General features: G+C 71.7%; 53 protein-coding genes, 1 tRNA gene and 3 pseudogenes. 28 read left to right on the plus strand and 29 right to left on the minus strand.

What is annotated here, in order from left to right; translation table 11 throughout:
• Positions 1-611 precede the first annotated feature (611 nt).
• Complete coding sequence (locus ABZV06_RS19335) at positions 612-1,283, minus strand: response regulator transcription factor (protein WP_355233718.1); 672 nt, start codon at positions 1,281-1,283, stop codon at positions 612-614.
• On the minus strand, positions 1,280-2,431 hold the full coding sequence (locus tag ABZV06_RS19340; protein ID WP_355623002.1) for a HAMP domain-containing sensor histidine kinase: 1,152 nt from the start codon (positions 2,429-2,431) through the stop codon (positions 1,280-1,282). The genes ABZV06_RS19335 and ABZV06_RS19340 overlap by 4 nt, the downstream gene beginning before the upstream one ends.
• Positions 2,432-2,548: 117 nt before the next feature.
• Between ABZV06_RS19340 and ABZV06_RS19345 the strand changes: the two genes are divergently transcribed.
• The 3 genes from ABZV06_RS19345 to ABZV06_RS19355 are packed head-to-tail and all read left to right on the plus strand — an operon-like array spanning position 2,549 to position 5,591.
• Entirely contained in the window at positions 2,549-3,298 is a 750-nt protein-coding gene (locus ABZV06_RS19345; protein WP_355623005.1) for an ATP-binding cassette domain-containing protein, read from the plus strand.
• Positions 3,295-4,812, plus strand: coding sequence for an ABC transporter permease subunit (locus ABZV06_RS19350; RefSeq protein ID WP_355623008.1), 1,518 nt, complete (start codon positions 3,295-3,297; stop codon positions 4,810-4,812). The genes ABZV06_RS19345 and ABZV06_RS19350 overlap by 4 nt, the downstream gene beginning before the upstream one ends.
• Positions 4,809-5,591, plus strand: coding sequence for an ABC transporter permease (locus tag ABZV06_RS19355; RefSeq protein ID WP_355623011.1), 783 nt, complete (start codon positions 4,809-4,811; stop codon positions 5,589-5,591). The genes ABZV06_RS19350 and ABZV06_RS19355 overlap by 4 nt, the downstream gene beginning before the upstream one ends.
• A 204-nt stretch (positions 5,592-5,795) precedes the next feature.
• Here ABZV06_RS19355 and ABZV06_RS19360 read toward each other — a convergent pair.
• Positions 5,796-6,140, minus strand: a pseudogene (locus ABZV06_RS19360) (MarR family transcriptional regulator); the annotation flags it as partial.
• Positions 6,141-6,236: 96 nt separating this feature from the next.
• Here ABZV06_RS19360 and ABZV06_RS19365 point away from each other — a divergent pair.
• The gene (locus ABZV06_RS19365; protein ID WP_355623014.1) at positions 6,237-7,097 is read left to right on the plus strand and encodes an FAD-dependent monooxygenase; all 861 of its coding nucleotides are present in this window, start codon (positions 6,237-6,239) and stop codon (positions 7,095-7,097) included.
• Positions 7,098-7,283: 186 nt separating this feature from the next.
• On the opposite strand, the gene ABZV06_RS19370 is transcribed toward ABZV06_RS19365, so the two are convergent.
• Positions 7,284-7,355: transfer RNA gene (locus ABZV06_RS19370), tRNA-Val, on the minus strand.
• A gap of 50 nt (positions 7,356-7,405) precedes the next feature.
• Positions 7,406-7,984 carry a TIGR02611 family protein gene (locus ABZV06_RS19375; RefSeq protein ID WP_355623017.1) on the minus strand — a complete coding sequence of 193 codons (579 nt, stop codon included), beginning with the start codon at positions 7,982-7,984 and terminating at the stop codon, positions 7,406-7,408.
• A 273-nt stretch (positions 7,985-8,257) separates the two neighbouring features.
• Here ABZV06_RS19375 and ABZV06_RS19380 point away from each other — a divergent pair, with 273 nt between their 5' ends.
• The gene (locus ABZV06_RS19380) at positions 8,258-8,689 is read left to right on the plus strand and encodes an SsgA family sporulation/cell division regulator (RefSeq protein ID WP_007457244.1); all 432 of its coding nucleotides are present in this window, start codon (positions 8,258-8,260) and stop codon (positions 8,687-8,689) included.
• A 102-nt stretch (positions 8,690-8,791) separates the two neighbouring features.
• On the opposite strand, the gene ABZV06_RS19385 is transcribed toward ABZV06_RS19380, so the two are convergent.
• Positions 8,792-9,568, minus strand: coding sequence for a glucose 1-dehydrogenase (locus ABZV06_RS19385; protein ID WP_355623020.1), 777 nt, complete (start codon positions 9,566-9,568; stop codon positions 8,792-8,794).
• Positions 9,569-9,757: 189 nt separating this feature from the next.
• On the opposite strand from ABZV06_RS19385, the gene ABZV06_RS19390 reads away from it, so the two are divergent.
• On the plus strand, positions 9,758-10,741 hold the full coding sequence (locus ABZV06_RS19390) for an AraC family transcriptional regulator (RefSeq protein WP_355623023.1): 984 nt from the start codon (positions 9,758-9,760) through the stop codon (positions 10,739-10,741).
• Between the two features lie 7 nt (positions 10,742-10,748).
• Positions 10,749-11,204 (plus strand): Rrf2 family transcriptional regulator, encoded by a 456-nt coding sequence (locus tag ABZV06_RS19395; protein WP_344356913.1) that lies wholly within the window; start codon positions 10,749-10,751, stop codon positions 11,202-11,204.
• Between the two features lie 7 nt (positions 11,205-11,211).
• Here ABZV06_RS19395 and ABZV06_RS19400 read toward each other — a convergent pair whose 3' ends face one another.
• From ABZV06_RS19400 to ABZV06_RS19410, 3 genes are read right to left on the minus strand one after another with little or no spacing between them, the layout of a single operon-like run.
• On the minus strand, positions 11,212-11,823 hold the full coding sequence (locus ABZV06_RS19400; protein ID WP_355233737.1) for a malonic semialdehyde reductase: 612 nt from the start codon (positions 11,821-11,823) through the stop codon (positions 11,212-11,214).
• A complete protein-coding gene (locus tag ABZV06_RS19405) occupies positions 11,820-12,380 on the minus strand; it encodes a flavin reductase family protein (RefSeq protein ID WP_355233739.1) in 561 nt (186 codons plus the stop codon). The genes ABZV06_RS19400 and ABZV06_RS19405 overlap by 4 nt, the downstream gene beginning before the upstream one ends.
• The gene (locus ABZV06_RS19410; RefSeq protein WP_355623025.1) at positions 12,377-12,712 is read right to left on the minus strand and encodes a hypothetical protein; all 336 of its coding nucleotides are present in this window, start codon (positions 12,710-12,712) and stop codon (positions 12,377-12,379) included. The genes ABZV06_RS19405 and ABZV06_RS19410 overlap by 4 nt, the downstream gene beginning before the upstream one ends.
• Positions 12,713-13,132: 420 nt before the next feature.
• Here ABZV06_RS19410 and ABZV06_RS19415 point away from each other — a divergent pair, with 420 nt between their 5' ends.
• Complete coding sequence (locus tag ABZV06_RS19415; RefSeq protein WP_355051826.1) at positions 13,133-13,312, plus strand: DUF4236 domain-containing protein; 180 nt, start codon at positions 13,133-13,135, stop codon at positions 13,310-13,312.
• Positions 13,313-13,544: 232 nt separating this feature from the next.
• Here ABZV06_RS19415 and ABZV06_RS19420 read toward each other — a convergent pair whose 3' ends face one another.
• Positions 13,545-14,534: a hypothetical protein gene (locus ABZV06_RS19420; RefSeq protein ID WP_355623028.1), complete on the minus strand. Its 990-nt coding sequence runs from the start codon at positions 14,532-14,534 to the stop codon at positions 13,545-13,547.
• A 24-nt stretch (positions 14,535-14,558) separates the two neighbouring features.
• The gene (locus ABZV06_RS19425; RefSeq protein WP_355233745.1) at positions 14,559-15,080 is read right to left on the minus strand and encodes a VOC family protein; all 522 of its coding nucleotides are present in this window, start codon (positions 15,078-15,080) and stop codon (positions 14,559-14,561) included.
• Positions 15,081-15,129: 49 nt separating this feature from the next.
• Between ABZV06_RS19425 and ABZV06_RS19430 the strand changes: the two genes are divergently transcribed.
• Both ABZV06_RS19430 and ABZV06_RS19435 read left to right on the plus strand, forming a co-directional pair.
• The gene (locus ABZV06_RS19430) at positions 15,130-15,591 is read left to right on the plus strand and encodes a MarR family transcriptional regulator (protein WP_355234767.1); all 462 of its coding nucleotides are present in this window, start codon (positions 15,130-15,132) and stop codon (positions 15,589-15,591) included.
• Between the two features lie 57 nt (positions 15,592-15,648).
• Positions 15,649-17,262, plus strand: a complete 1,614-nt coding sequence (locus ABZV06_RS19435; RefSeq protein WP_355623031.1) for a tetratricopeptide repeat protein — start codon at positions 15,649-15,651, stop codon at positions 17,260-17,262.
• Between the two features lie 12 nt (positions 17,263-17,274).
• On the opposite strand, the gene ABZV06_RS19440 is transcribed toward ABZV06_RS19435, so the two are convergent.
• Both ABZV06_RS19440 and ABZV06_RS19445 read right to left on the minus strand, forming a co-directional pair.
• Entirely contained in the window at positions 17,275-18,633 is a 1,359-nt protein-coding gene (locus tag ABZV06_RS19440; RefSeq protein WP_355623126.1) for an ATP-binding protein, read from the minus strand.
• Positions 18,634-18,713: 80 nt separating this feature from the next.
• A complete protein-coding gene (locus tag ABZV06_RS19445) occupies positions 18,714-19,370 on the minus strand; it encodes a response regulator transcription factor (protein WP_355623034.1) in 657 nt (218 codons plus the stop codon).
• A gap of 97 nt (positions 19,371-19,467) precedes the next feature.
• Between ABZV06_RS19445 and ABZV06_RS19450 the strand changes: the two genes are divergently transcribed.
• Both ABZV06_RS19450 and ABZV06_RS19455 read left to right on the plus strand, forming a co-directional pair.
• Complete coding sequence (locus tag ABZV06_RS19450) at positions 19,468-20,571, plus strand: sigma-E factor regulatory protein RseB domain-containing protein (protein ID WP_355233751.1); 1,104 nt, start codon at positions 19,468-19,470, stop codon at positions 20,569-20,571.
• A gap of 257 nt (positions 20,572-20,828) precedes the next feature.
• Complete coding sequence (locus ABZV06_RS19455) at positions 20,829-23,048, plus strand: AAA family ATPase (RefSeq protein WP_355623129.1); 2,220 nt, start codon at positions 20,829-20,831, stop codon at positions 23,046-23,048.
• A 55-nt stretch (positions 23,049-23,103) separates the two neighbouring features.
• Here ABZV06_RS19455 and ABZV06_RS19460 read toward each other — a convergent pair whose 3' ends face one another.
• Positions 23,104-23,529, minus strand: coding sequence for a hypothetical protein (locus tag ABZV06_RS19460; RefSeq protein WP_355233753.1), 426 nt, complete (start codon positions 23,527-23,529; stop codon positions 23,104-23,106).
• A gap of 386 nt (positions 23,530-23,915) precedes the next feature.
• Between ABZV06_RS19460 and ABZV06_RS19465 the strand changes: the two genes are divergently transcribed.
• The gene (locus ABZV06_RS19465; RefSeq protein WP_355233755.1) at positions 23,916-24,287 is read left to right on the plus strand and encodes a hypothetical protein; all 372 of its coding nucleotides are present in this window, start codon (positions 23,916-23,918) and stop codon (positions 24,285-24,287) included.
• Between the two features lie 71 nt (positions 24,288-24,358).
• Here the strand turns inward: ABZV06_RS19465 and ABZV06_RS19470 are convergent, their stop codons facing one another.
• From ABZV06_RS19470 to ABZV06_RS19485, 4 genes are all read right to left on the minus strand, one after another.
• Complete coding sequence (locus tag ABZV06_RS19470) at positions 24,359-25,321, minus strand: sporulation protein (RefSeq protein WP_355233757.1); 963 nt, start codon at positions 25,319-25,321, stop codon at positions 24,359-24,361.
• Between the two features lie 200 nt (positions 25,322-25,521).
• Complete coding sequence (locus tag ABZV06_RS19475; protein WP_355623037.1) at positions 25,522-26,553, minus strand: HEAT repeat domain-containing protein; 1,032 nt, start codon at positions 26,551-26,553, stop codon at positions 25,522-25,524.
• A gap of 118 nt (positions 26,554-26,671) precedes the next feature.
• Positions 26,672-26,893: a DUF397 domain-containing protein gene (locus ABZV06_RS19480; RefSeq protein ID WP_355233761.1), complete on the minus strand. Its 222-nt coding sequence runs from the start codon at positions 26,891-26,893 to the stop codon at positions 26,672-26,674.
• Positions 26,890-27,759 carry a helix-turn-helix transcriptional regulator gene (locus ABZV06_RS19485; protein ID WP_355623040.1) on the minus strand — a complete coding sequence of 290 codons (870 nt, stop codon included), beginning with the start codon at positions 27,757-27,759 and terminating at the stop codon, positions 26,890-26,892. Before ABZV06_RS19485 ends, ABZV06_RS19480 begins: the two co-directional genes overlap by 4 nt.
• Before the next feature lie 335 nt (positions 27,760-28,094).
• Here ABZV06_RS19485 and ABZV06_RS19490 point away from each other — a divergent pair, with 335 nt between their 5' ends.
• A complete protein-coding gene (locus ABZV06_RS19490) occupies positions 28,095-28,343 on the plus strand; it encodes a DivIVA domain-containing protein (RefSeq protein WP_355623043.1) in 249 nt (82 codons plus the stop codon).
• A 92-nt stretch (positions 28,344-28,435) separates the two neighbouring features.
• Positions 28,436-28,693, plus strand: a complete 258-nt coding sequence (locus tag ABZV06_RS19495) for a hypothetical protein (RefSeq protein WP_355234776.1) — start codon at positions 28,436-28,438, stop codon at positions 28,691-28,693.
• 84 nt (positions 28,694-28,777) lie between these two features.
• On the opposite strand, the gene ABZV06_RS19500 is transcribed toward ABZV06_RS19495, so the two are convergent.
• Entirely contained in the window at positions 28,778-29,551 is a 774-nt protein-coding gene (locus ABZV06_RS19500) for a DeoR/GlpR family DNA-binding transcription regulator (RefSeq protein ID WP_355233767.1), read from the minus strand.
• A gap of 37 nt (positions 29,552-29,588) precedes the next feature.
• Entirely contained in the window at positions 29,589-31,580 is a 1,992-nt protein-coding gene (locus ABZV06_RS19505; protein ID WP_355623046.1) for a beta-galactosidase, read from the minus strand.
• Positions 31,581-31,864: 284 nt separating this feature from the next.
• On the opposite strand from ABZV06_RS19505, the gene ABZV06_RS19510 reads away from it, so the two are divergent.
• The 7 genes from ABZV06_RS19510 (at position 31,865) to ABZV06_RS19540 (ending at position 39,376) form a co-directional block, all read left to right on the plus strand.
• Positions 31,865-33,193, plus strand: coding sequence for an ABC transporter substrate-binding protein (locus ABZV06_RS19510; protein ID WP_355233771.1), 1,329 nt, complete (start codon positions 31,865-31,867; stop codon positions 33,191-33,193).
• A 21-nt stretch (positions 33,194-33,214) separates the two neighbouring features.
• Positions 33,215-34,171: a sugar ABC transporter permease gene (locus tag ABZV06_RS19515; RefSeq protein WP_355623049.1), complete on the plus strand. Its 957-nt coding sequence runs from the start codon at positions 33,215-33,217 to the stop codon at positions 34,169-34,171.
• Positions 34,168-35,049, plus strand: coding sequence for a carbohydrate ABC transporter permease (locus tag ABZV06_RS19520; RefSeq protein WP_355233775.1), 882 nt, complete (start codon positions 34,168-34,170; stop codon positions 35,047-35,049). The genes ABZV06_RS19515 and ABZV06_RS19520 overlap by 4 nt, the downstream gene beginning before the upstream one ends.
• Complete coding sequence (locus ABZV06_RS19525) at positions 35,046-37,181, plus strand: alpha-galactosidase (protein WP_355623052.1); 2,136 nt, start codon at positions 35,046-35,048, stop codon at positions 37,179-37,181. Before ABZV06_RS19520 ends, ABZV06_RS19525 begins: the two co-directional genes overlap by 4 nt.
• A gap of 96 nt (positions 37,182-37,277) precedes the next feature.
• Positions 37,278-37,679 (plus strand): YciI family protein, encoded by a 402-nt coding sequence (locus tag ABZV06_RS19530; RefSeq protein WP_355233779.1) that lies wholly within the window; start codon positions 37,278-37,280, stop codon positions 37,677-37,679.
• Between the two features lie 3 nt (positions 37,680-37,682).
• On the plus strand, positions 37,683-38,981 hold the full coding sequence (locus ABZV06_RS19535; protein WP_355234779.1) for a sigma-70 family RNA polymerase sigma factor: 1,299 nt from the start codon (positions 37,683-37,685) through the stop codon (positions 38,979-38,981).
• Between the two features lie 71 nt (positions 38,982-39,052).
• Positions 39,053-39,376 carry a multidrug efflux SMR transporter gene (locus tag ABZV06_RS19540; RefSeq protein WP_355623055.1) on the plus strand — a complete coding sequence of 108 codons (324 nt, stop codon included), beginning with the start codon at positions 39,053-39,055 and terminating at the stop codon, positions 39,374-39,376.
• A gap of 78 nt (positions 39,377-39,454) precedes the next feature.
• Here ABZV06_RS19540 and ABZV06_RS19545 read toward each other — a convergent pair whose 3' ends face one another.
• The gene (locus ABZV06_RS19545; protein ID WP_355623058.1) at positions 39,455-40,849 is read right to left on the minus strand and encodes a cellulase family glycosylhydrolase; all 1,395 of its coding nucleotides are present in this window, start codon (positions 40,847-40,849) and stop codon (positions 39,455-39,457) included.
• 377 nt (positions 40,850-41,226) lie between these two features.
• Between ABZV06_RS19545 and ABZV06_RS19550 the strand changes: the two genes are divergently transcribed.
• Entirely contained in the window at positions 41,227-42,189 is a 963-nt protein-coding gene (locus ABZV06_RS19550; protein ID WP_355623061.1) for a TIGR03557 family F420-dependent LLM class oxidoreductase, read from the plus strand.
• Positions 42,186-43,043 (plus strand): alpha/beta fold hydrolase, encoded by an 858-nt coding sequence (locus ABZV06_RS19555; RefSeq protein WP_355623063.1) that lies wholly within the window; start codon positions 42,186-42,188, stop codon positions 43,041-43,043. The genes ABZV06_RS19550 and ABZV06_RS19555 overlap by 4 nt, the downstream gene beginning before the upstream one ends.
• Before the next feature lie 113 nt (positions 43,044-43,156).
• Here ABZV06_RS19555 and ABZV06_RS19560 read toward each other — a convergent pair whose 3' ends face one another.
• The 7 genes from ABZV06_RS19560 to ABZV06_RS19590 form a co-directional block, all read right to left on the minus strand.
• Positions 43,157-44,254 (minus strand): hypothetical protein, encoded by a 1,098-nt coding sequence (locus tag ABZV06_RS19560; protein WP_355623065.1) that lies wholly within the window; start codon positions 44,252-44,254, stop codon positions 43,157-43,159.
• A 48-nt stretch (positions 44,255-44,302) separates the two neighbouring features.
• Positions 44,303-45,103, minus strand: a complete 801-nt coding sequence (locus ABZV06_RS19565) for an endonuclease/exonuclease/phosphatase family protein (protein ID WP_355623068.1) — start codon at positions 45,101-45,103, stop codon at positions 44,303-44,305.
• Positions 45,104-45,112: 9 nt separating this feature from the next.
• Positions 45,113-46,603: a phosphatase PAP2 family protein gene (locus ABZV06_RS19570; protein ID WP_355623070.1), complete on the minus strand. Its 1,491-nt coding sequence runs from the start codon at positions 46,601-46,603 to the stop codon at positions 45,113-45,115.
• Positions 46,604-46,673: 70 nt separating this feature from the next.
• On the minus strand, positions 46,674-47,675 hold the full coding sequence (locus ABZV06_RS19575; protein ID WP_355623073.1) for a YihY/virulence factor BrkB family protein: 1,002 nt from the start codon (positions 47,673-47,675) through the stop codon (positions 46,674-46,676).
• Positions 47,668-48,672 (minus strand): diacylglycerol kinase family protein, encoded by a 1,005-nt coding sequence (locus ABZV06_RS19580; protein ID WP_355623076.1) that lies wholly within the window; start codon positions 48,670-48,672, stop codon positions 47,668-47,670. The genes ABZV06_RS19575 and ABZV06_RS19580 overlap by 8 nt, the downstream gene beginning before the upstream one ends.
• Before the next feature lie 93 nt (positions 48,673-48,765).
• On the minus strand, positions 48,766-49,344 hold the full coding sequence (locus ABZV06_RS19585; protein WP_355234782.1) for a Clp protease N-terminal domain-containing protein: 579 nt from the start codon (positions 49,342-49,344) through the stop codon (positions 48,766-48,768).
• Entirely contained in the window at positions 49,344-49,580 is a 237-nt protein-coding gene (locus tag ABZV06_RS19590; protein ID WP_278151289.1) for an HTH domain-containing protein, read from the minus strand. The genes ABZV06_RS19585 and ABZV06_RS19590 overlap by 1 nt, the downstream gene beginning before the upstream one ends.
• A 193-nt stretch (positions 49,581-49,773) precedes the next feature.
• Between ABZV06_RS19590 and ABZV06_RS19595 the strand changes: the two genes are divergently transcribed.
• The 3 genes from ABZV06_RS19595 to ABZV06_RS19605 are packed head-to-tail and all read left to right on the plus strand — an operon-like array spanning position 49,774 to position 53,921.
• Entirely contained in the window at positions 49,774-50,634 is an 861-nt protein-coding gene (locus ABZV06_RS19595) for a universal stress protein (protein WP_355233800.1), read from the plus strand.
• A gap of 36 nt (positions 50,635-50,670) precedes the next feature.
• Entirely contained in the window at positions 50,671-53,064 is a 2,394-nt protein-coding gene (locus ABZV06_RS19600; RefSeq protein ID WP_355623079.1) for a phosphoketolase family protein, read from the plus strand.
• A gap of 11 nt (positions 53,065-53,075) precedes the next feature.
• Complete coding sequence (locus ABZV06_RS19605; RefSeq protein WP_355233804.1) at positions 53,076-53,921, plus strand: universal stress protein; 846 nt, start codon at positions 53,076-53,078, stop codon at positions 53,919-53,921.
• A gap of 240 nt (positions 53,922-54,161) precedes the next feature.
• Here ABZV06_RS19605 and ABZV06_RS19610 read toward each other — a convergent pair.
• A pseudogene (locus tag ABZV06_RS19610) lies at positions 54,162-54,434 on the minus strand (response regulator transcription factor); the annotation flags it as partial.
• Here ABZV06_RS19610 and ABZV06_RS19615 point away from each other — a divergent pair.
• Positions 54,433-55,082, plus strand: a pseudogene (locus ABZV06_RS19615) (nitroreductase); the annotation flags it as partial. The pseudogenes ABZV06_RS19610 and ABZV06_RS19615 overlap by 2 nt on opposite strands.
• Between the last annotated feature and the right edge of the window lie 69 nt (positions 55,083-55,151).

The raw sequence follows: 55,151 nt of genomic DNA on the forward strand, positions 1-55,151 counted from the left end.
GCACTCGATCCATACCCGTCTACCGACCGAATCACCCTCATCGATCGGACCGGCTGTGCGACACACCCGCCCAACCCACAAACCAAACGCGCTCTAACTGGTGGGCGATGGTGGTATCGAACCAGCGACCTCTTCGGTGTGGAACAGGACGCCGCACCTACTCTGACCTGGGAGAACGTGGCGCCGCAGGCCGGGGTGGGTGCAGTTCGGGGCTGTTCGATGCCATTGGACGCAGTTCAAAGCTGTTCAGGGCACCCCGCTGCTCCCAGCCTGCTCCCCAGACCGGGCTCGCACCGGGCCGCCGACCGCTCGTGAGGCTGCCTGCCCAGCGCTACGCTTGGCACGCTCCCTCAGCCGCATCGGTCGATCGGGAACGCACGCCCACGATCACCGCGCCTTGTCAGCGGCAGATGAGCGCATGCGCGGGGCAGCTCGGGTAAGCCCTTTCGGATTGCGAAGCCGGTCGGGCCAGGACAATGGTCAGGGGCGAATCACCAGATTGTTGGACGCGTGGCTCGCACGGTGGCGCGCGCTTAGCCGAGTTCGTGGACCGTGCCCAGCGGTGCCGCGAAGACCGTGGCGTCGACCACGGCACGGGCACACCTTGATGTTCAACCTGTTGTCAGGTCGGCGATGCGGTAGCCGACGCCGGTCTTGGTGGTGATGATCTGCGGGTCGCCGAGCTTGCGGCGGAGGCGGCCGATCGTGACCGTGACGGTGTTGGTGAACGGGTCGGCGTTTTCGTCCCAGACCTGCTCCAGCAGCGACTCGGAGCTCAGGAACGCGGGCGCCGCCCGCAGCAGCACCTCCAGCAAGGCGAACTCCTTGACCGACAGGTCCAGCCGGCGGCCGTCGCGGGTGGCGGTGCGCCGAGCCGGGTCGAGCTCGAGGCCGGCCACCCGCAGCGTCCTCGGCTGCGCCGACGGGCGGCGGCGGGCCAGGGCGCGGATCCGCAGCACCAACTCGGGAAAGTGGAACGGCTTGGCCAGGTAGTCGTCGGCACCGAGCGTCAGGCCGGTGACCCGGTCGCCAGGCGCGCCGGCCGCGGTCAGCATCAGGACCATCGGGCGGTCGTCCCGTTGGGTGATCATCTGGCAGAGGGTGTCGCCGTGCAGGCCCGGCAGGTCGCGGTCGAGCACCACCACCTCGTACGGCGCGAGGTCCAGTTTCTCGGCGGCCGCCAGGCCGTCCAGCGCGACGTCGACGGCCATCCCCTGGTCGCGCAGGCCCTCCGCGACCACCTCGGCGAGCGCCCGCGCGTCCTCGACCACCAGCACCCTCATGCTGCCCCGTCGTCCCGGCGCGCTGACGGCATCAGCGGTAGCCGGATCGCCACGTGCAGGCCGCCCTCGGGCCGGGCGCGCAGCACCAGCGTGCCGCCGTGCGCCGCCGCGATGGCTGCCACGATCGACAGGCCCAGTCCGGCACCGCCGCCTGCGGTCCGCTCCACGCCGAGCCGCTGGAACGGCTGGCCGAGCCGAGCGACCTGCTCCGGGTCGAGGGGCGGGTCGCCGGTCTCGACGGACAGCAGCGCGGTGCCGGTCTCGGGCGCGGCGACCACCCGGATCCAACCGTCCGGCACGTTGTGGATGACCGCATTGTCGATCACGTTACCGGTCATCTGGGTGAGCAGCGTCGCGTTGCCGTCGGTCCAGGTGTCCCGCCGCACGTCGGCGTGGACCGTCAGCCGCTTGGCCTCGATGTCGGCGGCGCGGGCGGACACCGCCTCCGCGACCAGCGCACCCAGGGAGACCGGCGCACGGTCGGTGAGCGCGCTGTGCTGGGCGCGGGCCAGGGTGAGGAAGCCGCCGAGCAGCTCCTCGATCCGGCTCAACTCGGTGCGCAGCCGGTCGGCGAGCGCGACCGTCTGCGGCGGCACCGGCCCGGGCTTCGCGAGCGCGACGTCCAGCGACGCGCGCATCGTGGCCAGCGGGGTTCGCAGCTCGTGGGAGGCGTTGGCGACGAACCGGCGCTGCGCCGCGAACGCCTGCTCCAGGCGTTCGAGCAGCTCGTCGATGGTGTCGGCGAGCGCCTTGACCTCGTCGTCCGGGCCGGCGGCGGCGAGCCGCTCGTGCAGGTTGTCGGCGGTGATCCGACGGGTGGCGGCGGTGATCGTGCGCAGCGGACGCAGCACCCGCCCGGCGACCGACCGCCCCAGCAGCACCGAGGCCGCCCCCATCACGGTCAGCGCGATCGCCGAGCCCCCCAGCAGCTGCCGGGCCTGGTCCTGGTGCACGGCCTCCAGCCGGGCCTCCAGCTCGGCGATCCGCGCGGCGGAGGCGGCCGGCTGTCGTTGCTGTTGCTGTCCGGGAGCGACCGCGGTGCTGCTGCGGGCGATCGTGATTACGCCGGTTAGGCCGAGCAGCGCGACGCCGGAGAGCATGAACAGCGCCACGTACATGATCGTGAACCGCAGTCGAGCCGTCCGCATCCCGTTCCCCCCGCCGCGCCGCCGACCGGCACGTGACCAGCATGCCGGCCCGGACCTAACAAGGGAGTGACGGTACGCGTTCGGCCGCTGTTATGGCGTGCTCGGTAGAACCGGGCCATGGAATCCAGCATCGAGGTCTCAGACCTGCGCAAACGGTACGGGCGCACCGTCGCCCTGGACGGCATGTCCTTCACGGTACGACCGGGGCACGTCACTGGCTTCGTCGGCCCGAACGGCGCCGGCAAGTCCACCACCATGCGGGTGGTCCTCGGCCTCGCGGCCCCGGACGGCGGCACCGCGCTCGTCGGCGGCGTGCCCTACCGGACGCTGCGCCGGCCTCTGACGCACGTGGGGGCGCTGCTCGACGCCGGGGCGCTGCAACCGAGCCGCTCCGCCCGCAACCACCTGCTCTGGCTGGCCCATTCGCAGGGCCTCGCCACCCGGCGGGTCGACGAGGTGTTGGAGCAGGCTGGGCTGGGCGAGGTCCGCCGCCGGCGGGCCGGCGGCTTCTCGCTGGGCATGCGGCAGCGGCTCGGGATCGCCGCCGCGCTGCTCGGCGATCCGCCGATACTGATGCTGGACGAGCCGTTCAACGGCCTCGATCCGGAGGGAATCGTGTGGATGCGCGGGCTGCTGGGGACCCTCGCCGCCCAGGACCGGGCCGTGCTGGTCTCCAGCCACCTGATGAGCGAACTCCAGCACATCGCCGCGCACGTGGTGATTGTCGGCCGGGGCAAGGTCCTCGCCGACACCACCATGTCCGAACTGCTGGCGGCGTCACCGGGGGAAGGCGCGGGCTCGCTGGAGGATGCCTACTTCGCGCTGACCCGCGACGCGGTCGAGTTCCGCGGGGAGGCGGCCCGATGAGCGACTTCGGAAGGCTCGTGCGGGCCGAATGGACCAAGTTCCGAACGGTCCGCGGCTGGGTGCTCGGCACCGTGGCCGCGGCCTTGGTGACCGTACTGCTGGGGCTGTTCGTCGCGTCGAACAGCCACTCGGTCTGTTCGAAGGGGACTGTCGACGTCGAATGCCCGACCTCCCCGGTCGGCCCGGACGGCCAGCCGGTGCGGGACAAGTTCTACTTCGTGCACCAGCCGCTGGCTGGGGACGGCGCCATCACGGTACGGGTGACGTCGATGACCGGCCTGATCACCTACCCGCCGCCGGATCACGACGAGATCGTCCCGGGCCTGGTGGAGTGGGCGAAGGCCGGTGTCATTGTCAAGGACGGCACCGCCGAGGGATCCCGCTACGTGGCCCTCATGGTCACCGCGAAGCACGGTGTCCGGATGCAGCACGACTTCGTCCACGACACCGCGGGCAAGCCGGGCGCCGTATCCGCCGACGCCCCGCGCTGGCTGCGGCTGACCCGCGTGGGTGACACCCTCACCGGGGAGGAGTCGGCCGACGGCGCCTCCTGGACCAGCGTCGGCACCGCTCAGCTGGCGGGCACTGTCGAGATCGGGCTTTTCGTCACCTCGCCCAGCGACCTCACCGTGCACGGCGGTGTCGGAGGTGGGGGTTTCCAGGCCCGACTGGCCAAGGCGACCGCCACCTTCGACAACGTCGGATTGACCGGCACCGCGCCGGGTGGCGACTGGCTCCGCGACGACATCGGGGTCGAGCCGAACCCGGACGGCACCCTGCACCATCCGGGCAGCGTCGAGGAGGCGGGTGGCGTCATGACGGTGTCCGGCAACGGCGACATCGCACCACTCACCGGCGAGTCCGGGCCCGCTATTCAGCTTGCCCTGATCGGACTGGTCATCGGTCTGATCGTGGTGATCGTGGTGGCCGCCCTCTTCATCACGACGGAACTCAGGCGGGGCGTGATCGGAGTGACGCTGCTGGCGAGCCCGCGACGGGGCCGCGTCCTGGCGGCGAAGGCTGTCGTGCTCGGCGCTGTTACCTTCGTCGCCGGAACGGCCGCCGCCGCGCTGGTCATCCCGCTTGCCTGGGCTGCGCTGCGGTCGAACGGCTTCCGACAGCCGGGGGTGCCGCTGCCGACCATCGCGCGGGTGGCCCTCGAGGCAGGTCTGCTGGTCGCCGGCGCGGCACTGCTCGCCCTGGGGCTCGGGGCGCTGCTCCGGCGCGGGCTGGCCGCGGTCGGCATCGCGGTGGCGGTCGTGGTGCTGCCGTACCTGGCGGCGGTAGTCGGCGGCCTGCCGACCGCAGCGTCGGAATGGCTGCTGCGGCTGACTCCGGCTGCGGCCTTCGCGATCCAACAGGTCACTCCCGAGTACGCGCACGTGCTGGCGAGCTATACGCCCGGGTCCGGCTACTACCCGCTGCCGGGATGGGGCGGCCTCGCGGTCATGGCCGGGTACGCCGCGCTGGCCCTCGGCCTGGCGTCCGCGCGACTGCGCCGGAGCGACGCGTGAACCGGGTGCTGCACGCCGAGTGGACGAAGGTGCGGACCGAGCCGACAGCCCGCTGGCTGCTGCCGACCATCGTGGTGGCGACGGTGCTGGTGAGCCTGCTCGCGATTGCCGCGGCGAGCTGCGAAGGGGGCGGATGCGGCCTCGATCCGGTCGCGCTGAGCCTGGCCGGGGTGCAGCTCGGCCAGGCCGTCGTCGTGATGCTGGCCGTGCTGGCGATCGACGGCGAGCAGGGCACGGGCCTGCTCCGCACGACGTTCACCGCCGCGCCCCGCCGGATGGTGGTCCTGGCGGCGAAGGCGGTCCTGACCGGCGGCCTGACCCTGGCCGCCGGGACCGTTGCCGTGCTCGGCTGCGTGGCCGCCGGCCGGGCGATCCTGCCCGGCAACGGCAACGGCAACGGCAACGGCAACGGCAACGCCGCGCCGTCGCTGGCCGACGGTCCCACGCTGCGGGCGGTCGTCGGGTCGGTGCTCTACCTGGTGTTGATCGGGCTGCTCGCGCTCGGCGTCGCCGCCGCGATCCGGGACTCGGCGGCCGCGATGGGGGCGGTGCTGGCCCTGCTCTACGCCGTGCCGCTCGTCGCGGCGGCGATCAACGACCCGGAACTCCAACGGACGCTGCGCCGGTTCGCGCCGATGACGGCGGGCCTCGCCGTCCAGGCCACCACCGACCTGGATGACCTCCCGATCGGTCCCTGGGCGGGCCTCGCCGTCCTGGCCGCCTGGTCCGGCGCGTCCCTCCTGCTCGGCGCTCTCCTCCTCCACCACCGCGACCCCTGACCCGCCCTCCCGCATCCGTCGGGCCTCGCCGACCAGTGCCCTGTCGGACTCAGTTTGGGCGCCCTGGCCGCGGTCGGCACGCCGACGCAGCGCAGGATGGCCACCGCGTTCCTTCGCGCACGGAGTCCGCACAGCAGCAACGCCGTTTAGCGGAGCGGTGTTCGCTCCAGGTCTGCTGATCGAAACCTGCGACACCTCGCACGTTCAGCTTGGTAGACCATCCGACCGCCGGCGTTTCCGCGTGGAATGTGGCCTGCCGCCCTCGCGGAGCCGGGTGGCCTCGCGCAGCGCCACTTCGCGGCCGGTACGGGCGAAGTCGGTTAGCAGGCGCAGTTGGTCGTCGGTGAACCCGGCGATGCGCTCGGTCAGGTACGCGGCCATCGGCTGGTAGAGCGCGGACAGTTCGTCGGTCCGGTCGGGCCTGGCGTGCACGGTGATCCGGCGGCGGTCGGGCGGATCATGCTCGCGGCGGACCAGGCGCTGCGCCTCCATCCGGTCGAGCATCTTGCTCACCGCGCCGGTGGTCATGCCCATCCGTTCGGCGAGCTGGGTGGGTGTGACGGCAAGACCCGCGCTGACGCGCTACGCACCCTCGACGCGCACACAGTCGTCCGCGACGCCGGATTTCCCGTACCCCGCGGCGTCATGTGGCTCGGCAACGGCAGATGCCTTGGCGAAGGACACACCGGCACTCCGCTGCCCGACGGGACACTCCCCATCGTCATCGGCCGCTACGACCTGTACGCCGCGCTGCGTCAGGAGGCCCTCCGCCGTGGCGTGCCCATCCACCACGGCAAGCGCCTGGCCCACATCGGACAACGCGGTGACCGGGTCGCCGCAGTTTTCAGCGACGGCACGGAAGCTGTCGGCGACCTGCTCATCGGCGCCGACGGCATCGGCTCGACGACCCGGCACTTTGTCGACCCGCACGCACCACAACCCCGATACGTCGGGCTCGTCGGCACGGGCGGGATCACCCGCATGGCCACACCGCAGTCCGATCCCGGTGTGATGAATATGGTCTTCGGCAGGCGGGCGTTCTTCGCCTCCATGGCCAGTCCGGACGGCAGCGTCTGGTGGTTCGCCAATCTGCCCCGGGCCGACGAACCCACCGCAGCCGACCTTGCCGCGACTTCCGGCGCGCAGTGGCAACAGCGATTGCTGCAAGTCTTGGCCGGGGACAGGTCGCCGGCCGCGCAGCTCATCCGCGCGACACCGCCGGACTACACGTGGTTTCCCATGCACGACATGGATGCCCCGAAGCGGTGGCACCGCGGACGCGCAGTCCTGATCGGTGACGCCGCACACGTGAGCTCACCCAGCTCCGGCCAAGGCGCGTCGATGGCCTTCGAGGACGCCGTGCAACTGGCCCGCTCCGCTGTCTGCGAGACCGAGATGATCCGCCTGCGGCGTTCCACGCGTACCAACGGTTGCGCGCCGACCGGGTCAGCAAGGTGCTGGCGGGAGCCAAGCAGGTCAACCGCAGCAAGGCGGCCACCGGCGTGAGTCGAGTCCTGCGCGACGTGACGTTCCCCCTGTTCGTGAGGAAATTCAGCACCCCTGAGGCGTTTGCCTGGCTGTACGACCACCGCATCGACTTCGACCGACCGATAGACGATCAGCAGCGTCCATAAGGTGAAGCCCGTTACCGACTCATACGGTAACGGGCTTCTGACCTGCACAAACTGAGAGTGGGCGATGCTGGTATCGAACCAGCGACCTCTTCGGTGTGAACGAAGCGCTCTCCCACTGAGCTAATCGCCCTCAGCGCCGTTGACTCTACCCGATCGTGGAACGAGACCAAAAATCCGGGGTCAGCGCGCCGCGAGGTGCTGCCTCGCCTCGGCCACCACGTCGATGCCGAGGCTGAGCTTGAGGGAGAGCCAGACCACCGCGCCGACGAAGACCAGGCCGACGGCACCGAGGACGAGTCGCAGCGGCAGTGACTGTCGTGTCACCCAGCGCGTCCAGCCGTGGACGTGTCGGCGGGTGAAGCCGAGCAGTCGGCGGGCCCAGTGGAATTCGACGGCCCAGATGCCGAGGCCGGCGATGACCAGCAGCCAGCCGGGGCCGGGTAGCGGGATGAGGGCGATGCCGATGGTGACCACCAGCGCGCCGGCGACCGCGATGAAGATCTTGAGGGCGATCCGGCCGGTGGGGTTGGCCCGGATGAGGTCGAGTGTCGTCGAGATCCGCTGCCGCCAGTGGGGGCGCCGCGGCGGCTCCCCGACGACGAGGACACCGCCGGGACGGCCCGTCTCTGGCGTCGACCGTCCGGGTCGCTTGGGCTGCTCAATCGGCACGTCGTACCCCCGCTTTTCGGCTGCTCGGACCGCGACGTTCGGCGGGCCTGGCGCGGCCACCGGATCCACTGAGGATCGGTTCGTGACCATTTCACCCTCCAGTGTCGCCCGGGCCCGTCACTGCAACGGCCGACTGGACGTTACCGGAGTAAGTCGACGACTGAGCCACCCGACGCCGGGCGGCATCACACACTGGGCAGAACCGGAAATCCTACATGAATGTTCACATTCAGGAGGCGCTTCCGTCCCCCTTCCCACCACTGGGTGAAGTCAGCGTATGGCGGAGCGTAGCCAGGAGTAGCACCTGAGTATGGGAAAAGCGGGACACGCGCGTTCCGCAGCGGTGCCGGGGGGAGAACGTCCATGAGTGTCATCCGACCGACGACCGTAGAGGTCGAGACGTCGCTAAGGCTCGTCGCGCCTGACGCCACCGCCTTGCCGGTGCGTGCCAGTCTGCGTTACGACCCTGCTGACCCGTATGCGGTCCATGTCCTGTTCCATGCCGAATCGGCCGGGGGCGAGGCGGTGAGCTGGTCGTTCGCTCGTGAACTCCTGGTCACCGGCCTGGACGAGCCGGCCGGCATCGGGGATGTGCGGGTCTGGCCCTGGGCCACACCGCGCGGCGACTTCGTCGCGCTGGCCCTCTCGTCACCGGACGGCAACGCCCTCTTCGAGGTGCCGCGCAGCGTCCTGGTGCGATTCCTTCGACGCACGTACGTGGTCGTCCCGCGCGGTCGTGAGGCCGAGCACCTGGACGTCGACACGGCGGTGAACCGGCTGCTCGCCGGCCGCTGAGAAAAATCAACACCGGGGCCGCGCGGATCTGCCGAGTCCGCGCGGCCCCGGCACATCCACCCCCGGGGGTACGACCACAGCCCGACCCGGGTTGGCCCGTGCTCAGCCGTGCGTGGTGATGCCGCCGTCGACGGGGATGACGGCTCCGGTGAGGTACGCGCCGGCCCGCGAGGAGAGGTAGATGGCGGTGCCGGCCATGTCCTCGGGGCGGCCGATGCGGCCCAGCGGCACCTGCTGCTCGATGGCGGCACGACTGCCCGGGTCGTCGAGGGCGAACGCCATCATCTTGCTCTCGAACGGGCCGGGCGCGATCGCGTTGACGGTGATCTGCTCGCCGGCGAGCTGGTGGGCGAGGCTGCGGGTGAGCATGTGCACGGCGGCCTTGGTGGCCGAGTAGGCGTACACCTCCATGGACGGCACCCGGATGCCGTCGATGGACCCGATGTTGATCACGCGGGCAGGGTCGTCGGCGCTGGCGGCGGCGCGCAGCGCCGGCAGCAGCGCGGTGGTGAGTCGGAAGACCGCCTTGACGTTGACCGCCCAGAGCTTGTCGAACGCGGCCTCCGGGTAGCTCTCCAGTGGCGCGCCCCAGGTGGCGCCGGCGTTGTTGACCAGCACGTCGAGCTTGTCGACGCGCTCGCGTACGGCGGCGGCGAGGGCCTGCGCGCCGTCGTCGGCGCTCAGGTCGGCGGGGATGGCCTCGCACTGGCCCTCGGCCGACAGTTCGCTGGCGACCTGCTCGCAGACGTCCGCCTTGCGGGACGAGATGATCACGCGGGCGCCGGCCCGGACGAAACCCTGGGCGATCATGAGCCCGATTCCTCGTGACCCGCCGGTGACCAGGACCGTCTTGCCTTCGACCGAGAACAGCTGCGTCATGCCCATCCCATCGCGAGTCGGCGGGTCCGCCGTCCGGCGAGCGGCCGGCGGGGCGCCGGGCGGCCAGGGACCGGACGGCGCTACCGCCGGGTAACGTAGCCCGGCCGCAGGGATCGCGACAAGCCTCGGCGCCGTCGCGTACAGAGGTCGGGATGCGGTGACCTGCGCTTCGGGCTACCGTCGCAGGCGATGGTCTCCACCGATCCCTCCCCCGCGCCATCGATCGGAACGGCATCACCCGTACCCGACGAGATCTCCACGTTCGCGCTGGCCGACCTTGCCGGTGATCCCGGCTGGCGTCGGCCGGTGTTCGTCGAACGGGAATTGCTGATCCTCACCACCCGCGGCCACGGCGACGCCGAGCTGGACTTCCACCTCCTGCCGTGCCGGCCGGGCACGCTGCTGCGGGTCCGCGCCGGTCAGGTGCTGCGCTGCGCCGGCCCCCAGTTCGACGCGACGGTGGTCGGCTGGACCACCGAGGCGCTGCACGGCCTGGCCGTCGACCCGGACGCGGCGCCGACGTGGCGGCAGTTGGCCGGCGAGGACGAGGACGCGGTGATCAACGAGGTGAGCCAGTTGGCCGTGGACTGCCAGCGGCACGGCGACGGCCCGGCCGGTCGCGCGCTGCTGCGCCACCAGCTCGCCGTCCTGCTGCTGCGGTTGACGCTGCCGGATGCGAACCGGTCCGGGCAGCGCAACGAGGCCGAGACGTTCCAGCGGTTCTGCCGGGAGGTGGAGCACGGCTACCAGGTGACCCGGCGGGTCGAGGACTACGCGGCCGCGCTCGGCTGCTCGGTGCGTACCCTGACCAGGGCCTGTCTGGCCGTCACCGGCCACAGCGCCAAGCAGGTCATCGACGAGCGTGTGGCGTTGCAGGCCGCCCGGTTGCTCGCGGCGAGCGACGAACCGATCGCGCAGATCGGCCGTCGGCTCGGCTTCTCCGAGCCCACCAACTTCGGTCGGTTCTTCACCCGGGAGATCGGGGTCAGCCCCGGCGCCTTCCGTGCCGCCCGCGACCAGCCGGCCGTGGGACGGGTCGTCCGACCCCGTCCGCCGGCCGAGCCGACGAGCGCCAACGGCGGCCGATTCCGCTCCGGCGCGCACAGCGAGCCCACCAACTCCGGTCACACCACCCGGCCCGGTGGCCCTCATGGCCCGAGTGGACGGGCATGATGACGGGGTGCAGATCTCCGCGCGCGGCGACTACGCGGTACGGGCGGCACTGAGCCTCGCGACCGCGTACCCGTCGCTGCTGTCCACCCAGGCCATCGCCGCCGAACAGGACATGCCCCGCAAGTTCCTGGAGGCGGTCCTCGCGGATCTGCGCCGAGCCGGGATCGTCCGCGCCCAACGGGGCGCCGAGGGCGGCTACACCCTGGCCCGACCGCCCCGCGAGGTGACCGTCGGCGCGGTGCTGCGCGCGGTGGAGGGCCCGCTGGCGGGCGTGCGCGGCCTGCGCCCGGAGGAGACCCGCTACGAGGGCGCGGCCGAGAACCTGCCGGGCCTGTGGGTGGCGGTGCGTGCCGCCGTACGACGGGTCGTCGACGAGGTGAGTCTCGCCGAGATCATCAGCGGTCGGCTGCCCGCCCACGTCCGCAAGCTCACCGCGCTGCCCGACGCGTGGGAGCCGCGCTGACACCCGCTCACACCGTCCACACCACCTCCTCCGACGTGAGCCGGGGCAGTCGCTCCCGCCAGGCGTCCGGGCCGGGGCGGCCGACGTTCAGCAGCAGCAGCGCCTCGTACCGACCGTCGGGGAAGAACTCCCGGGTCACCCCGGCGGCGTCGAACCCGGCCATCGGACCGGCGGCCAGCCCCGCCGCGCGTACCCCCACCAGCAGGTAACCGATCTGGAGGGTCGCGCTGAACCGGGCCTGCTCGGCGCGCGCCGCCCGGTCGCCGAGCCAGTCCCGGGCCTGCGGCCGGTGCGGGTACAGCTCGGGCAGCCGCTCGTGGAAGTCCACGTCGGCGGCGAGCACCGCCGCCAGCGGCGCGCTGGCCGTCTTGGCCCGGTTGCTCGACGACACGTACGGCAGCAGCCGGGCCCGGGCCTGCGGCGAGCGCAGCAGCAGCACCCGCAACGGCTGACCGTTGTACGCGGTCGGCCCGTACCGGATCAGGTCGTGGATCGCCGCGACCTGGGCGTCGGTGACCGGCTCGTCGGTGAACGTGTCGGCCGTGCGGGCCGCCCGGAACAGCAGGTCCTGGGCGGCCCGGTCCAACGCGAGCAGGTCGGCCGCGACGGGCGCGCTCACGCGCCGGCCGCGGTGGTGTAGCCGCCCCGGTGGTGCACCAGCGGGGCGCCGTCACCGCCGTCGCCCAGGGCGAGCGGTTCGGCGATCACCAGCGCGTGGTCGCCGGCCGGGATGCGGTGCACCACCCGGCAGAGCAGCCGGGCCAGCACCCCGGTCAGCAGGGGCACTCCGAACGGTCCGGCGGTCCAGTCCGGGTAGGCGGCGAAGCGGTCGATGCCGCTGGTGGCGAAGACCGACGCCGCCTCCCGCTGCCCGGCGGCCAGCAGGTGGACCGCGACGTGCTCGGCGCGGGCCAGCACCGGCCAGCTCGACGACGCCGTCCCCAGGCAGAACGAGACGAGCGGCGGGTCCAGCGAGACCGAGGTGAACGAGGTGGCGGTGAACCCGGCCCGGATCGGCGCGCCGATGCCGCCCAGGCAGGCCGGGTCGGTGGCCCGCGCCACGGCGGTGACAACCGTGACGCTGGTGGCCTGCCGACGCAGCAGCGCGCGGAACAGGTTCCGGTCGACCGGCCGCAACTCGGTCGCGTCCGTCGTGGGACGCTCCACGGTGGTCATGCCGACACCAGGGCCGACGCGGCGTACGCGCTGGCCGGCCGGGGCAGGCCGTGCCCGTCCAGTGGCAGACCGGTGAGGTCGATGCCGAGCATCCGGCAGAGCTGCGCGAGGGCGTAGTCGGGCACGCTCAGCTCCTCGAACTCGGCGGCGAGCGTCAGCGCCTCGGCCTCGGTGCCGCCGATCACCGGGGCGATGCCGGGCAGCACCTTCACCAGGTCGGGTGCCCGACCGGCGGCGGTGACCCGGCGCGGGTCGGTGCGGGGGTGCCGCCAGGCGGCCTCGTGGTGGCCGACGCCCATCAGGAACGCATTGAGGTGCAGGGTGCGAGGCATGAGGATTGTCCTATCCGGCGGAGACGTCGACGAGCCACGTGGAGAACCGACGTTCGAGGGCGACGAGGAGCTGGTCGGACGGAACCGGTCAGCTCAACAGAGCGCGCTCGCGTGCCGGACCAGGTCGACGTGCACGCAAGCGATGAGGAGAAGCTCATCCCGCTGCGACATGAACTCATGCTGCCGGCGGTGGGAGCGGCCGGTCAACGGTCTTCCAGAAGGTGAGACTTGCATCGCTGCCGATGTTACGGAGCGCCACTAGCAGCGTTTACCGGGGCGCAACACCTATCTGGTGGATAGAGATTCATGTGCCGTGGCACCGCACCGTCCATCCGGGACGACGAGGTGGTTTCGGAATTCGCCCGTTCGGGAATGTTCGATCTCGACACGGCAGGGAACGATGACGAGGGGAGTGCTCCGATGGGCCTCATGTTTCGCAAGCGCAAGAAGATCGGTCCGCTGATCCTGAACTTCACCGAGAACGGCTTCTCCTCGTGGAGCATCAAGATCGGCCGCTGGTCCTGGAACTCGAAGGCCCGGGCACACCGCGTCGACCTGCCGGGACCGCTGTCCTGGAAGCAGGACAAGGCCCGGTCGTAACGACCCGGGAGTCGAGCGGGGTGCCGGTGATTCACCGGCACCCCGCTCGGCATCTCCACCCACCCGCGCCCCGCGCTCGCCCGCGCTCGCCCGCGCTCGCCCGCGTCGATCTTGCACTTTCGGTTGTCGTTTTGCGCGGGAACACCCCTTATGTCGCCACCGAAAGTGCAAGATCGCGGGGAGACAAGGGTGGGGAGACAGTCGCGGGGAGACAAGGGCCGGGAGACAGGGGTTAGGGGGTTGGGGTGATTAGTTCGTCGCCGGCCAGGCGGCCTGATTCGCGTTCTCGGGTCACCTCACCGGTGGTCAGCAGGGTGGCGAGTGCCTGGTTGGCGTCGGTGGCTCGGTAGGCGGTCGTAGTGAGGGTGTACCGCCGCAGGTCGGTGACCGGCTGCGGCCCACTCCGGCGTAGTTCGGCCAGCAGATTCCGGGCCAGCGGCTCAAGGGACACGTCCCCCGACACGTCCACCGGTGGGGCCGCCGGGTCGGCGGGGTCGCGGTAACGCACACCGAGGTCCGCCCCGACCGTCCAGAGTGCGTCACGGACCGCCTCCAGGCTCCGGTCCGACCGGCTGCCGAACGCGACCACCCCGGCCGCCACGTCGCCCGCACCGGCCGCCACGTCGCCCATCCCGGCCGCCACGTCGCCCGCACCAGCCGCCACGTCGCCCGCACCAGCCTCCACATCGCCCGATCCTCCGTCCACCGGGAGCACCGGCGTGACCTCGGCGACCAGCGGGAAGCCGGCGAGGCCGAGAGCGGGGCGCGCGCTGCTGGCGGCGTGCAGCAACACTTCGCCGTTGCGGCCGTTGGCGCAGGCCCGGAGCACCTCCGCGTGCGCCGGGCCGGTCAGGTCGAGGAAGCAGAACAGCGGCGATCCGGCCACGGAGGCCGCCTTCAGTGCGACGGGCAGCCGGCCGGGGCCGCCGGGCAGCAGGTGCACGGTCACCTCGGGAGGCAGCTCGGCCTCCACCGATCCGAGCCGGGCCGGCAGGTCGGCGGCCTCGTCGGCCAGCACCAGGATCGTCACCTGTCGGCCGCGTACCTGCGCGGCGTGGTCGGCGACCACCCGCAGCACCGCCTCGGCACCGCCGCCGTCGGCGCCGGCCCAGGCCAGCGCGACGGTCACGCGACGGGCGCGCTGCAGAGCGGTGGGCAGCCAGGTCGCCAGGTGGCGGACCAGCAGTTCGCGGAGGAAGTCGGCGGTCCGGTTGGTTGGCACCGGTCCGTTCTACCCTATGGCCGTTCAGGCCGGGACGGAGATCCCCACACCGCCGCGGGTCTGCCCGCCGTAACGCTGCTGTTCGGCGGCCAGGTCGAGCCGACCGATGCGCTTGCGGGCGGCCAGAGTGGTGTCGTCGAGCCGGTCGGCCGGGACCAGCCAGACCACCTCGAACTCCAGACCGTCCGGGTCCTGCCCGTAGAGGCTCTTGGTGGTGCCGTGGTCGGACGTGCCGGCCAGTGCCCCGGCGGCGGCGAGCCGCTCGGCGGTGGCGGCCAGCTCGTCGAGGGTGTCGACCTCCCACGCCAGGTGGTAGAGCCCGACGGTGGCCCGGCCGGCGGTCGAGCGCCCGGCGCCCGCGCCGACCTCGAAGAGGCCGAGGTCGTGGTCGTTGGTGGAGTCGGGGGCCTGGAGGAAGGTCGCGCCCCGGAAGTTGTCCGGGGTCATCTCGACCAGGGTGAAGCCCAGCACGTCGCGGTAGAAGGCGACGCTGCGGGCGAGGTCACTGACGTACAGAACCGCGTGGTTGAGCCGGTGAATACCCATGACCCCACACTAGCGCGGTTTAGTTGAGCGTTCAACCATCGGGAGTATGATGGGCGTCATGACCCGCTGGTTGAACCCCGACGAGCAGCGCACCTGGCGGGCGTTCCTCGCCTCCTCCCGGGCGCTGATGGACACGCTCGACCGTGAGCTGCAACGCGATGCCGGCATGCCGCACGCCTACTACGAGATCCTGGTCCGGCTCTCCGAGGCGCCGGGTCGGCAACTGCGGATGAGCGAACTGGCCGAGGTCACCGGGTCGTCGCGCAGCCGGCTCTCGCACGCCGTCGCCCGCCTGGAGCAGGCCGGCTGGGTGCGCCGCGAGGACTGTCCCACCGACCGGCGCGGGCAGATCGCGGTGCTCACCGACGACGGTTTCGCCACCCTCGCCGCCGCCGCGCCCGGCCATGTCGAAGGGGTACGTCGGCACCTGTTCGACGCGTTGAGCCCCGCCCAGATCGACCAGTTACGCCGGATCAGCGAGACGTTGGCCGAGCATCTGAGCAGATCCTGACCGATCGACACCGGCGCGGGTCTTGTACTTACCGTCGTCGGATGAGCACGATGGGGCGTGTCCTCCGGCTTCGACGAGTTGACTGACCAGGCGCACCACCTCGTGTCCGCTGGCGACATGGCGGGTGCGCAACGGCTGCTCTCCGATGCGCTCACCGACGCCGACCCTCGCCCGGCCAACGCCACGCCCGAGCTGGCCGAGGCGGCGAGCCTGCAGGCGCGGGTGCTCGTCGCGCTCGGGGAGCCGCACTCCGCCCGTGGTTGGGCGGCCTTCGCGTACGCGGCCACGACCCGGTTGCACGGCCGCTCCGATCCCCGCACCGTGGCCGCCGCGGCGACCCTGGCCGCCGTGCTGCACCGGGTGGGCAGCCACTCCCGGGCCGCCCGGCTCTACCAGGACGTGATCATCGAGCTGACCGCTCAGGACGGTCCCGAGTCGCTGCGGGTGCTGGCCGCGCACGCCGACCTGGCCACCGTCGAGTACGCGCGCGGCCAGTGCACGGTGGCCCGCGACCGTCTCCAGGACGCGTGGGAGTTGCACCGCGAGGTGTACGGGGACGGCCACCCCAGCGGGATCAAGATGCTGGCCCGGCTCGGCTCCATGCAACGCGACTGCGGGCAGTTCGCCGAGGCGCACGACAACCTGGCACTGGCCCGCGAGCTGTGCCGGCAGCACCTGTCCGCCGACGACCCGCTGGCGCTACAGGTGGCGTCACTCGCCCGGGCCGCGGCCAACCCCGACCACGTCTGCGCCGACGACCCGTCCGCCGTCCGGGATGCCCCGGTGGTGCCGGCGGCGCGTACCCCGACGCCCAGCGACCCGCCGCTCGAGGCGGCCTACCATCCGTCCGCGCCGGTCGAGCCGGAGCTGGCCGAGGGCCTGGCCGGCCCCGGGGTCACCCACAGCGGCCCGGTCCCGAATCCGCGGGTGCCGGCCGACGAGCCGGACGGTTCGCCGGGCTTCCGCTGGCCGCCCGATCCGTCGGACGACCCTGCCCCGCACCCCACCGTCCCGCCGGTGCCCCCGTCGGTCGCCGGTTTCACGGGCGGCACCGAGGAGGCGTCCGGCGTCTACCGGCTGTACCGCCCCGGCGCGCCGGCCGAACCGGATCGGCCCTCCGCGCCGCTGACGCCGTACACACCGTCGCGGTTGTTGCCGGTGCCCGTGCACCGGGCGCCGACGCCGGCCCGTAACCGGCTGGTGCCGGTGCTGGTGGCCGGCGTGGTCGTGGTGCTGCTCGGCACGGCGGCGGTGATCGCCGGCGTGGCGCGCGTCGGCGACGGGGACGACCCGAAGTCCGGGCCGGTCAACGGCTCCCCGAGCACCGGCCCGAGCGGCACGGGCGCGCCGCCCACCACCGGCCCCCCGGCCGCCGGCTCGGCCGGGCCGGCCGCCGCGCCGGGCACCCCGCCCGGCACGGTGTCCCTGCGCGACAACCGGGACAACATCGCACTGCGGTGGACGTACCCGGCCGGCGGCGAGGGCCCGGTGGTCGTCTCCGCCGGCCGCGCCGGGCAGGAGAAGACCGCCATCGCCACGCTGCCCGCCGGCACCGACAGCTACATCGTGTACGCGCTGAACCGCGCCAACGACTACTGCTTCACCGTCGCCGTCGTCTGGTCCACCGACACCGTCGCCAGCGCCAACCAGGTCTGCACCCGCCGCCGCTGACGTCCCGCACGCTCACGGTCGGGCGACCACCCGGCGCGGCTCGGCCCCGGTCGGCAGCGCCGGGAGCAGCAGACGTACTCGCAGGCCGGGTGGCCCGCCGGCGTCGGTCACGGAGATGGTGCCGCCCGCGCGACGGACCAACTCCCAGACGATGGCGAGGCCGAGGCCGGCACCGCCATCGTCGCGGCCCCGACCGTCGTCCAGCCTGGTGAACCGGTCGAAGACCCGGCCCCGGTCGGCCGCCGGAATCCCCGGGCCGTCGTCGGTCACCGTCACCAGGTGGTACGCGGCGTCCTGCGGCTCGGCCGCGAGGATGACGCTGCCGCCCGCGTGCCGGACCGCGTTGTCGACGAGGTTGGCCAGCACCCGCCGTAGCTCGGTCTCGTTGCCGGCCGTCCACAACGGCCCGGGGGACGGCACGACCCGCACCGGCGGCGACGGATACCGGGCGGCGACCTCGGTCAGCAGCGCGGTCAGGTCGACCGGGCCGGTCCCCCGCGCCGGAGGCATCTCGTCCAGACGGGCCAGCAGCAGCAGGTCGTCGACCAGTCGGCTCAACCGCTCGGTGTCGGCGAGCAGGTTGACGGTCACCGCCGTCCAGTCCGTCCGATCGGCGAGTCGCTGGGCCACCTCCAGCTCGGTACGGATGTTGGTGAGAGGGCTCCGCAGCTCGTGCGCGGCGTCGGAGACGAAGGCCCGCTGCCGGGCCCGGGCCGATTCCAGCCGGTCCAGCATCCCGTTGAGGGTGACCGCCAGCCGGTGGATCTCGTCGGCGGAGGCGGGCACCGGTAGACGACCGGCGCCGGCCCGACCGGTGATCTCCTCAGCGCCCCGGCGGAGCGCCTCCACGGGACGCAACGTCGCGCCGACAACCCGCCACGCCACCCCGGCCAGGACCACCACCAGCAGCGGGAACGCCACCAGCAGGATGGTGCGTACCACGTGGGTGCTCTGCCGTACGTCGGCCATCGAGCGGGCGACCAGCACGGTCAGCGGATCGGCGGCCGAGCCGGCGGGTACGGCGACCACCCGGACCGGTCCGCGGAGCCCGACCCGCTCGGCGGGAACGTCCAGGCGCTGCCGCTGGCCGGTGTCCAACCATTCGGGGCGGACGATGGGCACGAGCCGGTCCGCGTCGATCGAGGCGGCCCGGACCCGGCCCTGCGCGTCGATCACCTGGACCCGGACCTGCCCACCGGCCACCGGCAGCGGGTCGGGCAGCGCGTCCTCGGCGGCGAGCAGGGCCACCGCGTCGGCGGTCCGGAACGCCTCGGTGTCCACACTGCGCTGGAGCACGAAACGGAGCGCGCCCAGCAGCACCACTCCGCCGAGGGCGAGGCCGATGGTGAGCCCGAACACGCCGAGCGCCAGGAGCCTGCCCCGCAGGCCCAGTCCGCGCAGACCCCAACGGGGTGACCAGCCGCTCCGGCCGCTCGCCGGGTCGGCGGGTGTCACGTCGCCAGCCGGTAGCCGGCGCCCCGGACGGTCTCCAGCCGATCCCGGCCGAGCTTGCGGCGCAGGTAGCCGACATACACCTCGACCACGTTGGGCGCGGTCTCCAGGCTGGCGTCCCACACGTGGTCCAGCAGCTCGATCTTGGAGATCACCTGGCCGGGGCGGCGCATCAGGTAGTCCAGCAGCGCGTACTCGCGGGCCGTCAAGGCCACCTCGGCGTCGGCCCGGGTCACCCGTCGGCGGGCCGGGTCCAGTCGGAGGTCGCCGACCGCCAGCACGGTGGGACGCTCCGGCGCTCCCCGGCGCAGCAGCGCCCGCAGGCGGGCCAGCAGCACCACGTACGAGAAGGGCTTGGTCAGGTAGTCGTCGGCGCCGCAGTCCAGGCCGTCGGCCTGGTCGTACTCGCCGTCCTTGGCCGACAGCATCAACACCGGCAGCCAGTGCTGCTCGGCCCGGAGCCGGCGCACCACCTCGTAGCCGGAGAGGCCGGGCAGCATCACGTCGAGGACCATCGCGTCGTACCCGCCGTGCCGTGCCGCGTCCAGGCCGGCAGGGCCGGTCGCCGCCACGTCGACCACGAACCCCTCCGCCTGTAGGCCACGTTGCAGCGCAGCCGCCAAACGGGCCTCGTCCTCCACCACCAACAACCGCACGGCTCAAGGGTGCCACCTGGGTCAATGCCGCGAGTTCGGCGTCCTCAGCGCCCTCACAGCGCCGAGGAGGCAGGATGTCGGGTAGGAGGTAGCCACCATGTCGATCCTGAGAAGCCGTCCCGTTCTGCGTTGGCTGGTCCCGGTGGCCGCCGGCGTCGCCGTCATCGGTGGAGGCGCCGTGGTCGGCACGTTCGCCGCCGAGGCGGAGCCGAGCCTGCCGCCGCGTACCGCCGCCCAGCTTCTGGTGGACCTGCAGACCTCGCAGTTGGAGGGGTTGTCCGGGACCGTCGTGCAGCGCGCCGACCTCGGCCTGCCGCCGCTCGTCGGGCTGATCCCCGGCAACGACCTGACGACCCTGCTGACCGGTACGCACACCCTGCGGGTCTGGTATTCGGGCCCGGACCGGCAGCGCGTCGCCCTGGTGGACACGCTCGGCCAGCAGGACGTGATCCGCAACGGGCGGGACGTGTGGACCTGGGAAAGCCGCAGCAACACCGCCCGCCACCGCACCCTGGGCGAGGCGAAGGACGCCGGAAAGGCGACGCCCGAGGCTGAACCGAGCCTGCCCGCCACTCCGCAGGAGGCCGCCGACCTGGCGTTGGGCGCCATCGATCCGAGCACCCAGGTCAGCGTCGGCCGCTCGGCCACCGTCGCCGGTCGGGACGCCTACGAGCTGGTGCTCCAGCCGCGTGACCGCGACTCGCTCGTGCACCAGCTACGGATCGCCATCGACGCGAAGCAGCACGTGCCGCTGCGCTTCGAGGTGCTCGCCAAGGGCAGCGACCAGCCGGCGTTCGAGATGGCCTTCACCCAGGTCGACTACCGCCGCCCCGACGCCGACCAGTTCGCCTTCAACCCGCCCCCGGGCGTGACCGTCACCGAGGAGACCGCCGAGCGCCCGACCGGGGACAGGCCGGCGCACGCCGCGCCGGATCGGAACCCGCAGGTGCGTACGGTCGGCGAGGGGTGGACCACCGTCCTGGTCGCCCGCCTCGGCGCGGCCCCGGGTCAGAAGCCCTCCGGCGACGCACCGGACGCGAACGTCTCGAAGCTGCTCGGTGGGCTGCCGGCGGTCAGCGGCGAGTGGGGCACCGGGCGACTGCTCACCGGCAAGCTGTTCAGTGTGCTGCTCACCGACGACGGGCGGGTACTCGCGGGAGCCGTCACCCCGGAGCGGCTCTACCAGGTGGCCCGCGACTGACGTCCCCGATACGCGTACGCCGGGTCGACCAGATGGTCGGCCCGGCGTTCTGTGTGACTCGTATCGGCCCGGTCGGCTTGGTGACAGCGGGCCGACCGCGCTATCTTCGACAATTCGAGGGCAGTAAAAAGAACGGCTTAAAAGCCGTTCCTGCATTGCATTCTAATCTTTAGGGAGACGGCTTGTCAAGGCACTCCGGCGGTACCGGTGAATTGCCGCTCGACGACGAGATCGGCCGCGAGCAGGAGTACGTCTCGATGCTCTACGGCCGGCTGGACGGGTTGCGTGAGCAGGCCACCCGCCGGCTCACCGCCGAGCTGCGCAACACCGGCGGCACCCTCCAGGACCGCTCCCAGCGCGACAGCTCCGTGGCGATGTACGCCGACCAGGTCGAGCAGTTCTCCGCCGTGGAGAATGGCCTCTGCTTCGGGCGGCTCGACGGCGACGACGACTCCCGCCGCTACATCGGTCGGATCGGGATCTTCGACACCAGCGGCGACTACGACCCGCTGCTGATGGACTGGCGGGCCCCGGCCGCGCGGCCGTTCTACCTCGCGACCGCCGCCAACCCGCAGGGCGTACGCCGTCGCCGGCACCTGCGCACCCGCCAGCGCAAGGTGACCGGGCTCAACGACGAGGTCCTCGACATCGACAGCGCCTCCCCCGGCGGGCACGAGGAGCTGACCGGTGAGGCGTCCCTGCTCGCCGCCCTGAACGCCGGTCGGACCGGCCGGATGCGCGACATCGTGGAGACGATCCAGGCCGAACAGGACAGCATCATCCGCGCCGACCTGCCCGGCGTGATGGTCGTCCAGGGTGGCCCCGGCACCGGCAAGACCGCCGTCGCGCTGCACCGGGCGGCGTACCTGCTCTACACACACCGGCGGGAGCTGTCCAGCCGCGGTGTGCTGCTGGTCGGCCCGAACGCGACGTTCCTGCGCTACATCTCCCAGGTGCTGCCCACGTTGGCCGAGACGGGCGTGCTGCTGCGTACCCAGGGGGATCTGTTTCCCGGGGTGAGCGCCCGGCGCGCCGAGCCGGCCCAGACCGCGGCGCTCAAGGGCCGTGCGGTGCTCGCCGAGGTGCTGGCCCTGGCCGTGCGGGACCGGCAGTGGGTGCCGGACGAGCCACTGGAGATCGAGATCGAGCGCGAGGTGCTGACCCTCGACCCGGAGACCGTGCGCGCCGCGCGGGACCGGGTACGCCGCACCGAGCGTCCGCACAACCTGGCGCGGGCGCTGTTCGACGTGGAGATCGTGCACGCGCTCGCCGATCAGGTGGCCGAGCGGATCGGCGCCGACCCGCTCGGTGGGGACAACCTGCTCGACGAGGCCGACCGCGCCGAGATCCGCCGGGAGTTGCGCGAGGAGACGGAGGTCCAGGCCGTACTCGACCGGTTGTGGCCGGTGCTCACCCCGCAGCGCCTGCTCGCCGACCTGTACGCGGACCCCGACCGGATCGTCGCCGCCGCGCCGATGCTCACCGACGACGAGCGGGCACGGCTGCACCGCGAGCCGGGCGGTTGGACACCCGCCGACGTGCCGCTGCTGGACGAGGCCGCCGAACTGCTCGGCGAGGACGAGCGGGCCGCCGCCGCCCGGCGCGAGCGCATCCGCGTGATGGAGCGGGAGTACGCCGAGGGCGTGCTGGAGATCGCCCGCGGTTCCCGCTCGATCGACGTGGAGGACGAGGCCGAGGGCGGTGAGATCCTCGGCGTGACCGACCTCATCGACGCGGACCGGCTGCTGGAACGGCAGGAGGAGGCCGACCGCCTGACCACCGCGCAGCGCGCCGCCGCCGACCGCACGTGGGCGTTCGGCCACGTGATCGTGGACGAGGCGCAGGAGTTGTCGCCGATGGCATGGCGGCTGCTGATGCGCCGCTGCCCGAGCCGGTCGATGACGATCGTCGGAGACGTGGCGCAGACCGGCGCGCTCGCCGGGACGCCCTCCTGGGCCGATGCGCTCGCCCCGTACGTGGCACAGCGCTGGCGGCTGACCGAGCTGACGGTCAGCTACCGCACGCCGGCCGAGATCATGGCGGTCGCCGCCGACGTGCTCACCGAGATCGACCCCCAGTTGCGGCCGCCCCGTTCGGTGCGGGAGAGCGGCGTACCCCCGTGGGACCGCGCGGTGCCCGACGAGCAGCTACCCGCGGAGTTGGTGGCGGCGGTGACCCGCGAGGCCGCCGGGCTCGCCGAGGGCCGGCTCGGTGTCATCGTGCCGGCCGGCCGGGTGGACGCGCTCGGTGCGGCGCTGACCGCCGCGCTGCCCGAGGCCACGGTGGGCGAGCACCCGGAGCTGGAGAGCAGGGTGGTCGTGCTGACCGTCGCCCAGGCCAAGGGGTTGGAGTTCGACTCGGTGCTGGTGGTCGACCCGGACCGGATGGTGGCCGAGTCGCCGCGTGGGCGCAGTGACCTGTACGTCGCGCTCACCCGGGCCACGCAGCGTCTGGGCATCCTGCGCCCCTGCCGCTGACCGACCACCCCGTCGCCCCCGCTGACCGGCTGGTCGGCGGGGGCGCGGGTGGGACTCACCGTCGGTCGGTAGAACGGTCCCGGATGGACTTGCCCGGGCCGGTCGCCGAGGTGGACTGGTCGCTGGTGCCGCCACCCGTCGGGGTGCTCATGCCGCCCGTGGTGGCGTCACCGGTGGTCGTCGGGGCCACCTTGCCGGGATGCCGCTCCGGCTGGCGGGCCACCCGGCGTACGCTCGCCGGCCCGGCGGTGCCACCGGTCGTGGTCACCGCGCCCTGCCCGCCGACCGGGCCGCCGTCGTGCAACACCCGCGGGTCGATCCGCTCGTGTGCGGGGTCGAGCGGGTCGTCGCGTTGGAGTTGGGTCTCCACGTCGGTGCGGGGCACTGTCACCTCGTCGAGGGCGCCCTCGCCGTACACGCCGCCGGCGATCCGGTTCTCGGCCTGGCGGGCGGCCTCCTGCCGCATGTCGTCCTCACGCACGTCCATCACCTCGCAGAAGCTGTGGAACTGACTGCGTGCCCGACCGTCGGTGGACCAAACCCGTAGGCTCGCGCGACGACCCCGAATCGGACATCCGCCGCGTTCACCCCAAGGGGGTGAGGCAGCATCTTCGGGGATGCTGCTGGCTCGCGGCGGGTTGAGACAGCAGCATCCCTGGAACTGCGCAGATCATGGCCCTTCGCCCTTGGCGGCGCGCGTGGCCCGGTCGTCGTCGATTCTTTTTCGGGCCGGGGAGTGTTACCTGGTCGGCGGCCTCGGGTAGTCGGTGGGCGTCCCCGCCGTGCAAGCGAACCGTGCCGTGGCCGAAACGCGGTACCGGGGCGAGGGAAGGCAGGTACGACTCATCGCATCCTGAGGAGGACCAGATGAGCACGCAGGCTGCTTCCACCAGGCCGATGAACCGGCCCATGAACGACCCGCAGAACCCCGCCATGATGCGGGACACGCAGCAGATGCCGGTCATGCACGACGGGCGTCGGAACGACATGCAGGCTCCCGGTACGGAGACCAAGCAGGCGTTCAAGACCACCGAGTTCTGGATCTACCTGATCGCGGTGGCCGCCGTACTGGGCGCGTCGCAGGTCGTCGGTCGGAACTCCGCCGGAGTGGACATCTTCCGGGCCGACAACGCCTGGTTCCTGATCACCCTGCTGACGCTGGGCTACCTCGGTAGCCGCGGCCTGGCCAAGGCCGGCAGCAACTGGCGCAGCAGCGAGGAGCGCAAGGCCCGGCACTGACCGGGTGACAGCACAGCGCGCGGTGGCCTCCGGGATGATCTCCCGGAGGCCACCGTCGTCTGTGGAACGCGCTACTCGTCGCCGCCGAAGTCGCCGAAGTCGCCCTCGAACGCGTCCTCGATCACCTCGCCGGCGATCATGCCACCGGCGACGCCGAGCGCCGCGCCGGCGACCATCCCGCCCACGCCCATACCGCCCCGGCCGTGACCGTGACTCGGGCCGTAGCCGTGACCATGGCCGTACTGCGAGCGCAGACTGCCGTAGCGGGACGTGGTCTCGCGCAGCCACCCGTCGACGACCTGCGCCCAGTCCACCCGGTCGACGTCGGCGTGCGACACCTGGTAGCGGCCGAACGCGTCGTGACCGGCGCTGAGGAAGCCACCCCGCTTGTCACACTCCAGGATCACCTCGACGCCACGCTGGCTGGTCACGAAGGTCACCTCGACCTCGTTGATCGTGCCCGCGTACTGCGGCGAGGCGAAGAACTCGATCTCCTGGTAGAACGGCAGCGTCTGCTGCACGCCCCGGATGTGGCCACGCTCCAGGTCGGCGTGCTTGAAGCGGAAACCGAGCCGCTGGAACGCCTCCAGAATCCGCTCGTGCACCGGCAGCGGGTGCACGGCCACGTGGTCCAGGTCGGTCTTGTCGACCGCGCGGGCCACCGACAGCTCGGTCCGCAGGCCCATCGTCATGCCGTGCAGGCGCTGGCCGTACACGTCCGTGATCGGGGTCTCCCACGGCACCGGGAGCTGGAACGGGATCGACAGCTCCTGCTTCGGCGCGAGCTGGAACGCCCCGCTCACGGCCATCCGGTGGAACTCCATGGTGCCCGCGTACTCCGTGTCGTGGCCCTCGACCTCGACCCGGGTGACCAGGCCGATCACCACCTGCTCGATGGCTGCGGGGTTGTCACCGCCGACGAGGTTGACCTGCCCGTCGAGGGTCAGGCCGGGCCGGGTGTTGGGGTTGGTCAGCACGGTGTCCACGCTGGGACCACCCACACCGAACGCGCTCAACATCTTCTTGAAGACCATCGGAACTCCTGTGCGACAGCCGACCGCTCCACCATGGAGTCGGACGTTGACTCACCGCGCACCCTATCCAGACCCCCTGTGAGGTGGCTGTGAGCGCGCCGGCCCCCGCCTGGCCCGCTTGATCGACTCGACATCGCCGATGTGGCGGTATCCGCCGCCCGCGACACCCCCACATCGGCGATCTCGTGTCGAGACGCGGGTCATCCCGGGGTCAGGTCCGCGATCGCCAGGTCGGCTGCGCGCTCGGGCTCGTCGCCGGCCCGGCGGAGCAGCCCGTCGACCCACCAGTAGGCCGAACGGTCGGCACTGTCGGTGAGTTCGAGATGAAGGTCGAGGTCGCACCGTTCGCCGAAGACGCTGACCTGCCAGTCGGGCCGCCGCCGATGTACGGCGAGCAGTAACCGCCAGGCCAGGTCGTTCCGCCGCTCACGTCGCAGCGGATCGCACTCGCGCAGAGCCTCGGCGACGTGGTCCTCGTCGGGGTCGAAGCCGTCCAACAGCGGCAGCAGTGACGGGTCACCGAGGTAGGCGGCGGCCTTGATGGTGAAGGTGTGGACCTCGTCCTGGGCGAGCAGCTCACGTACCAGTGGGAGCGCTCGTGCGTCCCGCCGCCGGGCCAGGCCTCGGGTGCCTTCCGCGCGTACCTCCGGGTCGACGTCGCGGGTGCGGTCCCACAGCGCCTGCCGGACGGCGTTCCCGTCCGCGGTGCTCACCCAGCCGAGCCCGAAGGTGGCCCACTCCCGCACTCTCGCGTCGGGGTCGGTACACAGGTCGACCAGCACCGCCTCGCCCGCTTCGACCGGCGGGTCGTCGAGCACCGCCGGCACCGCGACGGCGACCTGGAACCGCACGTCGCTGTCGGGGCTGTCCGCGAGGGTGACCAGGGTCGGCAGCGCGCGGGGGTCGCAGGTCGCACCCAACGCGCTGGCGATCGACCAGTGCACCTCCGGATCTACTTCGGTGGCGGCCAGCGAGATCAGGGCCGTCGCGGCGTCCGCGCGCAGGTCGTCCCCGTGCACGGCGCTCGCGGAGCCGAGCAGGTCGCATGCCGCCGCGCGTACCACGCGGTCCGGATCGACGAGTCGGTCGACGGCCAGCCGGACGGCCAGGGCGCCTTCGCCCGCCGCCTGCCGGAGCAGCTCCGACCCGTCGTCGGAGTCGCCATTCTCGACGGTGCGCCGCAGCCGCCGCACCGCCCGGTCGAACAGGTCCGCCACCTCGTGCGCCTCCACGACCGGCATGGTGCCCGCCGGCCAATGGGTGACGCCACCGACTTTTGATCAACTCGACATCACCGATATGGGGGTATCAGCTCGACGGGACACCCCGACATCGGCGATGTCGAGTCGATCACGGCTCGGTGCGCGCGAACGCGCCGTCCTTGACCCCGTTGACGAACGCCGTCCAGCCGCTGACGCCGTAGACGAGGGTCGCGGACGCCCGGTCCTTGCTGTCGCGCACCGCCACCCGACCAGACCCGTCGAGAACAGGCCCCGCCTCGACGCAACTCCCGCCGTTGCTGTTGCTTCGGGTGCTGATGTGCCAGGCAACGGCCGGCAAGGACTCGTTCATGGCAGTTCCTCCGTGATCCTCGCGATCAGCTCGGCCGCCTCGCGCCGATCGAGCGCGACATCCTGGAGGCGATGGTACGCAAGCGCGTAGCGTTTCGACTTCGGAGATTCCATGAATCGACGCCCGCCGAGCGTCTCCGCATAGGCCACCTCGGGATACGGCTTGGGCATCCGGAAGAGGACGAACGAACCATCAAGCCCGGCGTGCAGGCCGACTCGCGTTGGCAGCACGCGAACATCGATGTTCTGCCGTCGCGTCAGCTCGGCGAGGTGTCGTAGTTGGCCACGCATGACGGCGGGGCTTCCGACCGGCCGTCGCAGGACACTTTCGTCGATGACCGCTGCCACACGGACGACAGGATCCCTTGTGAGCACACGTTGACGGTCGATCCGCAATTGCAACCACTTGCTGATCGAGAAGTCCGTCGCCTGCTCCCCCTCGGCGTTACGGATCACGGCATCCGCGTAGGCAGCCGTCTGCATGAGCCCCGGCATGAGGAACGCATCCCACGAACAGATGTGCTCGGCTCTGGTCTCCAGCCAGGGAAAATCGATGAAGGAGGCGTCCACCAACTCGTCGTAGTCGTCGTCCCACCGATCGGTCCGCCAGGCATCTTCGGCGAGTTGGAGAAAGCGGTTCCGCTCCCGCCCGTCGTGCTCGCCGTAGAGGTCGAGTAGCGATTCGACGACTCCCCGGCGAAACGGCCACTCGGCACGCTCCCACCGGGCGATGGACGAGAAGTCCCGTTCCAGGAACTCAGCCGCCTGCTTGAGGGTGATGCCGCGCTGCTCCCGCAACTGTCGCATCTGCTGGCCGAGCCACTGGGCACGCAATGTCTGGACGAACGATTCACGCCTGGCGGGCATGGGTCCCCTCTCTTGACGTCCCTCATGACGAACTTCATTGGTGTCGTTGCACCAATACCGAGGCCACTGGAAACGTGGCCTGCGGGTGAGGGTGATCGCCGGCCCCCGGGGAAGCCCGGTGCAAACACGGCAACCGCGGCTGTGCCAACAGCCGAGAAGGTGACGAGAGGCGGCCTCGCGAGTGGCAGTCGCATACCGGCTCTCGTCGGGTCTCAACTAGAGCGTCGGGATGACCGAATCCCGGCTCCGAACCGACTTGCACGAATACCTACCACGAAAAAGGACGCGTCCGCGACCCCGACGCGTCCACGGGCCCGACGACAGGGAGGTGACCGATGACCAGAGGCACGCTCTACGACGGCGGCCGGCTGCATCCACGGCACGTGCGCGACCACCAGTTCGCCACCGTGGGCTTCGGCCGGCGGGGCCTCGACCCCCGGGAGGTGCGGCGGTTCCTGCACCGGATCGCGCTCGACCTGACCACGCTGCACCACGATCTGGCGCTGCTCAGCGAGGAGAACGCGCGGGTCAAGCGTGCGCTGCGGGCCCGGCAGGGTGCCTGGCCCGAGAGGCGGCAGTGGTGATCCCACCGGACCGCATCTTCGTACCGCTGCCCCGGGCCGCCGTGCTGGCCTTCACCGAGCCGACCGACTCGGCCGAACCGCCACCCCGGCACGTGATCCACCTGCCGGTGACGGTTCCCGACCTGGCCGGGACACTGGATCTGGCCCGCACACTCGCCCGATCGCTGGCCTCGATGCCAGAGGTCGACGTCGCCGGCATCAGCGTGTCGGCCGAGGACGCGCAGCACGTACGACAGTGGGTTTTCTGTGACCGGATCATGCCGGACCGCCGGCGGTGCGCGCGGCAGGCGGACCACGGCGGCGCCTGCCTGCCCGTTGACGACCCCTGGCCGCCGCCCGCCAGCCGGTGAACGGGTGATCCACTCGTGTTCCTGAAAATCGGGGTGTGCCGCCGAAGAGAACACCCCGACTTACAGGAATCCGGGTCGATCACGTCACGGGTCGACGACGACCAGTTCGCCTACCTGTTCGCCGATCGTGGTGCGGGCCTCGGCGGGTAGGCCGACGTCCGTGATCAGGACGTCGGCGGCCTCCAACGGGGCGATGGTGGCGATGCCGATCGTCTCCCACTTGGTGTGGTCGGCGAGCACCACCAGCCGGCGGGCGGCCCCGATGAGGCAGCGGTTGACACCGGCCTCCAGGAGGTTCGGCGTGGTGAAGCCCGTTCGCGGGCTCAGGCCGTGCACACCCAGGAAGAGCAGGTCGACGTTGAGCGCGCTGATCGCCGCCTCGGCCACCGGGCCGGTCAGCGCGTCGGACGGGGTGCGGATGCCGCCGGTGAGGACGACAGTCTGGTCGGCACGCGGGTTCTGGTACAGCGCGTCGGCCACCGGGATCGAGTTGGTCACCACGGTCAGGCCGTGCACGTCGGACAGCAGGGTGGCCAGCGCGGCGGTGGTCGTGCCGGCGGACAGGGCGATGGCCATCCCCGGCTCCACCATCGTCGCCGCCCGTTCGGCGATGGCCCGCTTCTCCGCCTGCTGGCGGATCGACTTCGCGGCGAAGCCGGGTTCGTCGGCCGAGCCGGGCCCGGCCAGCGTCGCCCCACCGTGGACCTTGTCCACCAGGCCGCGCTCGGCCAGCACCTCCAGGTCGCGCCGAATCGTCATGTCGGACACGCCGAACCGGCTGACCAGGTGGCTCACCCGGACCCCGCCGCGCTGGCGGATCAGGTCGAGGATGGCGCTCTGCCGCTGCTGGGCCAGCATCTGGGGAACCTCCTTCGCACCGTGGCCGTCGACCACACTACGACCGGTCCTCGCGGACCACGGCCACCTCGCCGGCCGGCACGGTCAGCTCACCCGTACTTTGCGTCCCGGTCAACAACTCCGTGCCACGCACGGCGACGCGTACCTCGGTGTCGGTGTGGTTGATCGCGAACAGCCAGCTTCGCTCGCCGTCGCGGCGTCGTACCACCTCCACCCCGGTCGGCGCCTGCGCCGCCGGGCGGACGCCGGCCTCGTCGAGCAGTCGGGCGACCAGCCGGTCGGTGGCCGGCTCGTCCAGCCGGGTGCCGACGTACCAGGCGGCGCCCGCGCCGACCGGCCGTCGCGTCAGCGCCGGCACACGCGGCAAGGGCCCGTCGGTGTACGACGCCAGCACCTCGGCGTCGTCGGGGTGCAGCCACTCGGTCCACACGTCGGCGGTGCTGCCGTCGTCGAGTTCGACCCGCTCGCCCTCGCGCAGGGGGAAGAACTCCTCGGTGCGTACGCCGAGCAGGTCCCGGAACGCTCCCGGATAGCCGCCGAGGCGGATGTGGTCGTTCTCGTCGACGATGCCGCTGAAGTAGGTGATCGCCGCCGTGCCACCGGCCTCCACGAACCGGTGCAGCGCCTCGACGTCGCTGTCGCGGACGAGGTACAGGGTCGGTACGAGGACCAGCCGGTAGCCGCTGAGGTCGGCCGACGGATGGACGATGTCGGTGGTCACGCCGGCCCGCCACAGCGCCGCGTAGAGAGCGTTGAGCCGGTCGGCGTACGTGACGTCGACGCTCGGGTGGGAGTCCAGCTCGACCGCCCACCAGGCCTCCCAGTCGAAAAGGATCGCCACGTCGGCGTCGACCCGACTGCCGCGTACCTCGGCAAGGGCCTTGAGGTCCGCGCCGAGCTGGCAGACCTCGCGGAACACCTTGGTGTCCGGACCGGCGTGCGGCACCAGCGCGGAGTGGAACTTCTCGGCGCCGGCCCGGGAGGCGCGCCACTGGAAGAACAGCACGCCGTCGGCGCCCCGGGCGACGTCGGCCAGGCTGTTGCGGCGGAGCTGGCCGGGGAGCTTCGCCACGTTGCGTGGCTGCCAGTTGACCGCGCTCGTCGAGTGCTCCATCAGCAGCCAGGGCTCGCCGCCGGCGACGCCGCGGGTCTGGTCGGCGGCGAGCGCCAGCCCGAGGTGGGCCTGCGGGTCGGCGGCGGTCAGGTAGTGGTCGTTGGAGACGAGGTCCACGTCGTCGGCCCAGGAGTGGTAGTCCAGATGCTTCACGTCCATACCGATCATGAAGTTGGTGGTGATCGGCTGGCGGACCAGTTCCGTGAGCGCCGCACGCTCGGCGCGGAGTTGGGCGCGCTGCTCGTCGGAGGAGAAGCGCAGGAAGTCGAGCTGCTGCGTGGGGTTGGCGAACGTCGGCGCGGTACGCGGCGGGTTGATCTCGGCCCAGTCGCCGTAGCGCTGGCTCCAGAACGAGGTGCCCCAGGCGTCGTTGAGCCGGTCCAGGTCGCCGTAGCGCTCGCGCAGCCACCCCCGGAACGCCTCGGCGCTGACGTCGCAGTAGCAATGCACGTTGTGGCAGCCCAGCTCGTTGGAGACGTGCCACATGACGACGGCGGGGTGTTCGGCGTACCGGCCGGCGATCGCGCGTACCAACTCCAGGGACCGTTCGCGGAACACCGGGGAGCTGGGGCAGTACGCCTGCCGTCCACCGGGCCAGAGAATCGCGCCGTCGGCCCGGCGGGGCAGCGTCTCGGGGTGCGCGCGGGCCAGCCACGGCGGCGGACTGGCGGTGGCGGTGGCCAGGTCGACCTGGATGCCCCCGTCGTGCAGGAGGTCGAGCACCCGGTCCAGCCAGCCGAACTCGAACCGACCCGGCTGGGGTTCCAGCAGCGCCCAGGAGAAGATGCCGACGGAGACCAGGTTGACCCCGGCCCGTCGCATCAGCTCGACGTCCTCCGACCAGGTCTGCTCGGGCCACTGCTCGGGGTTGTAGTCGCCACCGAAGTAAATGCCGTCACCCTGCCATCGCCGCATGACAGGTGAGGGTGCACCGGCCACTCACCGAAGTCAACAGATTCCAACATCGACTTGCTTTCCAACGTTTACCTCGTAACGGGCGTATCACGACTGGGTTATCAGAGGCGAACAGACCTCTTGACAGCGGCCTATGGAGGGGTAGCTTGAGGCCCCAACTGGCCGATCGTGTTCGCCAATGTGGATTCTCGGTGGATCACGATGCGTATTCATCAGGCCGGACCGCTCCTCACCACACCTGACGGCCCTAGGGCGTAGCACCTCTTCATCCGCAGGAGGCACAGATGTCCCGTCCCCGATCGCAAGCCGAATATCTGGCTCGGCTCGTACCGCCCTCCGTCGCCGGCATCAACCGACGGTCGCTGCTGGCCGGTGCGGCCGGCACGGGCGCGCTGCTCAGCACCGGTCTGCTCGCCGGCTGCGGCGACGACTCCGACTCCGGTGGGTCCAGTAAGGACGTCACGCTCGGATCGAACCAGTCCGACCCGAAGCCCAAGGATGTCCTCGCCAAGGTCACCGACGGGTTCAAGACCTCGTCCGGCGTGCAGGTCGCGACCAACACGGTCGACCACAACACGTTCCAGGAGAACATCAACAACTACCTACAGGGCAAGCCGGACGACGTCTTCACCTGGTTCGCCGGCTACCGGATGCGCTTCTTCGCGCAGAAGGGCCTGGCCAGCGACATCAGCGACGTGTGGGGCAAGCTCTCCGGCTACTCGGACGCCTTCAAGAAGGCGTCCACCGGCGACGACGGCAAGCAGTACTTCGTCCCGGCGACGTACTACCCGTGGGCGGTCTTCTACCGCAAGTCGGTGTGGCAGCAGCACGGCTACCAGGTGCCCACCACCCTGGACCAGTTCACCGCGCTCGGCGCGCAGATGAAGAAGGACGGCCTCACCCCGATCGCGTTCGCCGACAAGGACGGCTGGCCGGCGATGGGCACCTTCGACATCCTCAACCTGCGCATCAACGGCTACCAGTTCCACGTCGACCTGATGGCCGGCAAGGAGGCCTGGACCTCCGACAAGGTCAAGAAGGTCTTCGACACCTGGGCCGGCCTGCTCCCCCTGCACCAGCCGGACAGCCTCGGCCGCACCTGGCAGGAAGCCGCGCAGTCGTTGCAGCAGAAGAAGAGCGGCATGTACCTGCTCGGCCTCTTCGTCGGTCAGCAGTTCAGCAACGACGAGCAGGACGACCTCGACTTCTTCACCTTCCCCGAGATCGACCCGGCCATCGGCGCGAAGGCCCTGGACGCCCCGATCGACGGCTACATGATGGCCCGCAAGCCCAAGAACGAGGACAACGCCCGCAAGCTGCTGGAGTACTTCGGTGGCAAGGCCGCCGCGGACATCAACCTCAAGAACGACCCGGCCGTCCTCGTCGCCAACAGTGGCGCGGACGTCGGCGGCTACACGGCCCTGCAGAAGAAGGCCGCCGAGTTGGTCGGGTCGGCCACCGAGATCGCGCAGTTCCTCGACCGGGACACCCGACCGGACTTCGCGTCCACGGTGATGATCCCGGCGATCCAGCAGTTCATCAAGAACCCCAAGGACATCGACGGTCTGACGACGTCCATCGAGAACCAGAAGAAGTCGATCTTCACTGACTGACGGCGGAAGGGGGAGGACATCGTGTCCGACCTGCCCCTGATCCAAGCGGATCACGCCGTGCCGCCGCCGGCCGCGACCACCTCCACGGGTGGTCGTCGCCGGCGGCTACGGCTCCTGTCCCCCACCGACCGCGTGGTCATCACGCTGATGGTGGTCCTCCCACTGCTGCTCGTCACCGCGCTCGTCTGGCTGCCGGCGCTGGCCACCGTGGTGCTGTCCGGCACCGACTGGGACGGCATCGGCCCTCTGAACGAGATCGAGTTCGTCGGCGCGCGCAACTACAGCGACGTGGTGAACATCTACCCGCCGTTCGTGCCGGCGGTCCAGCACAACCTGCTGTGGCTGGCCGTGCTGTTCGTGGTCGCGACCCCGTTCGGCATGTTCCTGGCCGTCCTGCTCGACAAGGAGCTGCGCGGCAGCCGCTTCTACCAGACCGCGCTGTACCTGCCGGTGGTGCTCTCGCTGGCGCTGATCGGCTTCGTCTGGCAGCTGCTCTACTCCCGCGACCAGGGTCTGATCAACGCCGTCCTCGGCACCGACACCGACTGGTACGGCGACTCGAACGTCAACATCTGGGCGGTCATGCTCGCCTCCGGTTGGCGGCACGTCGGCTACATCATGCTGCTCTACCTGGCCGGGCTGAAGGGCGTCGACCCGTCGCTGCGCGAGGCCGCCGCGGTCGACGGCGCCTCCGAGGTCCGGACGTTCTTCCGGGTCGTCTTCCCGGTGCTGCGACCGATCAACATCATCGTGCTGGTGGTGACCGTGATCGAGTCGCTGCGGGCGTTCGACCTGGTGTGGGTCGTCAACAAGGGCCGCAACGGCCTGGAGTTGATCTCCGCACTGGTCACCCAGAACGTGGTGGGTGAGGCGAGCCGGATCGGCTTCGGCTCGGCACTGGCGACGATCATGCTGGTCGTCTCGCTCGTCTTCATCACCATCTACCTGGCGACCGTGATGAGGGAGAACCGGGAATGAGCGTCGACACCCCGATCCGCCGACGCAGGTTGACCCCGCTGCGGATGCTGCTGCACGGCTTCCTCATCGCCGTGGCCCTGATCTGGCTCTTCCCGATCGCCTGGGCGGTCCTCACCTCGTTCCGCTCGTACCAGTACACCGCCGCCCACGGCTACGTCTCGTTCGGCGGCTGGACCATCGACAACTACGTCACGGCCTGGGAACAGGCGGAGTTCGGCAAGCACTTCCTCAACTCCGTCTACATCACGGTGCCGGCGGTGCTGCTGACGCTCTTTCTCGCCTCCTGCGTGGCGTTCGTCATCGCCCGATTCAGTTGGAAGATCAACCTCGTCCTGCTCGGCATCTTCACCGCCGCCAACCTGCTGCCACAACAGGCGCTGCTCATCCCGCTGTTCCGGCTCTTCACCGAGGTGCCGCTGCCGGAGTTCATGAGCGACTCGGAGCTGCTCTACGACAGCTACTGGGGCCTGATCCTGATCAACGTCGCCTTCCAGTGCGGGTTCTGCGTCTTCGTGCTCAGCAACTACATGAAGGCGCTGCCCCACGACCTCTACGAGGCGGCGATGGTCGACGGGGCGAGCGTCTGGCGGCAGTACTGGCAGATCACCATGCCGCTGTGTCGGCCGGCCCTGGCCGCGCTGGCCACCCTGGAGGTGACCTGGATCTACAACGAGTTCTTCTGGGCCACCGTCCTCATGCGCACCGGCGACAAGTTCCCGGTGACCAGCTCGCTCAACAACCTGCGCGGCCAGTTCTTCACCGACAACAACCTGGTCTCGGCGGGCAGCGTGCTCGTCGCGATCCCCACCCTGGTGATCTTCTTTATGCTCCAGCGACACTTCGTCCGGGGCCTGACCTTGGGAGCCTCCAAAGGATGACGATCCTGCACCTGCGCCGCGCCCGGACCAGCCTGGTGCTCGACGCGCGCGGCCCGGGGCTGCCCCGGGTGGCGCACTGGGGTGGTGACATCGGCGACCTGGACGACGACGCCCTGCGCCAGCTCGTGGCAGCGACCGTGCCGCCGGTGGTGCCGAGCAGTTTCGACGAGCCACCCGCGCTGTCGCTGCTGCCGGAGGCGAGCGCCGGCTGGAGCGGTCGACCGGGCCTGGCCGGGCACCGCGACGGACGGGACTGGTCCACCGCCTTCCGGCTCGACGGACTCGATGTCGACGAGCCCGCCGACGCTCCGGCGCTGCTCACCGTGCGGGCGTCGGACCCGGCCGCCGGGCTGGCCCTGACCATCGAGATCACGCTCGACCCGCACGGCCTGCTGACCATCCGGCACCGGCTCCGCAACGACGGCGACGGCGCGTACGAGCTGCGGGAGTTGACGCCGGTGCTCCCGGTCCCGGCGGTCGCCACCGAGCTGCTCGACCTGACCGGCCGCTGGTGCCGGGAACGCTCCCCGCAGCGGCACCCGTGGCAGCACGGCGCGTGGGTCCGCGAGGGGCGGCACGGTCGCACCGGGCACGACGCCACACTGCTGCTGGTGGCCGGCACCGCCGGGTTCGGCTTCGGCAGCGGCGAGGTGTGGGCTGTGCACACCGCGTGGAGCGGCGACCACGTCACCGTCGCCGAACGCCGACCCACCGGCGAGTCCACCCTCGGCGGCGGGGAACTGCTGGCCCCCGGCGAGATCCGGCTCGCTCCCGGCGAGGCGTACGACACTCCGCTGCTCTACGCCGTCTGGTCCGACGAGGGGTTGGACGGGCTCAGTCACGTCCTCCACTCGCACCTGCGGGCCCGGCCCGGACATCCGCGCTCCCCCCGCCCGGTGACCCTCAACGTGTGGGAGGCGGTCTACTTCGACCACGACCTGGACCGGCTGCGGGCCCTGGCCGACCGCGCCGCGCGGATCGGCGTGGAACGGTTCGTACTCGACGACGGCTGGTTCCGCGGCCGACGCGACGACACCGCCGGGCTCGGCGACTGGTACGTCGACGAGGGCGTGTGGCCCGACGGCCTGCAACCGCTCATCGACCACGTGACCGGTCAGGGGCTTCAGTTCGGTCTGTGGGTCGAGCCGGAGATGGTCAACCCCGACTCCGACCTGTTCCGCGCGCACGCCGACTGGCTGCTGACCGTGCCGGGGCGGCTGCCGCCCGCGTGGCGCAACCAGCAGGTGCTCGACCTGGGCCGCCCCGAGGCGTACGACCACGTGCTGGAACGCCTCGACGCGCTGCTCACCGAGCATCCCGCCATCAGCTACCTCAAGTGGGACCACAACCGGGACCTCACCGAGGCGGGGCACGACGGCCGGCCCGGCGTCCACGGGCAGACCCTCGCGGTCTACCGCCTCCTCGACGAGCTGCGCCGACGCCATCCCGGCGTGGAGATCGAGAGCTGCTCGTCCGGCGGCGCCCGCGTGGACCTGGCCATCCTGGCCCGCACCGACCGGGTCTGGGCCAGCGACTGCAACGACGCGCTGGAACGCCTCAGCATCCAGCGCTGGACCGGACTGCTGCTGCCACCGGAACTCGTCGGCACACACGTCGGCCCGCAGCGCTCGCACACCACCCACCGCGTACACGACCTGGGTTTCCGGGCGGCCACGGCGCTGTTCGGTCACCACGGCATCGAGTGGGACATCGCCTCGATCAGCGCCGACGAACAGACCGAGCTGACCGCCTGGGTGGCGTTGCACAAGAGGCTGCGCCCGCTGCTGCACGCCGGGCGGGTGGTCCGGGTCGACCACCCGGACCCGGCCGTCTGGGCGCACGGCGTCATCGACCAGGACAGGACCCGAGCGGTGTACGCGGTGGCCCGGCTGACCACGTCGGTGGCGGAGACCCCCGGCGCGGTACGGCTGCCCGGCCTCGACCCGGCGCTCCGTTACCGGGTACGGCCGGTGGCGGGCGTGCCGGCCCCGGCGACCATCGAGCGGTCCGCGCCGCCCTGGCTGGCGTCCGGCGTCACGCTCAGCGGTGCGGCGCTGGCCCGGGTGGGCGTACAACTGCCCGCGCTGCACCCGGAGCAGAGCCTGCTCCTGGAGGTCGACGAGGTCGGCTAGAAATTTCTTTCCTCCGGGGTGTCGAGAACGGTGTGGTCGGCTTCTACCTCAGGGTGAGAGCACCGACGATGGTGCGCAGCGGTGAGGAGCGAGACGATGAAGTACATGCTGTTGATGCAGTTCAGCGCCAGCGGGACCGACTTCCCGGGCATCGACACCTGGACCCAGGACGAGGTCCGCGCGCACGTCGCGTTCATGGGTGAGGTCAACGAGAAACTCACCGCCGCCGGCGAGTGGGTCGACGCGCAGGGCCTCGGCGGCCCGCAGCAGGCGCGGATCGTACGCGCCGGCGAGGGCGGCGCGCCGGTCGTCACCGAGGGGCCGTTCGCCGAGACGAAGGAGTTCCTCGCCGGCTACTGGATCGTCGACGTCGACAGCCCGCAGCGGGCGGTGGAGCTGGCCGCGCACATCTCCACCGCGCCCGGCCCCGGCGGTCGGCCGCTGAACATGCCGATCGAGGTACACCCGGTGATGTCCGCCCCGTCGCAGGAGCTGTGAGCGCTGCCCACCGACCTTCGCACCGAGGACCTGCTGCGCGAGTTGGCGCCGCAGGTCCTCGGCGTGCTCGCCCGCCGGTTCGGTGACTTCGCCACCGCCGAGGACGCCGTACAGGAGGCGCTGCTCGCCGCCGTCACCCAGTGGCCGGCCGACGGGCTGCCGACCAACCCACGCGGCTGGCTGATCCAGGTCGGCTACCGCCGGATGATCGAACTGATCCGCGGGGAGCAGGCCCGGCGTCGCCGCGAGGACCTGGTCACCCGCCAGGACCCGGACGACCGGCGGTACGCGCCGGCCCCGGACGAGGAGTTGACCGCCGAGCGGGACGACGGCCTGGTCCTGCTCTTCCTCTGCTGCCACCCGGCACTCGCCCCCGCGTCGGCGGTCGCGTTGACCCTGCGCGCGGTCGGCGGACTGAGTACGGCCGAGATCGCCCGCGCGTTCCTGGTGCCCGAGGCGACCATGGCCCAGCGGATCAGCCGGGCCAAGCAGCGGATCCGGGCGTCCGGGCTGCCGTTCCGGATGCCCGAGGAGGCGGAGCGGGCCGATCGGCTGGCCGCCGTCCGGCAGGTGCTCTACCTGATCTTCACCGAGGGGCACACCGTCAGCGCCGGCCCGGACCTGCGCCGTGTCGACCTCGCGGCCGAGGCGATCCGGCTGACCCGGGCGCTGCACTCGCACCTGCCCGACGACAGCGAGACCACCGGACTGCTCGCGTTGCTGCTGCTCACCGAGGCCCGCAGTCCGGCGCGGACCGGGCCCTCCGGAGAGCTGATCTCGCTGGCCGAACAGGACCGCAGCCGCTGGGACGCGGCGGCCATCGTCGAAGGCATCGCACTGGTCACGCGGGCGCTGCCGCGCGGCCCGGTCGGCCCCTACCAGGTGCAGGCCGCCATCGCCGCGCTGCACGACGAGGCCCCCAGCACCGAGGCGACCGACTGGCCCCAGATCCTGGCGCTGTACGACGTGCTCGATCGGCTGGCCGGCACCCCGGTGGTGGCGCTCAACCGGGCCGTCGCGATCGCCATGGCACACGGACCCGCAGCCGGCCTGAGCGCCCTCGACGCGCTGGCCGACGATCCCCGACTGGTCGGACACCATCGGCTGCCCGCCGTCCGCGCGCACCTGCACGAGATGGCCGGCGACCGGGAGCGGGCAGTCGCGGACTACCGGGACGCCGCCGGCCGCACCAGCAGCCTTCCCGAACAGCGTTACCTCACCATGCGTGCCGCCCGCCTCGCCGCCGAGCCCCGGGGCGGACCAGCACCCACCGAGGCGGCGCACCGGCTCGACACGCCCTGAAGCCGACCGGCTCACCGCGGCGTTAGCCTGGCACCGACGGTGTCACCGACCACCGAGGACGGCGAGGGCTGATGGCGTACGTGTTGCTGGGAATCGCCATCCTCGCCGAGGTGATCGCCACCAGTCTGATCAAGAGCACCGCCGGGTTCAGCCGCATCTGGCCGACACTGGGCTGCCTCGCCGGTTACGCGCTGGCGTTCCTCCTGCTCGCCCAGGCGGTCAAGGAGATACCGGTCGGTGTCGCGTACGCCCTCTGGTCGGGTCTGGGCACCGCGGCCATCGTGGCGATCGGCGCGGTGTTCCTGGGCGAGTCGGTCGGGCTGGTCAAGCTCGTGGGCATCGCCCTGATCATCGCCGGCGTGGTCATCGTGAACCTGACCGGCGCGCAGCACTGACCGGGCTCGGGCTGCCGAAGGACGCGATGGCCGGGCCCGGTACGGGCCCGGCCACCTGGCGTCGGTCGCCTGACGTGCTCAGCTCGCGGTGCAGCTCACCTGCGGTGTCGGGTTGGTTCCGGTCCACGCGCCGAGGAAGCCGAAGCTGGCGCTCGCACCGGCGGCCAGTCGGCCGTTGTAGTCGACGTTCCGCGCGGTCACCGTGGAGCCGCTGCTGGTCACCGTCGCGTTCCAGGACTGCGTGACGCTCTGGCCGTTGGCGAGGGTCCACCGGGTGGTCCACCCGGTGATCGCCGACGCGCCGGCGGTGACGCGTACCTCTGCCTGGAAGCCGCCCTGCCACTGGTTGGTGACGGTGTAGGTCGCCGTGCAGCCACCGACGGGCGGCGGAGTGGTCGTCGGCGGGGGCGTGGTCGGAGGAGGCGTCGTGGGAGGAGGCGTCGTCGGAGGGGGCGTCGTCGGAGGCGGGGTGGTCGGCGGTGGGGTGCCGCCGAAGACGGTGGCCTCGCGGGAGGTCTGCCGGATGCCGTTGACGCCGTTGAAGACCCGCTGCCCCCAACTGGTCAGGCTGGCCGGGTTGAACGCGGTGGCCATGTCGAGATACTCGACGCCGCCGCCGTTGCCGCTCCACGACCAACCGAGCCAACCGATCCCGTTGGCCTGGCTGTACGCGAGGATGGTGTCCTCGTCCGGGTCGCCGTCGGAGTGGTTGAAGCCGAACTCACCGACCACGATGGGCAGCCCCGCCGTACGGAATCGGCCCAGGTAGTCGGTGATCTCGGCAGCGGTGTCGAAGACGCCGTACATGTGGATGGAGAAGAGCGTGTTGCGGGCCGGGTCGGCGGCGAAGACCGACGCGGCGTTGTCGCGCATCGTGAACGACCAGTCCTGGCCCCAGTTCGGGGCGTCCACCATGATCGTGTGGGTCAGGCCGCCAGCCCGCAGCCGCTTGATCGCGTTGGCGCTGTCGGTGGCCCACGAGGCGTAGTTCTGGTTGCCGTACGGCTCGTTGCCGACGTTCACGATGACGTACCGCTCCTGGCCGACCAGCACGTCCTTCAGGCTGAGCCAGTAGTCGACGGCACGGTCCAGGGTGATCGCGCCGCTCTGCTCGCCGTACCCGGTGGTGTCGTGGACCTCCAGCACACAGATCAGCCGGTTGGCCCTGCACAGTGAGATGACGTTGGCGACGTCGGCGTTGGTGTTGCGGGTCCAGCGGTCACCGCTGGCGAGCACCACCCGCACGGTGTTCGCGCCGAGCGCCTTGACGTCGGCGAACGAACTGGTCTGCTGCGGGTACCAGGTGTGCGCGTGGTTGACGCCGCGCATGACGAATTCGGCGCCGTTGGCGTCGTACAGCTTGCCGCCCGCGACGGAGAAGCCGGCTGCGGCGTGCGCCGGTTGGCCGAACGCCAGCACGGCGAGGAGCAGCGCGAGCAGGGCGGCGCCGACGGCGGAGAGTCGAGTCTTCATGGCCTTCCTCAGGGAGGACCCCCGATGCCCGGCAGGGGTGGGGATGCGACAGGGGAAGGCGGCTGCAGCCCGGCAGCCGCCGCCCGGCTCCCGGCGGCGCGCATCAGCCTAGGGCGATGGATCGGTCCTCGCAACCGGTTCAGTAGGCGCCTCGAAGGGGCGGACAGCCGTGACGGCCCGCGCGAACGCAGGCCGTCACGGGGCGGTCATCCCCACCACAGGATGTGCGCCACACCGAGGGTCTTAACCGGTTAAGAGGACCGTAGGCGGGTCCGGAGCATCCGTCAAGCAGCACCCGAGGAGAACGGGACGGGAGGGTTGACCGAAGCTGACCTGGGTATCCCGGGACGAACCGTCAGCGAGAAGGAGATACCGGGATGGTGAGCGTCGGCTACACCCTGATGTGCGAGCAGGCCGGTCCGAAGCAACTCGTGGACCACGCGGTGCGGGCCGAGGCGGCCGGCTTCGACCAATTGGTGATCTCTGACCACTACTACCCGTGGCTGGAGTCCCAGGGCCACTCCCCGTACGCCTGGTCCGTGCTCGGCGCGGTGGCGCACGCCACCTCCCGCGCGGAGCTGATGTCCTTCGTGACCTGCCCGATCCGCCGTTACCACCCGGCCGTGGTCGCCCAGAAGGCCAGCACCATCGGAGCGCTCTCGGACGGGCGGTTCACCCTCGGCCTGGGCGCCGGGGAGAACCTCAACGAGCACGTGGTCGGCGGTTGGCCCCACGTGCAGCAGCGCCACGAGATGTTCGAGGAGGCGTTGCAGATCATCCGCCCGCTCCTCAACGGCGAGACGTTGACCTTCTCCGGCAACCACTTCGACGTCCCCGACGCCTACGTCTGGGACCGCCCCGAGCGACCGGTCCCGATGGCGATCGCCGCCTCCGGCCGGCAGTCGGCCACGCTGGCCGCGGAGTACGGCAACGGTCTCGTCTCCACCGAGCCCGACCGGCACATCATCGAGATGTACGACGACGCCGGCGGCGCCGGTCAGCCCCGCTACGGGCAGGTGGCGATCTGCTACGGCCCGGACGAGGCCGAGTGCCGCAAGATCGTGCACGACCAGTTCCGCTGGTTCAGAATGGGCTGGAAGGTCAACGCCGACCTGCCGGGGCCGGAGTCCTTCGCCGCCGCCACCCAGTTCGTCCGGGAGGAGGACGTCGCCGAGGGCATCTCCTGCGGCCCGGACGTGGAAGCCCATGTCGAGGCATTCAGCAAGTTCGTCGACGCCGGCTTCACACACGTGGCGATCATCCAGGTCGGCGGGGAGAACCAGCCGATGTTCCTGGACTGGGCGCAGGATCAGCTACTGCCCCGGCTCCGAGAGCTGTGAGGTCGACGGCGCCCGGCCGCTTCGGGGTGGCCGAGCTGCGGCTCGCCCTGGCCGCTCCCCGGCCGGCCGCCGGTCTCACCAGCGACTGGCGGCTCGTCGACGGACTGCGCACCCACACGCGTCGCGGCGCCGATCCGGGCGCCGGGGCGCCGCCCGTGGTGCTGGTGCACGGCCTGGCCGTCTCGCACCGTTATCTCACCCCGCTGGCCGTCGCGCTCGCCGCCACCCACCCGGTGTACGTCCCGGACCTGCCCGGCTTCGGTCTGAGCGAACACCCCCGGGGCGCGTACGACGTGGCCCGGCACGCCGAGCACCTGGCCGCCTGGCTGGCCGCGTACCAACTGCCGCCGGTCTGCCTGGTGGGGCACTCGTTCGGCGCGGAGGTCGCCGCCGCGCTCGCGGCGACCCACCCGGAGGCGGTACGCGCGCTGGTCCTGGCCGGGCCGACCAGCGACCCGGTCGCCCGGTCCCGACGAGCACTGTTCGGCAGGTGGCTGGTGGACACCCTGCGCGAGGCCGCGTTGCAGGCGCCGATCCTGGTCCGGGACATCTGGGACGCCCGGCCCTGGCGGGTCTTCGCGACCCTGTCGCACTCGGTGCGCAACGCGATCGAGGCCGACCTCGTGCGGATCGCCGCGCCGACGCTCGTGGTGACCGGCGGTCGTGACCCAATCGCACCGACGCGGTGGCGTGCGCAGGCGGCCCGGCTCGTGCCCGACGGCCACCTCACCGTCGTGCCGGGTGCGGCGCACAACGTGGTCACCACCGCACCGACGGCCGTCGCGGACGCGATCCGCCATCTGCTCAGCCCGCAACCCGCACTCAGGGAAGGTGAACCGCATGCGCTTCGGTAACACGGAGATCCGCCCGCTCGGTGGTGGCCTCGGCTGCCTCCTGATGATCCTCTTCTCGATCGTGGCCTCGGTGGTGCTGACCGTACTGCTCAACCTGGTGCTGTGAGTCGTGGTCAGCGGCGCAGCCCCAGCGCGCCGAGCACCTCGCGGGAGGCCACCCGGGCCGGGTCGAGCACCGCGCGGCGGGTCCAGCGGGCCGCCGGCGTCACGGTGGCCCGCCAGACCGATCGCAGGCCGCGCGCCGCCGGCACCACCGTCACCGACAGGACCCAGCGGATGCCCGACAGCAGTGGACGGACGGTGTGCCGCCACAGCCAGCGCAGCCCGAGCCCGACCGGGCGCAGCAGCAGTCGGTAGACCCACCGCAGCAGCCAGCCGGCGGCCCGCCACGCCCCCACCAGCGCGGCGACGACCAGCCGGACGAACCTGACGACGAGCCACCAGACCCCACGCGCCAGCGCGACGACGACCCACCAGGCCCCACGCGCCAGCGCGACGAGCGCGGCGGCCACCGCCCCGGCGAGCGCGACGACGCCGCGCCACAGCAGCCGTCCAGCGGGGGCGAGGGTGGCACCCAGCCAGCGCAGCGGCCGCAGGACCAGGTGCTCGGCGAGCCAGGCCAGCACGCGTCCGAGGGCCACCAGAGGCGGGCGCAACCCGTGGCGGACCAACCACACCAGCGGCGACCAGAGGACCGTGCGGACCGCCCAGGCGAGGGCGGACGCCAGCCACACCAGCGGCAGCCAGACAAGCGTGCGGGCCACCCACACCAGCGGCAGCCACACGAGGGTACGAGCCACCCACGCCACACCCCGCCCCAGCCACACCAGCGGCAGCCACACGAGATTGCGGGCCATCCAGCGCAGCGGACGCCACAGCAGGTGATGGGCGCACCAGAGCAGCGGACGCCACAGCAGCCGGTGCAGGGCCCAGACCAGCGGGGCCACCAGCCAGTCGCGCAGGAATCGTCCCGCCGGGGTGAGCAGGTGCCGGTGCACCAGCCGACCGGCAGCCGCGAACAACTCCCACAGCAGGCGTACCGGCAGCACCAGGACCAGCGCGACACCGCGCGCGAGGGCCGCGACGAGCGGGAACTCGACGGCGGCCGGCTCGATCGTGCGAACAGCCGCCGGGCCTCGGCCCGCAAGCGTCTCCGGCGGCTCGGCCGGCGGCCCGGGCAGCGACGAGCGGATGGCGGGGCGGTCGGTCACGATGCGCACGGTAGCCCGGCGGCGCCATTCGCCGAGTGCCCCTTCTGGTCACAGATCGAGGGTGACCAGGAGTGGATAGTGGTCGGAGGCGGTGTCCGTGGCCGCGTCACGGATCACCCGGCAGTCCCGCGCCCGCTCGGCCACCGCACGGCTGCCGAACAGGTAGTCCAGCCGCATCCCGGCGAACTCCGCGCCCCCGAAGCGGGTGGGGACGGTCAGGCCCGCGGCCTCCGGCGCGCCGGCGTTGGCGGACGGCCACAGGTCGACCAGGTCGGCGGCGAGCAGCCGGGCGACCGCGCGGGTGTCCACGGCGTCACCGCGTCTGCGCAGGTGCCGTTTCCGGTAGAGGGCGGGCAGACCGGCGAGACGAGCGGTGTGGTCGACAGTCGGGTCGAGCGAGTTGAGGTCACCAGCGAGCAGCGTCAACGGCCCGGGGGCGCGGCGCAGGGCAGCGACCAGCCAGTCGACCTCCATCCGTCGGCGTCCCCCGGAGTACGGCCAGAGGTGGGTGCCGAGCACGGTGAGCGGCCCGGCGGCGGTGGACACCACGACGCGGGCGGCGGCGTGGTGGAACGGCCGACGCAGCGTCCCCGCGTCGACGACCCGGTACGGCGGCCGGACCAGGACCGCCACCGGCTGCCCGAAGCAGGATCGGGCCAGGTGGGGTGTCATCCCGACCCGATCCGCCACACTGGCCATCAGCCCGGCCTGGTCGAAGCCGCGCAGCTCCTGCAGGGCCAGCACGTCCGGCATCTGCTGGTTGACGACCTGGACCACCCGATCCAGCCGGTCGGGGCCGCCACGGTCCCGTCCGCCGGTGCGGATGTTCCAGGTCATCACCCGCAGCATCGCGGTACCTCAGTCGGGTCGGCCGGCGCGGGCCAGCTCGTCGTCGAGGGTGTCCACGTCCTCCGACTCGATGGCCGGTTGGTTGCCCTCCGCCAGGTCGGCGTTGGGGCGGATCACGAGGTAGAGCAGGCCGATCCAGAGCGCGGAGAGCAGGATCGCACCCATGAAGTCGGTCGGGTGGTGCATCCCCCGGTACATCCGGGAGGTGGCCACCCCGGCCGGCATGATCACGGCCAGCGCCACGAAGATCCACCGCCACCAGCGGTCGGTACGCGGGAACACGATGAGGGTGATCGCCAGCCAGACGCAGATCGTCGCCGCGATGTGCCCGGACGGGAACGAGGAGGTGGGCATCTGCCCGTCCAGGTTCTCCACCGGCGGGCGCGGCCGGTCGACCGCCCGCGCCGCGGCGAGGAACAGGGTCAGCTCACCGACCATCGCCAGCACCACGAACAGCACGGGCCGCCACCGCCGCCACACCGCGAGCACCAGCGGGCAGAACACCAGCGAGATGAGCAGGATGGCGTGGGTGTCACCGAACTTGCTCCACCACCAGCTCACGTCGGTCAGCACGTCGGTGTGCCGGTCGGCGAACCAGCGGGGCACCTCCGTGTCCAGCGTGTCGAAGAAGGTGCCCTTGGCGTGGAAGCTGACGTACGTGCCGAAGCCGTACAGCGCGCCGAACACGAGCACCCAGCCGACCAGCAGTTCGGCCACCGCCGAGCGGGGGTGGGCCAGCACGCGCTCCTCGGCCGGGGCGATGGCGATGTCGTGCCCCGCCTCCGGCTCCAGGCCCTCGGTCAGCGGCGGCACCGGCTTGCCGCGCTCACGCCGCCAGAGCCGGAAGGCGTACGCGGTGACGCCCAGCCAGGCGGCCCCGAGCAGCCAGGCCGCCAGCACGTCGGAGACGAAGTGCACGCCCAGCGCGATCCGGGTCAGCCCGATCAGGACCACCAGCACGCCGACGCCGACGATCGCGGGCTTACGCCAGCGGGGTGCCATCGCCGGCAGGAACACCAGCAGCAGCGCTCCGTACGCGACGATCGAGCCGAGCGCGTGCCCGCTCGGGAAGCTGTTGCCGGGAGCGCTGGCTACCGGGGCGTCCACCACCGGGCGGAGCCGACCGACGAGCGTCTTGAGCGACGGGTCGAGGATCAGCCCGCCGACGCCCGTGACGATCAGGTAGACGGCCAGCCGCGGCTGCCGCCGGATCAGCAGACCGATCGCGGGGATCGCGACCAGCCAGATGAGAATCGGCCGGCCACCCAGGTCGGTCACCGCCTGGAGCACGGTGACCAGCGCATGGTGTGGGGCGACGAGCGAGTTGAACCACTCGGCGACCGCGCGGTCGGCGTCCTGCAACGGGCTCCACCGCACCCGGACGAGCAACAGCAACAATCCGAACGCCGCACCGGCGCCGATGACGGCGACCAGCCCGGCGATGCTCCGTTCGGCGAAGTGACCGATCGGACGCCGAGCCACCTCTTTGACCGCGGTCACCCCGCACCTCCCTTGTCGTACCTGGCGAGGCGAGGTACCCGATCCGCGTGCGGCGTACACCCGAACGCGCTCAGAGCGCCGACATGTCCCCGGTGTCGAACAGCTCGGCCCGGTCGGCCTCGGGTTCCCACAGGTCGGGCTGCGCCGGCTCCTGCACGCCGATGCGCAGCGCCTCCAACTGGGCGGCGAAGGCCAGCCCGCCGAAGAGCGCCATACCGGTCAGGTTGGCCCAGAGCAGCAGCGCCATCATGCCGGTCAACGCGCCGTAGGTCTGGCCGAAGCCGTCGCTGAACTTGACGTACGCGGCGAGCAGCAGGCTGGCCAGCCACCACAGGGCCGTGGCGATGCCCGCGCCGAAGAACAGCCAGGACAGGCCCGGCTGGTTGCGACGCGGCGCGTGCCGGAACAGCACCGCCACGGCGAGCACGGTCAGGCCGAGGCTCAACGGGAACCGGATCACGTTCCAGACGACGTTGGCCAGCTCACCCCACTCGTAGTGCTCGCGCACCGAGTCGCCCATCGCCCCGCCGCCGACGAGGATCAGGAAGCCGGCCAGCGCGGGCAGACCGGCGGTGACCGCCAGGACGGCCGCCCGCAGGTATTTCCACAGGGCCGGGCGGTCCCGCTCGACGCCGTAGATGCGGTTGGCCCCGCGCTCGATCTGAGCCATCGTGGTGGTCAGCGCGACCAGGCCGGTGAGCAGACCGAGGGTGAGGGCCAGCTCCCCCGCGTCCTCGACGCGTTCGCCCTCGCCGAGCAGTTCGCCGACGACCTCGGAGCTCTGGCCGGGGGTGAGGGCCAGCACGGTGTCGGCGACGACCCGGCCGCCCTCCTCGACGCCCAGCTCGCTGATCAGACCGGTCAGCGCGATGAGGAACGGCACGACGGCGAGGCAGAGCTGCAACGCGAACGCGCGGGAGTGGCTGAACCCGTCCCCGTAGCGGAACCGGATGAACGCGTCGCGCAGCAGGTGCCAGCCGCCCTTGCGGCGCAGTGTGCGCCAGGCGTCGTCGGCCGACAGCTCCTCGTCGGCCATCATCCGGGTCTCCGGAACGAGACGGGTGCTACTCACGGCGGGCTTCCTCGATCAGCCGCTCGCCCCGCTCCCCTGCGCTCTGCGCGTCGTCGGACAGGTCGGGGGCGTCCTCGGGCTGCGGGACGCAGAGCCACAGCGCCTGTGGCCGGATCTCGGCGTGCAACCGCCGACCGGGGGCGATGAGGTCGCCGTCGAGCTCCCGCGGCTGCGGGCGGTTGCTGGTGACCACCACCGTTCGGCCGCGGAAGACCTCCATCTGCGGCACCTGGCCGCTGCGGCGGATCACGGCCCAGCCGAGCGCGAGCCAGTGGCGCAGGTTACGCGGGGTGAGGACGGCGACGTCGAGCCAGCCGTCGTCCGGCTCGGCCTCGGTGAGCAGGTGAACGCCGCCCTGCAGCCGGCCGACGTTGGCGATCAGCACCGAGCGGACCCGGCGACGCACCGGCGGGCGGTCGTCGATGCGGATCTGCACCCGCATCGGCCGGTCGCGCAGGTGCTTCATGGCACCCACGACGTACGCCGGCCAGCCGATGCGGGCCTTGGTGGTCTCGTTGGTGGCCTCGAGCATCTTGGCGTCGAAGCCCATGCCGGCCATCACGGTGAAGTACTGGTCCTCGACCGCGCCGACGTCGAGCAGCCGCCGACCGCGTTCGACGGCGACCTGGAGCCCCGCCGCGAGGTCGGTGGAGAGACCGAGGTTGGCGGCGAGCAGGTTGCCGGTGCCCTGCGGCAGCACGGCGAGGGCCACGTCGGTGCCGACGAGCGCGCTGACGCAGGACATCACGGTGCCGTCGCCGCCACAGGCGAAGACCAGGTCGACGCCGGCCTTGACGGCCTGCTCGGTCTGGCCCCGGCCCGGGTCGTCGACGGTCGTCTCGAACCACTGCGGCTCGGGCCACCCGGCGACAGCCAGAGCGTCGTTCACGGTGCGGCGCAGCTTGTCGAGATCGGCGACCTTCGCCGGGTTGACCACCACTGCCGAGCGCAGCCCACCGTCGCCACCCGAGGGGCGCCTGTCCTGTCCAGCATCCACGGCGTCAGTGTGCAGCACCGGGCCGCCGTCAGCGACCCGGCGAGCCGCCGGCGTCGGAAGTGCCACAGACAGGTTTCAACGCGTACGCGACAGTCACGCCGCCGTCCGCAGCGCGGTCTCCACCCGGCGACGCAGATCGTCGAGGTCGACCCCTGCCTCGGTGAGCACCAGCGCGCCCAGCCCCTGACCCTCGCGCAGCACCCCGAGCAGGATGTGCTCGGTGCCGATGTGCTTGTGGCGCAGCCGTATCGCCTCGCGCAGCGACAGCTCCAGGGCCTTCTTCGACCGGGGCGAGAACGGCCCGCCCAGGTAGCGGCGACGCCCCCAGCGGCGACGCGGCGCGGGTACCGCCTCGCGCAGCGCGTCGGGGCCGAAGGACTGCTCGATGCGGGCCACGATCGCGGCCAGGTCGATGCCGATCTCGCGCAGCGCGGCCGCGTCCGCGTCGCCGAGGCCGGCACCCCCGCCCGTGGTGTGCCGGCGGACCCGGTCGCGCAGGTCGTCGGCGCGTACCCCGGCGTCGGCCAGCACGCGGCCGGCGAGGCCGTCCTCGTCGCTGAGCAGGGCGAGCAGCAGGTGTTCGGTGCCGATCGGCCGCCGGCCCTCGGCCCGCGCCTCCTCCAGCGCCCGCCGGACCACGTCACGTGCCCGGTCGGTGAACCGTTCGAACATCACGCCTCCCAGGATGTGTTGACCGCCGGTCGCCCGGCGTGCTTCTTGTGCACGGCCTGCCGGCTGACCTCGAGCGCGTCGGCGATCTCCTGCCAGGACCAGCCCTGTCGACGGGCGTTGTCCACCTGCACCACCTCAAGTCGCTCGAGCAGCCGGCGCAGCGCGCGGACGGCACGCAGCCCGACCCGGGGGTCGGTGCTGCCGGCTGCCGCCGCGAGTTCCGTCGCCTGACTCATGTCGTCAACATACGTTGACAACGCCACTGCTGTCAACATTTGTTGACAGAACGCCTCGGGTCCGCGTACTCCACGAGGGTTGGACCCTTCGGCGGCCCGGGCCGATCCGGCCCGCGCACCGCGACCACGCGACTACCCTCGGTGAAGGAACAGCGCGGTCGTGCCGGGCGCGACGCCCGGGAGGTGGTATCGGATGGCGGCATCGGCCGGTGCGGAGGTGCTGGTGGGCCTCGGCTCGGACGGTGACCTCCCGGTCGTCGAGCAGGCCGCCCAGGAGGCCGCCGGTCACGGTCGGCCCCTGCACCTGGTGCACACCTTCGACTGGCAGGCGGCCTTCGCGGCGGAGAGCGTCGCCGCGCCCCGCGACGCGGCCGAGAGTCTGATCACCCGTGCGGCCCAGCTCGCCCACCAGGTCGAACCGGGTCTGACCGTGCGCGCCGAGATCGTCGAGAGCGCCATGCTGCCCACCCTCATCCGCCGATCCGAGACGGCCTTCCTGCTGGCGGTCGGCGACAGCGGAATGGCCGGCAGTGGTCAGTGCGTCCCGGCGGAGACGCCCGCCGTGCAGTTGGCCGCGCGGGCCAACTGCCCGCTTCTGGTGGTCCGCCGCGAACCGCCGCCGCAGGGCCCGGTCCTGGCCGGGGTGGACGGCTCGCCCAGCTCCCACCTCGCCCTACGGTGGGCTGTGGAGTGTGCCGCCAAACGCGAAGCGCGCCTCGTGGCCCTGCGGGTGGTGGAGAGCGACGAGGACACCGACGCGGTCGCCGAGCAGCTCGGCGAGGCGCTGGCCCGCCACGTCGACCGGAACACCGGGGTGCCCACCGAGTGCCGGGTCGTGCGCGGCGACCCCGCCCAGGTCCTCATCGACACCTCACGGTCGGCCCAGGTGGCACTGGTCGCCGCCCGCGGCGACGAACCGGGACGCGCCATGCTCGGCGCGGTCGCCCAGTCCCTGCTCTACCACTCCCCCGCCCCGGTGGTCGTCGTACGCGGTCTCGCCGAGGTGCCGCTCACCGGGCCCGCCGCCCGCCCGACCCGGGACCGACGACCCTGACCGGACACCCACCCCCTACCCGCGAGAGGCAGCATCATGGACACCGCTCTCGGCGTGCAGCGCGCACTCACCGACGACGAGCTGCGCCGGCTGGACGCCTACTGGCGCGCCGCGAACTACCTCACCGTCGGGCAGATCTACCTGCTGGACAATCCCCTGCTGCGCGAGCCGCTGACCCCCGACGACATCAAGCCTCGGCTGCTCGGGCACTGGGGCACCAGTCCCGGGCTCAACCTGATCTACGCCCACCTCAACCGGGTGATCGTCGCCCGCGACCTGAACGCCATGCTGGTCACCGGTCCCGGGCACGGCGGCCCGGCGATCGTGGCCAACACGTGGCTGGAGGGCACCTGGTCGGAGCGCTACCACGACGTCGCACGCGACGAGGCCGGGATGTCCCGGCTGTTCCGGCAGTTCTCGTTCCCCGGCGGCATCCCCAGCCACGTCGCGGCGGACGTGCCGGGTTCGATCCACGAGGGCGGCGAGCTGGGGTACGCCCTGAGCCACGCCTACGGCGCCGCGTTCGACCACCCGGATCTCGTGGTCGCCTGCGTGGTGGGCGACGGTGAGGCGGAGACCGGCCCGCTGGCCGGCAGTTGGCTCTCCACCGTCTTCCTCAACCCGGCGCGCGACGGTGCGGTGCTGCCCATCCTGCACCTCAACGGCTACAAGATCGCCAACCCGACCGTGCTGGCCCGGATACCCGAGGCGGACCTGCTCGACCTCATGCGGGGCTCCGGTTACGAGCCGTACGTGGTGGCCGGCGACGACCCGGGCGTGGTGCACCGCATCCTCGCGGCCACCCTGGACCGGGCGCTGGACGACATCGCCGCGATCCAGCGCAGGGCCCGCTCCGGCGGAGTCGTCGAGCGTCCCCGCTGGCCGATGATCATCTTGCGGACGCCGAAGGGCTGGACGGGCCCGCGTGAGGTCGACGGCACCGAGGTCGAGGGCACCTACCGCGCCCACCAGGTGCCCCTGTCCGGCGTACGCGACAACCCCGCGCACCTCGCCGAACTGGAGCGCTGGCTGCGCAGCTACCGACCGGAGGAGCTGTTCGACGCCACCGGCGCGCCGGTCGACGAACTGCGGACGCTGCCGCCGCGCGGCGACCGGCGGATGAGCGCCAATCCGGTCACCAACGGCGGAGTGGTGCTGCGCGACCTGGCCCTGCCCGACTTCCGCGACTACGGCGTGGACGTCCCCGAGCCGGGTCAGCCGATGGCCGGCGCGACAGGGGTGCTCGGGCCGTGGATCCGCGACGTGATCGCCGCCAACCCGCAGACGTTCCGGCTGTTCGGCCCGGACGAGGTCGCGTCCAACCGGTTGGGCGCCGCCTTCGAGGTGACCGACCGCGCCTGGATGGCCGCCACGGTCCCCGGCGACGACCACCTCTCCCCCGACGGCCGGGTCATGGAGGTGCTGTCCGAGCACCTGTGCCAGGGCTGGCTGGAGGGTTACCTGCTGACCGGCCGGCACGGCGTCTTCACGAGCTACGAGGCGTTCATCCACATCGTCGACTCGATGCTCAACCAGCACGCCAAGTGGCTCAAGGTGACCAGAGCCATTCCCTGGCGACAGCCGATCGCGTCGCTGAACTACCTGCTGTCCAGCCACGTCTGGCGGCAGGACCACAACGGCTTCTCCCACCAGGACCCCGGCTTCATCGACCACGTGGTCAACAAGAAGGCCGAGGTGGTACGCGTCTACCTGCCGCCGGACGCCAACACCCTGCTGGCAACCATGGACCACTGCCTGCGCAGCCGGCACTACATCAACGTCGTGGTCGCCGGGAAGCAGCCAGCGCCGAACTGGCTCACCGTCGACGAGGCGATCCAGCACACCCGCCGAGGCCTCGGCATCTGGGAGTGGGCCAGCAACGACGACGAGAGCGAGCCCGACGTCGTCCTCGCCTGCTGCGGCGACGTACCCACCCTGGAGACCCTGGCCGCCGCCGACCTGCTGCGCGAACACCTGCCGGAGCTGAGGGTGCGGCTGGTCAACGTCGTCGACCTGATGCGCCTGCAACCCGACACCGAACACCCGCACGGCCTGCCCGACAACGAGTTCGACACCATCTTCACCGCGGACCGACCGGTCATCTTCGCCTACCACGGCTACCCGTGGCTGATCCACCGCCTGACCTACCGCCGCTCGAACCACGACAACCTGCACGTACGCGGCTACAAGGAGGAGGGCACCACCACCACACCGTTCGACATGGTGATGCTCAACGACCTGGACCGGTTCCACCTGGTCATCGACGTCATCGACCGGGTGCCCGGGCTCGGCGCACGCGCCGCGCACCTGCGCCAGCGGATGGTCGACGCCCGGCAGGCGGCCCGCGACTACACCCGCCGGTTCGGCGAGGACGACCCGCAGGTCGCCGAGTGGCGGTGGGTCCGCGAGACCGACCCGACCAACCCCTGAAGGAGGACGACGTGCGGGACGCGGAGACCCTGGTCGGCTACGACGGCTCGACCGACGCGTCGGTGGCCCTGGACTGGGCGCTCGACGAGGCCGAGCACAGCGGCCAGCCGGTGCGGCTGGCGTACATCTTCGAATGGCTGACCGTGGCCAGTTGGGTCGGCCCAGGCGTGGCGCCCGGCATCTGGCCGGACGACACCGCCCGCCGTCAGGCCGACGACCTGGTCCGCAAGGCCGCCGCGGACGCAGCCGCCGCGCATCCCGACCTGACGGTCACCGGCCAGGTGTACGACGGGCCGCCCGCCCTGGTGTTGCAGGAACGCTCGGCCGAGGCGGGAATGCTGGTGCTCGGCAGCCGGGGCCACGGCGGGTTCGGCGGGCTGCTGGCCGGATCGACGGCGGTGGCGGTCGCCGCGCACGCGCACTGTCCCGTCGTGATCGTCCGCGACGGCACGGCCCACGGCCCGGCCGACCCGGTGACGGTCGGCGTGGACGGTTCGGAGCCGTCACTGGTGGCGCTCGGGTTCGCCGCCGAACGGGCCGCCCAGCGACGGGTACCGCTGCGGGTGCTGCACGCCTGGACGCCCGGCCCGAATGGGGCAGCCGGAAAAGCCGACGAGCGGGCGGCCGTCGAGGAGGCGGTGGAGCCGTGGCGGCGGACGTTCCCCGAACTGGACCTCACGGTCGACCTCGTCGGGGGCGGCTCGGCGGCGACGCTGATCGAGGCGAGCCGGTCCGCCCAGTTGGTGGTGGTCGGCAGCCGGGGCCGGGGTGGGTTGGCCGGGATGCTGCTCGGCTCGGTCAGCCAGCAGGTCATCCAGCACGCCGGCTGCCCGGTCGCCGTCGTCCGGGAACGCTGAGACGGTCGGCCGTCGTCCGGGCCGACCGGACCGCGCGTCCGGACCTCTGGCCCCTGCGCGCCGCCCGCCGGGACCCCGCAATCAAGGAACCGCACGGCGCCGAGCTGCGCTGGGCAGTGCCGCTTGCGCGACTGACCGGCAGGTCGGATCTCGCCGATCTTGCAGTTTCGGTTGACGGTATGAGGTGCAAGGTCGGCTTTGTCGGCGCAGAAAGTGCAAGATCGCGGGAACCGGTGCGGCTCAGGGGGTCTTGCCGAGCAGGCGGGTTGCCAGGACCGCCGCTTGGGTGCGGCGCTCCAGGCCGAGTTTGGCCAGCACGCTGGAGACGTAGTTCTTCACCGTCTTCTCCGTGAGGAACACCTTTCCCGCGATCTCCCGATTGGTCAGCCCTTCGGCCACGTACTCCAGGATCCGCCGCTCCTGCTCGGTGAGCGACTTCAGCTCGCGCGGCTGCTCGACGCCGTTGCAGATGCGTTCCAGCACCCGCGCGGTGATCGCCGGGTCGAGCACCGAGCAGAGCCTGCACACGGCCATCCCCCGCCGGTTCAGCAACCGGCTCCCGTTCTGGCCGGACCCGGTGCCGTCCGACGCCCGCTGGCGGCTCGCCGAGGCGGCCCGCGCCGAGGGATGCTGGCTGGAGTTACTGGTCGGGGTGGGCGCGGTGAACGCGTTCGGCGAGATCGCCCACAGCGCACACCGGGTGCTGGAACGCGACCCGGCGTACCGCGCCGAGCGGAAGCGGTGGCTACGTCACCAGCCCGCGCCGGACGGCGTACCGGTCTCGGCCGGCGGGCCGCAGCACGAGCCGCAGGACGTACTGCCGACGCGCGGCTTCGGTGGGCGCGACCGCGCGCCGGGACGGGACTTCGAACCCGAGCCGCTGGTCGGGGTGCTCGGCTCGGTCGGCAACACCGCCATCGACCAGATGGTCGCCGGTCAGGCCCTGCAACGGGTGTTGCTCACCGTCAGCGACGCCGGGTTGAGCGCATCGCCGCTGTCCCAGCCGATCGAGGTACCGACGGCGCGGGAGCAACTACGGTCTCGCTGGGGCGATTCGGGACACCGCAGATGGTGCTGCGCATCGGGTACGGCCAGCCGGGCCGACCCACCTCGCGCCGTGCGGTCGACGAGGTGTCGGACCTGCTGTTTCCGCGCCTCTGACGCGGCCCGCACGGACAGCGCGCCCATTTGCACCAGCACGCGGGTTGCATGGCTCGTCGGCAAATCCGA

This window comes from Micromonospora sp. NPDC005172 (genome assembly GCF_040608555.1).
GTDB lineage: Bacteria > Actinomycetota > Actinomycetes > Mycobacteriales > Micromonosporaceae > Micromonospora.

Bases quoted from the DNA above. Each gene is read 5' to 3' on its own strand.
- ABZV06_RS19545 (WP_355623058.1), bottom strand. From the start codon at position 40,849: ATGAAGACTCGACTCTCCGCCGTCGGCGCCGCCCTGCTCGCGCTGCTC.
- ABZV06_RS19600 (WP_355623079.1), top strand. From the start codon at position 50,671: ATGGACACCGCTCTCGGCGTGCAGCGCGCACTCACCGACGACGAGCTG.
- ABZV06_RS19470 (WP_355233757.1), bottom strand. From the start codon at position 25,321: ATGGTCTTCAAGAAGATGTTGAGCGCGTTCGGTGTGGGTGGTCCCAGC.
- ABZV06_RS19500 (WP_355233767.1), bottom strand. From the start codon at position 29,551: ATGCTGGCCCAGCAGCGGCAGAGCGCCATCCTCGACCTGATCCGCCAG.
- ABZV06_RS19335 (WP_355233718.1), bottom strand. From the start codon at position 1,283: ATGAGGGTGCTGGTGGTCGAGGACGCGCGGGCGCTCGCCGAGGTGGTC.
- ABZV06_RS19590 (WP_278151289.1), bottom strand. From the start codon at position 49,580: ATGAGTCAGGCGACGGAACTCGCGGCGGCAGCCGGCAGCACCGACCCC.
- ABZV06_RS19365 (WP_355623014.1), top strand. From the start codon at position 6,237: ATGTGGCTCGGCAACGGCAGATGCCTTGGCGAAGGACACACCGGCACT.
- ABZV06_RS19540 (WP_355623055.1), top strand. From the start codon at position 39,053: ATGGCGTACGTGTTGCTGGGAATCGCCATCCTCGCCGAGGTGATCGCC.
- ABZV06_RS19380 (WP_007457244.1), top strand. From the start codon at position 8,258: ATGAGTGTCATCCGACCGACGACCGTAGAGGTCGAGACGTCGCTAAGG.
- ABZV06_RS19430 (WP_355234767.1), top strand. From the start codon at position 15,130: ATGGGCGTCATGACCCGCTGGTTGAACCCCGACGAGCAGCGCACCTGG.
- ABZV06_RS19425 (WP_355233745.1), bottom strand. From the start codon at position 15,080: ATGGGTATTCACCGGCTCAACCACGCGGTTCTGTACGTCAGTGACCTC.
- ABZV06_RS19405 (WP_355233739.1), bottom strand. From the start codon at position 12,380: ATGACCACCGTGGAGCGTCCCACGACGGACGCGACCGAGTTGCGGCCG.
- ABZV06_RS19385 (WP_355623020.1), bottom strand. From the start codon at position 9,568: ATGACGCAGCTGTTCTCGGTCGAAGGCAAGACGGTCCTGGTCACCGGC.
- ABZV06_RS19415 (WP_355051826.1), top strand. From the start codon at position 13,133: ATGGGCCTCATGTTTCGCAAGCGCAAGAAGATCGGTCCGCTGATCCTG.
- ABZV06_RS19530 (WP_355233779.1), top strand. From the start codon at position 37,278: ATGAAGTACATGCTGTTGATGCAGTTCAGCGCCAGCGGGACCGACTTC.
- ABZV06_RS19485 (WP_355623040.1), bottom strand. From the start codon at position 27,759: ATGCCCGCCAGGCGTGAATCGTTCGTCCAGACATTGCGTGCCCAGTGG.
- ABZV06_RS19520 (WP_355233775.1), top strand. From the start codon at position 34,168: ATGAGCGTCGACACCCCGATCCGCCGACGCAGGTTGACCCCGCTGCGG.
- ABZV06_RS19505 (WP_355623046.1), bottom strand. From the start codon at position 31,580: ATGCGGCGATGGCAGGGTGACGGCATTTACTTCGGTGGCGACTACAAC.
- ABZV06_RS19565 (WP_355623068.1), bottom strand. From the start codon at position 45,103: ATGCTGCGGGTGATGACCTGGAACATCCGCACCGGCGGACGGGACCGT.
- ABZV06_RS19350 (WP_355623008.1), top strand. From the start codon at position 3,295: ATGAGCGACTTCGGAAGGCTCGTGCGGGCCGAATGGACCAAGTTCCGA.
- ABZV06_RS19585 (WP_355234782.1), bottom strand. From the start codon at position 49,344: ATGTTCGAACGGTTCACCGACCGGGCACGTGACGTGGTCCGGCGGGCG.
- ABZV06_RS19345 (WP_355623005.1), top strand. From the start codon at position 2,549: ATGGAATCCAGCATCGAGGTCTCAGACCTGCGCAAACGGTACGGGCGC.
- ABZV06_RS19450 (WP_355233751.1), top strand. From the start codon at position 19,468: ATGTCGATCCTGAGAAGCCGTCCCGTTCTGCGTTGGCTGGTCCCGGTG.
- ABZV06_RS19455 (WP_355623129.1), top strand. From the start codon at position 20,829: ATGCTCTACGGCCGGCTGGACGGGTTGCGTGAGCAGGCCACCCGCCGG.
- ABZV06_RS19340 (WP_355623002.1), bottom strand. From the start codon at position 2,431: ATGCGGACGGCTCGACTGCGGTTCACGATCATGTACGTGGCGCTGTTC.
- ABZV06_RS19375 (WP_355623017.1), bottom strand. From the start codon at position 7,984: ATGGTCACGAACCGATCCTCAGTGGATCCGGTGGCCGCGCCAGGCCCG.
- ABZV06_RS19550 (WP_355623061.1), top strand. From the start codon at position 41,227: ATGGTGAGCGTCGGCTACACCCTGATGTGCGAGCAGGCCGGTCCGAAG.
- ABZV06_RS19525 (WP_355623052.1), top strand. From the start codon at position 35,046: ATGACGATCCTGCACCTGCGCCGCGCCCGGACCAGCCTGGTGCTCGAC.
- ABZV06_RS19480 (WP_355233761.1), bottom strand. From the start codon at position 26,893: ATGAACGAGTCCTTGCCGGCCGTTGCCTGGCACATCAGCACCCGAAGC.
- ABZV06_RS19465 (WP_355233755.1), top strand. From the start codon at position 23,916: ATGAGCACGCAGGCTGCTTCCACCAGGCCGATGAACCGGCCCATGAAC.
- ABZV06_RS19410 (WP_355623025.1), bottom strand. From the start codon at position 12,712: ATGCCTCGCACCCTGCACCTCAATGCGTTCCTGATGGGCGTCGGCCAC.
- ABZV06_RS19595 (WP_355233800.1), top strand. From the start codon at position 49,774: ATGGCGGCATCGGCCGGTGCGGAGGTGCTGGTGGGCCTCGGCTCGGAC.
- ABZV06_RS19490 (WP_355623043.1), top strand. From the start codon at position 28,095: ATGACCAGAGGCACGCTCTACGACGGCGGCCGGCTGCATCCACGGCAC.
- ABZV06_RS19390 (WP_355623023.1), top strand. From the start codon at position 9,758: ATGGTCTCCACCGATCCCTCCCCCGCGCCATCGATCGGAACGGCATCA.
- ABZV06_RS19510 (WP_355233771.1), top strand. From the start codon at position 31,865: ATGTCCCGTCCCCGATCGCAAGCCGAATATCTGGCTCGGCTCGTACCG.